The 57,671-nt window shown below is 69.4% G+C and carries 44 protein-coding genes (1 of these 44 running past the window's edge); 25 read left to right on the top strand and 19 right to left on the bottom strand.

What is annotated here, in order from left to right; translation table 11 throughout:
* The 7 genes from ABZ027_RS23900 to ABZ027_RS23870 form a co-directional block, all read right to left on the bottom strand.
* Nucleotides 1-761 carry the 5' portion of a MerR family transcriptional regulator gene (locus ABZ027_RS23900; protein WP_356771547.1) on the bottom strand. It extends 154 nt beyond the left edge of the window, so only the first 761 of its 915 coding nucleotides appear in the window; it begins with the start codon at nt 759-761; its stop codon lies off the left edge, out of view.
* Nucleotides 762-812: 51 nt separating this feature from the next.
* Complete coding sequence (locus ABZ027_RS23895; RefSeq protein ID WP_356771545.1) at nt 813-1,994, bottom strand: hypothetical protein; 1,182 nt, start codon at nt 1,992-1,994, stop codon at nt 813-815.
* Nucleotides 1,994-2,794, bottom strand: coding sequence for a polysaccharide deacetylase family protein (locus ABZ027_RS23890; protein ID WP_356771543.1), 801 nt, complete (start codon nt 2,792-2,794; stop codon nt 1,994-1,996). Before ABZ027_RS23890 ends, ABZ027_RS23895 begins: the two co-directional genes overlap by 1 nt.
* Nucleotides 2,795-2,922: 128 nt before the next feature.
* Complete coding sequence (locus ABZ027_RS23885; RefSeq protein WP_356771541.1) at nt 2,923-3,426, bottom strand: ATP-binding protein; 504 nt, start codon at nt 3,424-3,426, stop codon at nt 2,923-2,925.
* Between the two features lie 259 nt (nt 3,427-3,685).
* The gene (locus ABZ027_RS23880) at nt 3,686-4,453 is read right to left on the bottom strand and encodes an enoyl-CoA hydratase-related protein (protein WP_356771539.1); all 768 of its coding nucleotides are present in this window, start codon (nt 4,451-4,453) and stop codon (nt 3,686-3,688) included.
* 87 nt (nt 4,454-4,540) lie between these two features.
* Nucleotides 4,541-5,776: an Ig-like domain-containing protein gene (locus ABZ027_RS23875; RefSeq protein WP_356771537.1), complete on the bottom strand. Its 1,236-nt coding sequence runs from the start codon at nt 5,774-5,776 to the stop codon at nt 4,541-4,543.
* Between the two features lie 160 nt (nt 5,777-5,936).
* A complete protein-coding gene (locus ABZ027_RS23870; protein ID WP_356771535.1) occupies nt 5,937-7,166 on the bottom strand; it encodes an Ig-like domain-containing protein in 1,230 nt (409 codons plus the stop codon).
* Between the two features lie 152 nt (nt 7,167-7,318).
* Between ABZ027_RS23870 and glgX the strand changes: the two genes are divergently transcribed.
* Nucleotides 7,319-9,574, top strand: a complete 2,256-nt coding sequence (glgX, locus tag ABZ027_RS23865) for a glycogen debranching protein GlgX (protein WP_356771533.1) — start codon at nt 7,319-7,321, stop codon at nt 9,572-9,574.
* Nucleotides 9,575-9,696: 122 nt separating this feature from the next.
* Complete coding sequence (locus ABZ027_RS23860) at nt 9,697-11,112, top strand: sulfatase-like hydrolase/transferase (protein WP_356771531.1); 1,416 nt, start codon at nt 9,697-9,699, stop codon at nt 11,110-11,112.
* Here ABZ027_RS23860 and ABZ027_RS23855 read toward each other — a convergent pair whose 3' ends face one another.
* From ABZ027_RS23855 to ABZ027_RS23840, 4 genes are read right to left on the bottom strand one after another with little or no spacing between them, the layout of a single operon-like run.
* Nucleotides 11,113-11,757 (bottom strand): response regulator transcription factor, encoded by a 645-nt coding sequence (locus ABZ027_RS23855; protein ID WP_356771529.1) that lies wholly within the window; start codon nt 11,755-11,757, stop codon nt 11,113-11,115.
* Nucleotides 11,750-13,003: a sensor histidine kinase gene (locus ABZ027_RS23850; RefSeq protein WP_356771527.1), complete on the bottom strand. Its 1,254-nt coding sequence runs from the start codon at nt 13,001-13,003 to the stop codon at nt 11,750-11,752. Before ABZ027_RS23850 ends, ABZ027_RS23855 begins: the two co-directional genes overlap by 8 nt.
* Nucleotides 13,004-13,029: 26 nt before the next feature.
* On the bottom strand, nt 13,030-13,779 hold the full coding sequence (locus tag ABZ027_RS23845) for an ABC transporter permease (protein ID WP_356771525.1): 750 nt from the start codon (nt 13,777-13,779) through the stop codon (nt 13,030-13,032).
* On the bottom strand, nt 13,776-14,681 hold the full coding sequence (locus tag ABZ027_RS23840; protein ID WP_356771523.1) for an ABC transporter ATP-binding protein: 906 nt from the start codon (nt 14,679-14,681) through the stop codon (nt 13,776-13,778). Before ABZ027_RS23840 ends, ABZ027_RS23845 begins: the two co-directional genes overlap by 4 nt.
* A gap of 234 nt (nt 14,682-14,915) precedes the next feature.
* Here ABZ027_RS23840 and ABZ027_RS23835 point away from each other — a divergent pair, with 234 nt between their 5' ends.
* The 3 genes from ABZ027_RS23835 (at nt 14,916) to ABZ027_RS23825 (ending at nt 19,526) form a co-directional block, all read left to right on the top strand.
* Entirely contained in the window at nt 14,916-16,703 is a 1,788-nt protein-coding gene (locus ABZ027_RS23835; RefSeq protein ID WP_356771521.1) for an ABC transporter ATP-binding protein, read from the top strand.
* The gene (locus tag ABZ027_RS23830) at nt 16,700-18,553 is read left to right on the top strand and encodes an ABC transporter ATP-binding protein (RefSeq protein ID WP_356771519.1); all 1,854 of its coding nucleotides are present in this window, start codon (nt 16,700-16,702) and stop codon (nt 18,551-18,553) included. Before ABZ027_RS23835 ends, ABZ027_RS23830 begins: the two co-directional genes overlap by 4 nt.
* Before the next feature lie 118 nt (nt 18,554-18,671).
* Nucleotides 18,672-19,526 carry a GNAT family N-acetyltransferase gene (locus ABZ027_RS23825; RefSeq protein ID WP_356771517.1) on the top strand — a complete coding sequence of 285 codons (855 nt, stop codon included), beginning with the start codon at nt 18,672-18,674 and terminating at the stop codon, nt 19,524-19,526.
* A 58-nt stretch (nt 19,527-19,584) separates the two neighbouring features.
* Here ABZ027_RS23825 and ABZ027_RS23820 read toward each other — a convergent pair whose 3' ends face one another.
* From ABZ027_RS23820 to ABZ027_RS23810, 3 genes are all read right to left on the bottom strand, one after another.
* The gene (locus tag ABZ027_RS23820; RefSeq protein WP_356771515.1) at nt 19,585-20,136 is read right to left on the bottom strand and encodes an ISAs1 family transposase; all 552 of its coding nucleotides are present in this window, start codon (nt 20,134-20,136) and stop codon (nt 19,585-19,587) included.
* Nucleotides 20,088-20,264: a transposase family protein gene (locus ABZ027_RS23815; RefSeq protein ID WP_356771513.1), complete on the bottom strand. Its 177-nt coding sequence runs from the start codon at nt 20,262-20,264 to the stop codon at nt 20,088-20,090. The genes ABZ027_RS23820 and ABZ027_RS23815 overlap by 49 nt, the downstream gene beginning before the upstream one ends.
* Nucleotides 20,265-20,409: 145 nt before the next feature.
* A complete protein-coding gene (locus tag ABZ027_RS23810; protein ID WP_356771511.1) occupies nt 20,410-20,994 on the bottom strand; it encodes a TetR/AcrR family transcriptional regulator in 585 nt (194 codons plus the stop codon).
* An 85-nt stretch (nt 20,995-21,079) separates the two neighbouring features.
* Between ABZ027_RS23810 and ABZ027_RS23805 the strand changes: the two genes are divergently transcribed.
* The 5 genes from ABZ027_RS23805 to ABZ027_RS23785 all read left to right on the top strand — a co-directional run bounded on the left by ABZ027_RS23805 (nt 21,080) and on the right by ABZ027_RS23785 (nt 23,205).
* Nucleotides 21,080-22,021 (top strand): alpha/beta hydrolase, encoded by a 942-nt coding sequence (locus ABZ027_RS23805; protein ID WP_356771509.1) that lies wholly within the window; start codon nt 21,080-21,082, stop codon nt 22,019-22,021.
* A gap of 21 nt (nt 22,022-22,042) precedes the next feature.
* Nucleotides 22,043-22,186: a hypothetical protein gene (locus ABZ027_RS23800; protein ID WP_356771507.1), complete on the top strand. Its 144-nt coding sequence runs from the start codon at nt 22,043-22,045 to the stop codon at nt 22,184-22,186.
* A gap of 94 nt (nt 22,187-22,280) precedes the next feature.
* Entirely contained in the window at nt 22,281-22,652 is a 372-nt protein-coding gene (locus ABZ027_RS23795; RefSeq protein WP_356771505.1) for an AQJ64_40280 family protein, read from the top strand.
* A gap of 94 nt (nt 22,653-22,746) precedes the next feature.
* Nucleotides 22,747-22,989 carry a VTT domain-containing protein gene (locus ABZ027_RS23790; protein WP_356771657.1) on the top strand — a complete coding sequence of 81 codons (243 nt, stop codon included), beginning with the start codon at nt 22,747-22,749 and terminating at the stop codon, nt 22,987-22,989.
* Between the two features lie 24 nt (nt 22,990-23,013).
* The gene (locus ABZ027_RS23785; protein ID WP_356771503.1) at nt 23,014-23,205 is read left to right on the top strand and encodes a hypothetical protein; all 192 of its coding nucleotides are present in this window, start codon (nt 23,014-23,016) and stop codon (nt 23,203-23,205) included.
* 195 nt (nt 23,206-23,400) lie between these two features.
* Here ABZ027_RS23785 and ABZ027_RS23780 read toward each other — a convergent pair whose 3' ends face one another.
* A complete protein-coding gene (locus ABZ027_RS23780; RefSeq protein WP_356771501.1) occupies nt 23,401-24,777 on the bottom strand; it encodes an IS1380 family transposase in 1,377 nt (458 codons plus the stop codon).
* Between the two features lie 152 nt (nt 24,778-24,929).
* Between ABZ027_RS23780 and ABZ027_RS23775 the strand changes: the two genes are divergently transcribed.
* A complete protein-coding gene (locus ABZ027_RS23775; protein ID WP_356771499.1) occupies nt 24,930-25,538 on the top strand; it encodes an NAD(P)-binding oxidoreductase in 609 nt (202 codons plus the stop codon).
* On the opposite strand, the gene ABZ027_RS23770 is transcribed toward ABZ027_RS23775, so the two are convergent.
* On the bottom strand, nt 25,539-26,438 hold the full coding sequence (locus tag ABZ027_RS23770; RefSeq protein ID WP_356771497.1) for a LysR family transcriptional regulator: 900 nt from the start codon (nt 26,436-26,438) through the stop codon (nt 25,539-25,541). It lies immediately after the preceding gene.
* Between the two features lie 55 nt (nt 26,439-26,493).
* On the opposite strand from ABZ027_RS23770, the gene ABZ027_RS23765 reads away from it, so the two are divergent.
* The 5 genes from ABZ027_RS23765 to ABZ027_RS23745 all read left to right on the top strand — a co-directional run bounded on the left by ABZ027_RS23765 (nt 26,494) and on the right by ABZ027_RS23745 (nt 30,539).
* A complete protein-coding gene (locus tag ABZ027_RS23765; RefSeq protein ID WP_356771495.1) occupies nt 26,494-27,273 on the top strand; it encodes an inositol monophosphatase in 780 nt (259 codons plus the stop codon).
* 52 nt (nt 27,274-27,325) lie between these two features.
* The gene (locus tag ABZ027_RS23760) at nt 27,326-28,159 is read left to right on the top strand and encodes a GNAT family N-acetyltransferase (RefSeq protein ID WP_356771493.1); all 834 of its coding nucleotides are present in this window, start codon (nt 27,326-27,328) and stop codon (nt 28,157-28,159) included.
* Between the two features lie 375 nt (nt 28,160-28,534).
* Entirely contained in the window at nt 28,535-29,731 is a 1,197-nt protein-coding gene (locus tag ABZ027_RS23755; RefSeq protein ID WP_356771491.1) for a helix-turn-helix transcriptional regulator, read from the top strand.
* 110 nt (nt 29,732-29,841) lie between these two features.
* Nucleotides 29,842-30,174: a hypothetical protein gene (locus tag ABZ027_RS23750; RefSeq protein WP_356771489.1), complete on the top strand. Its 333-nt coding sequence runs from the start codon at nt 29,842-29,844 to the stop codon at nt 30,172-30,174.
* Entirely contained in the window at nt 30,171-30,539 is a 369-nt protein-coding gene (locus tag ABZ027_RS23745) for a hypothetical protein (protein WP_356771487.1), read from the top strand. The genes ABZ027_RS23750 and ABZ027_RS23745 overlap by 4 nt, the downstream gene beginning before the upstream one ends.
* 1,113 nt (nt 30,540-31,652) lie before the next feature.
* On the opposite strand, the gene ABZ027_RS23740 is transcribed toward ABZ027_RS23745, so the two are convergent.
* Nucleotides 31,653-38,516 (bottom strand): toxin C-terminal domain-containing protein, encoded by a 6,864-nt coding sequence (locus ABZ027_RS23740; RefSeq protein WP_356771485.1) that lies wholly within the window; start codon nt 38,514-38,516, stop codon nt 31,653-31,655.
* Nucleotides 38,517-38,726: 210 nt separating this feature from the next.
* Nucleotides 38,727-42,386, bottom strand: a complete 3,660-nt coding sequence (locus ABZ027_RS23735) for a LamG domain-containing protein (RefSeq protein WP_356771483.1) — start codon at nt 42,384-42,386, stop codon at nt 38,727-38,729.
* Between the two features lie 734 nt (nt 42,387-43,120).
* Here ABZ027_RS23735 and ABZ027_RS23730 point away from each other — a divergent pair.
* From ABZ027_RS23730 to ABZ027_RS23700, 7 genes are all read left to right on the top strand, one after another.
* Nucleotides 43,121-44,878 carry an ABC transporter ATP-binding protein gene (locus ABZ027_RS23730; RefSeq protein ID WP_356771481.1) on the top strand — a complete coding sequence of 586 codons (1,758 nt, stop codon included), beginning with the start codon at nt 43,121-43,123 and terminating at the stop codon, nt 44,876-44,878.
* Between the two features lie 7 nt (nt 44,879-44,885).
* The gene (locus ABZ027_RS23725) at nt 44,886-46,658 is read left to right on the top strand and encodes an ABC transporter ATP-binding protein (protein ID WP_356771479.1); all 1,773 of its coding nucleotides are present in this window, start codon (nt 44,886-44,888) and stop codon (nt 46,656-46,658) included.
* 110 nt (nt 46,659-46,768) lie between these two features.
* On the top strand, nt 46,769-47,260 hold the full coding sequence (locus ABZ027_RS23720) for a DUF2975 domain-containing protein (protein ID WP_356771477.1): 492 nt from the start codon (nt 46,769-46,771) through the stop codon (nt 47,258-47,260).
* Nucleotides 47,260-47,478: a helix-turn-helix transcriptional regulator gene (locus ABZ027_RS23715; protein ID WP_356771475.1), complete on the top strand. Its 219-nt coding sequence runs from the start codon at nt 47,260-47,262 to the stop codon at nt 47,476-47,478. The genes ABZ027_RS23720 and ABZ027_RS23715 overlap by 1 nt, the downstream gene beginning before the upstream one ends.
* Nucleotides 47,479-47,799: 321 nt before the next feature.
* Entirely contained in the window at nt 47,800-49,863 is a 2,064-nt protein-coding gene (locus ABZ027_RS23710; protein WP_356771473.1) for a M4 family metallopeptidase, read from the top strand.
* A gap of 313 nt (nt 49,864-50,176) precedes the next feature.
* Nucleotides 50,177-51,841 (top strand): M4 family metallopeptidase, encoded by a 1,665-nt coding sequence (locus ABZ027_RS23705; RefSeq protein ID WP_356771472.1) that lies wholly within the window; start codon nt 50,177-50,179, stop codon nt 51,839-51,841.
* A 215-nt stretch (nt 51,842-52,056) separates the two neighbouring features.
* Nucleotides 52,057-52,557 (top strand): DUF1990 domain-containing protein, encoded by a 501-nt coding sequence (locus tag ABZ027_RS23700; protein WP_356771470.1) that lies wholly within the window; start codon nt 52,057-52,059, stop codon nt 52,555-52,557.
* A gap of 21 nt (nt 52,558-52,578) precedes the next feature.
* Here the strand turns inward: ABZ027_RS23700 and ABZ027_RS23695 are convergent, their stop codons facing one another.
* Nucleotides 52,579-55,194 (bottom strand): glycosyltransferase family 1 protein, encoded by a 2,616-nt coding sequence (locus tag ABZ027_RS23695; RefSeq protein ID WP_356771468.1) that lies wholly within the window; start codon nt 55,192-55,194, stop codon nt 52,579-52,581.
* A gap of 296 nt (nt 55,195-55,490) precedes the next feature.
* Here ABZ027_RS23695 and ABZ027_RS23690 point away from each other — a divergent pair, with 296 nt between their 5' ends.
* Both ABZ027_RS23690 and ABZ027_RS23685 read left to right on the top strand, forming a co-directional pair.
* Complete coding sequence (locus ABZ027_RS23690; protein ID WP_356771466.1) at nt 55,491-56,690, top strand: S8 family peptidase; 1,200 nt, start codon at nt 55,491-55,493, stop codon at nt 56,688-56,690.
* A gap of 226 nt (nt 56,691-56,916) precedes the next feature.
* Nucleotides 56,917-57,671, top strand: a 755-nt coding sequence (locus ABZ027_RS23685) for a maltotransferase domain-containing protein (RefSeq protein WP_356771464.1), incomplete at its 3' end; no start/stop codon positions are given.

The following is a 57,671-nucleotide window of genomic DNA, read 5'->3' as shown; positions in this document are numbered from 1 at the left end:
TCCAGGTCGGCGTCGCCGAGGATCGAGCGCAGAACCTCGTCCGCTTCCGGCGCCTCGGGGGCGGTGCCCGCGTGCAGCGCCTCGCCGGCCAGCCGCACCAGACGGCTCATGAACCACAGGGAGGTGCCCGGCGGGACGTCCGGCCCCCGGTCCGCCGCGTTGAACTCGACAGCTCTGCGCATGGTCACCCGGAACTCCGGGTCCTGGATCAGCTCGGCGAGCTCCACCCACGCGTCCACCTGTTCGGGGGTGGGGTCGTCGGGCAGATCGGCCGGGGCGAACCGCAGCCGGGTGCGGATGTCGGGGTCGGCCGTGTCGAGGCCGTCGAAGACCTCCGTCATGAAGTCGTCCACGATCCGGCTCCGCTCGGCCGCCGACAGCCTGGCCAGTCTGTTCATCAGGGTCATCTCCTCCGCGGTCGAACCGCGTCGCGCCACGGACGACAGCACCGCACGGGTCACCCTCAACGACCGGATCTGCGCGTCCAGCGCCACCACGTGCGCGGCGGCGACCCGGGCGACCGTCGTCTCACCGACCAGCACTTTGTGTACGTCGTCCAGGCCGAGGCCCAGTTCGCGCAGGGTGCGGATCAGCTCCAGACGGGCCACGGACGCGGCGTCGTACAGCCGGTAGCCGCCCGTCGAGCGGGTCACCGGGGGCAGGACACCCTCGTCGGACCAGTAGCGGATGGTGCGCACCGTCAGCCCGGTGGCTCGGGCCAGCTCGCCGATGGTGAGAAGTCCGGTGCCGTCGTCGATCATGTCTGCGAGTGTGGGCCTTCCAGCGGGTGGAGACTCAAGAACGGGTGCGTCTCAGCGGAAGATGCCCGTGTGGCCCAGCGAGTAACGGCCCGGCTGCGGATACACCGCGAGGCCGTGCGGGCCGCTGCCGACGGGGATGCGGGCGAGCTGGGCGCCGGTGCGGGTGTCGATGGCGTACACCTCGGCGTTGTAACGCCCGGACAGCCACAGGACCTTGCCGTCCGCGGAGACCCCGCCCATGTCCGGACTGCCGCCGCCGGGCAGGTGCCACTTCTTGGTGAGCTTGTTCTTGGTGAAGTCGAAGATCGAGATGGTGCCTTCGCCGCGGTTGGTCACGTACATCTCGCGTGAGTCGCGGCTGATGTAGAGGCCGTGGGTGCCCTTCCCGGTGTGCAGGAGGGTCGGCTCGCTGAACGTGTCGCCGTCCAGCACCCACACGCCGTCGGCCATCATGTCGGCGATGTAGAACCGCTTGCCGTCCGGGGAGATCTTCACGTCCTGCGGCATCGCGCCGTCGAACGGGAGCCTTTGCGTGCCGACGACCTTCATCTTCTCCGTGTCGACCTTGAGCAGTTCGCCGCTGAACTCGCAGGAGACGATGAAGTACCGGCCGTCCGTGGAGAAGTCGGCGTGGTTGACGCCGTAGCAGGCGACGGGTTCGGTCTTGATCGCCTTCATGGTGTGCGGGTCACGGAAGACGAGTTCACGGTCGAGGGAGGCCATCACGACGGCGTACCTGCCGTTGGGCGTGAAGTAGAGGTTGTACGGGTCGTGCACCGTCACCGCCTTGCCCGCCTTGCCGGTCTTCGGGTCGATGGGGGTCAGGGTGTGGCCGCGGTTGTTGTTGACCCAGAGGGTCTTCAGGTCCCAGGAGGGGACGACGTGCTGGGGCTGGCGTCCGACCGGGATGGTGCGGACGACCTTGTACGTCCTGGGGTCGATGACCGAGACGGTGTCGGACTCGGAGTTGGGGACGTAGATCCGGGACGGGAAGTCCTTCACCACCGGGGAGAGCCGGTTGGGGCGGTCAGCCGCGTAGACGTCCCGCGGATCGAGGACCGGCGGCATGCCGGGCAGGTGCCCGACGGTCTTCTTCTTCGCCGGCGCGGGAACGGCGGCCCTGGTTACGGGGGTCTCGGTGGCGCGGTCCTCGGTCCCGCCCCCGCAGGCGGCGAGCGCGGCGAGGGCGGCGCCGAGGATCAGGGCGTGCGTGAAGAGGGTGCGGTGCGTCATCAGCTGAGCAGCTCCGTGGTGGTCACCGCGCGAAGGCCGCGGCGGTCGAGTTCTTCCAGTACGGCGGGGAGCGCGGCGACCGTGTCCGGGAACCCGAAGTGCAGGCTCACCACGGATCCGTTGCGGATCTCGCCGAGGACCTGACGGGTGACGGCTGCGGCGCCGGGCGAGGTGTGGTCGAGGGAGTCGAGGTCGTAGGACAGGACGTGCGGGTAGCCCGCGCGGTTGGCCAGGCGTTCGACGAGGGGGGAGGCCCGGATGGCGCGGGAGGGGCGGAACCAGGTGCCGATGGAGCCGGTGAGGCGTCTGAGGCGGTCGGCGCAGCCGGTGATCTCGGCCTGGGCGTCGGCCTCGGACATGCCGTTGATGTCGAGGTGGTGGAGGGTGTGGTTGCCGAGGTCGTGACCGCCGTCGAGGACACGCCGGGCCAGGTCGGGGTGCTCGTCGAGCCAGGTGCCGACGGCCAGGACGGTGACGCGGGCGCCCGCGCGTTCGGCTTCGCCGAGCAGAGAGCGGGCGATGCCGGGATCGCCCTGGCCGTGGAAGGTGAGGGCGACCCGGGGGCGGGTGCGGGGTCCGTGGGTGAGCTGGACGGGGTGGGCGGGGAAGCGGCGCGGGACGGGCGCGGGCCGCTGTTGGGTGGCCGGGGCCGGGTGCGTGGTGGGAGCCGGGTGCGTGGTGGGGGTCGGGTGGGCGGCGGCTCCGTGGGGGGTGCAGTCGGCGGTCAGTGCGCCTGCCGCGACTAGGGCGACACCTGTGCGGAGCGCCGTCCGGCGGTCGGTCGTGGTCACCCGCACCATTTAAGGGGGAATATGTGGAGAAAGGGGCGATTGGCCCGATTGGCGGCCCGTCAGGCGGAGGGGACTTCGCCCCCGTCAGGCACGGCACCCCGCACCGCCGGCATCCCGTTGGACCGTGGCGGTGGCCGTCAGCGGTCGGCCACCCTCATCTCGAACCAGGTCGTCTTGCCGCGCGGCAGCAGATCCACGCCCCAGCGGTCGGACAGCTTGTCGACGAGGAACAGACCCCGGCCGCTGATGTCCATCTCCTGGACCGGCATCAGACAGGGCAGGCCGCGGGAGGGGTCGCGGACCTCGACGCGGATCCAGCCGCGGCGGCGGCGCATGCGCAGGCCGAAGACGCGGGCGCCGGTGTGGCGGACGGCGTTGCCGACCAGTTCGGAGACGAGCAGGACGGCATCCTCGGTCATCCTGGGTGTCAGCCCCCACTCACGCAGGACCACCACCTGCGCCAGTCTGCGCGCCGTGGCCGCGGATTCGGGGCGGGACGGCAGCACGACCTCCGCCTCCGTGGGGTTGCCGAACAGTTCGAGTGCCTTGAGTGCGCGTTCGTCCTCGACCGCCGGAGACCATCGTGCCGCGGTCGCACGGCTCTCTCCCCGCGGCTGTTCGACATCCTCCAGCCCCGCCATGCCCCCATCATGGCCGCCCGGTGCATCCTCCGGGGCTGTTCCCGCGGAATACGCCCTCCGGAATTCGTTATTCCGCAGAAGTCGATCGGCATATGTCAAGGGCACCCAGAAGCCCTGAACATCCCTGCTGACCTGTGACCGCGCTCGATCGGAGGCAATCGACGAACTCCCTCGACAAGGCAGTTCACGGGGGCCTCACGACTCCGATGAACCGCCCCATCGAGGGACCAGGTCAGACCTCACGTCAATTGCAAGCGGTTCAAAGGAATTTCGCCTTACCGGGTCCCTCTTCGACGAAGCTGCGCATTCCGCGTTCCCGGTCCTCCGTGGCGAACAGGCCCGCGAACCAGTTCCGTTCCACCGCCAGGCCCGTGTCGATGTCCGTCTCCAGGCCCGTGTCGATCGACTCCTTGGCGGCGCGCAGCGCGAGCGCCGGCCCCTGCGCCAGCTTCGCCGCCCAGGCGTGCGCCTCGGTGTACACGTCGGCGGCGGGGACGACCCGGTCCACCAGGCCGAGCGTCAGCGCCTCGTCCGCCTTCACCATCCGGCCGGTGAAGATCAGGTCCTTCGCCTTGGACGGGCCGATCAGCCGGGACAGCCGCTGAGTGCCGCCGGCGCCCGGGATCAGACCGAGCAGGATCTCGGGCTGGCCCAGCTTGGCGTCGTCCGCGGCGATGCGGAAGTCCGCGCAGAGGGCGAGTTCGCAGCCGCCGCCCAGGGCGTACCCCGTGACGGCCGCCACCACCGGCTTGGGGATGCGGGCCACGGCGGTGAACGCGTCCTGCAGGTCGCGGGAGCGCAGGACCATCGCGGCGTGGTCCATCACCTGCATCTCCTTGATGTCCGCGCCGGCCGCGAACACCTTCTCCCCGCCGTACACCACCACGGCACGCACGTCCGCGCGTCGCGTGGCCTCCTCGGCGAGCTCCTTGAGCCGGTCCTGGGTGGCCACGTCCAGCGCGTTCATCGGCGGGCGGTCGAGGCGGATCGTGCCGACGCCTTCGGCGACTTCGAGATTCACGGTCATGCAGGTCAGGTTAAGCGGGACGGACGGCGACGGGCTGGGTGCGGTCGGTCACACCCGGCCCGTGACGCGGACCTCACCCGCCGCGCCTCACGCCGTCCACTTCTCCCACGACATGTTCCAGCCGTTGAGCCCGTTGTCCGGGGCGACCGTCGCGTCGTCGGAGTTCTTCACGACCACCACGTCGCCGATCATGGAGTGGTCGAAGAACCAGGCGGCCGGTACGCCGCTGTCGTAGCCGCCCTTGACGTCCCGCAGGCCGATGCAGCCGTGGCTGGCGTTGTAGTTGCCGAAGGCGCCGCCGCCCCAGTAGTTGCCGTGGATGAAGGTGCCGGAGGTGGTCAGGCGGGCGGCGTGCGGTACGTCCTTGATGTCGTACTCGCCGCCGTAGCCGACCGTTTCACCGTTCATCCGGGTCACGGCGAGCTTCTCGCTGATGACCATCTGGCCGTTCCAGCTCTCGTAGCCGGGCTTGCCGGTGGTGACGGGGATGGTCTTGACGACCTTGCCCTCCTGCATCACCTTCATCGTGAGCTTGTCGGCGTCGACGACGGAGACCTGGTTGCGGCCGATGGTGAAGGAGACGGTCTTGTCCTGCTTGCCGTAGACGCCGTCACGCCCCTTGACGCCGTCGAGGTTCAGCTTGACCGTCACCTTGGTGCCGGCCTTCCAGTACTTCTCGGGACGGAAGTCGAGGCGGTCGTTGCCGAACCAGTGGCCCGCGACCTCGACGGCCGGCTCGGTCTTGATGCTGATCGCCTTCTCGACGTCCTCGGGGTGGGTGATACCCCGGGTGAAGCGGATCGAGAACGGCATGCCCACGCCGACCTTCGAGCCGTCCTCGGGCGTGAAGCTGCCGACGAACGTCTTCTTCGGCGTGAGCGTGGTGAAGCTGGAGTCCTTGGCGTTGGTTTTGCCCGCGGAGTCCTTGGCGACCGCGTGCACGCTGTACTTGGTGCCCGAGGCCAGGTGCGCGGACGGCGTCCAGGAGGCGCCGCCGCCGGTTATCTTCCCGGATATCGCGGCACCCTCGGCGTCCTTGACCTGAACCTCGATCAGTTTGCCCTGGGCCGCGCTGATCTCGAGGGCGCCGCTGGTGTCGACGGACTTCGCGCCGTCCGCGGGGGCGATGGTGACGACGGCCTTCGACTGCTCGGCCGCCCCGGCGCCCCCGCCCTTGCCCTCACCCGACCCCGGACCGGAGTCGTCACCTCCGCCGCACGCCGTGACCGCCAGCAGCAGGACGCCGAGCACCAGCGCCAACGCCCCCCTGCCGCCTCGGTCCCGCGCGTCAACCGACGCCCCCGATATCGGTCGCACGTTCAACTCTGCTCCCCTCGACGGGCCTGGTCAGGCCCGCGCCCCATGTGCGCTGCACGCGCATCGGCGCATATTAACCGGAGGGTTTTGAGCTTCGTGTGAGCCAAGTGTCACCGTTCCGTCCCAACATCAACGGACGGTCCGGCCACCTTTCCCCCCTGGGGGACTACTTCTCCGCGCTGCCCGCCTTCCATGCCTTCCAGCCCATGTTCCAGCCACCGAGACCGTTGTCGGGAGCGACCTCCTTGTCATTGCTGTGGACGACCTCGATGACGTCCCCGACCAGGCTGCGGTCGAAGAACCAGCCCGCGGGTGTGTCCGAGCTGCCGCCCTTCACGTCCCTGAGGCCCACGCAGCCGTGGCTGACGTTGACCTGGCCGAAGGCGTCCGGCGCCCAGTAGTTGCCGTGCAGGAAGGTGCCGGAGTCGGTCAGGCGCATGGCGTGCGGGACGTCCGGGATGTCGTACTCGCCGCCGAAGCCGACCGTGCGGCTGTTCATCCGGGTCACTTCCAGCATCTCGGTGACGACCATCCTGCCGTTGTACGTGGTGGTCTTCGGGGCGCCGGCGGTGATCGGCACGGTGGCGATGAGCGCGCCGTCCCGCCGGACCTCCATGGTGTGCCGGGCCGCGTCCACCAGGGAGACCTGGCTGCGGCCGACGGTGAAGGTGAACGTCTTGTACTGGAGGCCGTAGACCCCCGGCGCCCCCTCGACGTCCCGCAGCCGCAGGGAGACCCTGACCTGTGTGCCGGGTTTCCAGTACCGCTTGGGGCGGAAGTCGAGGCGGCCCTTGCCGAACCAGTGCGGGCGGATCTCCACGTGCGGCCGCGCGGTGACGTGGACGGCCCGTTCGACGGCGGCGCGGTGCTCGATCTCCCGGTTGAACGCCACCGAGACGATCATTCCGGTGCCGACGGTGGAGCGGTTCTCGGGCGTGACGTACCCGATGAAGCGCTCCTCGGGGACCTTCGTGGTGAAGGTGGTGTGCCGGGCGGAGCGGCGGCCGTGGCCGTCCAGGGCGACCGCGTCGACGGTGTACTCGGCGGCGAGCGCGAGCTTCTCGTCGTCGGGGTGCCAGCTGAGTCGGTCGCCGGAGAGGTGCCCGGGGACCGGGGACTCCTGCGCGTCCTGCACCTTGACGACCTTGACAGACTCCAGGCGTCCGCTGGGCACCCGTACCCACAGCCTCTCCCCGGGCCGCACGTCCCGGGTGCCGTCGTCCGGGAAGACGCGGATGACGTGCTCGGGTGCCGGCGGCTTTCCGAGCTCCCCGACGCCGACGCGGCCGGCGCCGTCCGCGGTACAGCCGGCGGCTTGGGCGAGCAGTGCTGCCCCTGTCAGTACGGCGGCCAGTGCGACCCCCACGCGCCCTGCGCGCCCAGTTACGTGCCTCACGACGACCCCAACGATCGGGCATGCTCCTGGGAAACGTGAGTGCGAGCCAAGCGTTGGGCAGAACAGTGGGGAGAACGACACGAGAGGGTGCCACGACCGGGACGCCGTACGCTCTTTTCCCTGTCGTTCCACGAGCCGTGGGAGGCTGAACGGTGTCCAGCGCAGCCGAGCAGGAGGCGGTGGCCGAAGACGGCGCCGCCGTGGACGGGCGCCCCGCCGTCGTGAACGGCACGCACCGGCGCGCGGCGCCCGGTGTCCCCGTGTGGCCGGGCGCGCCGATGCCGCTGGGCGCCCGGTTCCGGGTGGGTCCGGACGGGGTGGCGGGGACCAATTTCGCGCTGTGGGCGGGTGGCGCGGAGGCGGTCGAGCTGTGCCTCTTCGACGAGCGGGGCAGGGAGACCCGCGCCCGGCTCTCCGAGCTCACCCACGAGATCTGGCACGGCTTCGTCCCCGGCGTGATGCCCGGCCAGCGCTACGGCTACCGGGTGCACGGCCGCTGGGATCCGTGGACCGGCGGCAGGTGGAACCCGGCGAAACTGCTCCTCGACCCGTACGCGCGCGCGGTGGACGGCGACTTCGGTCTGCCGCCGGAGGTGTACGGGCACGTCCGCGACTGGCCGCAGCAGCAGATCGCGGACACCGTGCGCGACGAGCGGGACTCGGCGCCGTACGTGCCCAAGGGCGTGGTCGTCCACGACGACGCCCTGGACGACGAGTGGATGGACGACCGGCGGCCGAAGACCCCGTGGGCGGACTCGGTGATCTACGAGCTGCATGTGCGGGGCTTCACCCGCCTGCACCCCGACATCCCTCAGGAGCTGCGCGGGACGTACGCGGGGCTGGCCCACCCGGCGGCGATCGAGCACCTCGTCAAGCTGGGCGTGACGGCCGTCGAACTGCTCCCGGTCCACCAGTTCGCGCACGAGGACCATCTGCTGCGCCGGGGCCTGAGGAACTACTGGGGCTACAACTCGATCGGCTACTTCGCCCCGCACGCGGGCTACGCCGCCTCCGGTACCACGGGTCAGCAGGTCGGCGAGTTCAGGCGGATGGTGCGGGCCCTGCACGCCGCCGGGATCGAGGTCATTCTCGACGTGGTCTACAACCACACGGCGGAGGCGGGTGAGCTGGGCCCGACGCTGTCCCTGAAGGGCATCGACAACCGGGGCTACTACCGGCTCCAGCCGGACGCCCGCCGGTACGCCGACTACACGGGCTGCGGCAACACCCTGCACGTCGTCCAGCCGCACGTGCTCCGGCTGATCACCGACTCGCTGCGGTACTGGGTGACGGAGATGGGCGTGGACGGCTTCCGTTTCGACCTGGCGGCGGCGCTGGCCCGCTCCATGCACGACGTCGACATGCTGTCCCCGTTCCTGGCCGTCATCGCGCAGGACCCGGTGCTGCGGCGGGTGAAGCTGATCGCCGAACCGTGGGACGTGGGGTCGGGCGGGTACCAGGTCGGGGCGTTTCCCCCGCTGTGGACGGAGTGGAACGACCGCTACCGCGACGCGGTCCGGGACTTCTGGCGGGGCGCGCTGCCGGACGTACGCGACCTCGGCTACCGGCTGTCGGGGTCGAGCGACCTGTACGCCTGGGGCGGTCGGCGCCCCTACGCCTCCATCAACTTCGTCACCGCCCACGACGGTTTCACCTTGCGGGACCTCGTGTCGTACGAGCGCAAGCACAACGAGGCCAACGGCGAGGGCAACCGGGATGGCACCGACGACAACCGGTCGTGGAACTGCGGTACGGAAGGGGCGACGGACGACGAGCGGATACGGGCGCTCAGGCGCCGCCAGCTGCGGAACCTCCTGACGACGCTGCTGTTGTCGACGGGGGTGCCGATGCTGGTCGCGGGCGACGAGCTGGGGCGCACCCAGCGCGGCAACAACAACGCGTACTGCCAGGACAACGAGATCAGCTGGGTCGACTGGGCGCTGCTGGAGGATCCCGCCTGGAAGGCCCTGTTCGACCTGACCGCCCGGCTGATCGACCTGCGCCACCGCCACCCGGTCCTGCGCCGCCGCGCCTTCTTCTCCGGGCGGGCCCACTCGGTGGACGGCCTGCGGGACCTGGCGTGGTTCACCTCGCGGGGCGCCGAGATGACCGAACGGGACTGGTACGCGCCGACCGCCACCCTCGGTATGTACCTCTCCGGCCGGGACATCCCCGGCCGCGACGAACGCGGCGCCGCGATCGTCGACGACAGTTTCCTCGCCGTCCTGCACGCGGGTGAGGACCCGCAGTCCTTCGTCCTGCCGGGGCCGCCGTGGGCGGAGCGCTACGAGGTGGTCGTCGACACGTCCAGGGAGGAACAGGGCGAGGACCCCGGGGTGGTGCATCGGGCGGGAGAGGCGATCACGGTGCCGGCGCGGGCGGTGCTGTTGCTGAGGGTGGTCGACTGAGGCACGTTTCAGCCTCGTGAACTCAGCACGGGATGCCTGGACCCTGGGGCCGGCGGGCTGATCACATGGAAGCCGCGCGCCGTGTGCTCCCCCCTTTTTCACCCCCGCACCAAGGACTCCGCATGCCCGAAATATCCCGTCGTACCTTCGGTGGGCTCGTCGGTGGCGGTGCGGTGACCGCCGTCGCCGGTACGGCCACCGCTGCCGAGGCCGCCGGCGCCTCGCCTGCCGAACGCCTCTTCACGGCACGCCCCGCCGCCTCCGGCAAGCGACCCAACCTCCTGGTCATCCTCGGGGACGACCTCGGCTGGGCCGACCTCTCCTCCTACGGCGCTCCGCACATCAAGACGCCGAACCTGGACCGGCTGGCTGGGCAGGGGGTGCGGTTCACCGACGCGTACTCCGGGTCGGCGACCTGCTCCCCGACCCGGTTCAGCCTGTACACCGGGCGCTATCCGGGCCGTACGCCCGGGGGCCTCGCCGAGCCCATCGCCAACACGTCGCAGGGGCTGGACCCGAACCACCCCACGCTCGCCTCCCTGCTGAAGAAGGCCGGGTACGCCACCGCCCTGATCGGCAAGTGGCACTGCGGCTGGCTGCCCGACTACAGCCCCACCAAGTCCGGCTGGGACGAGTTCTTCGGCAACCACGGGGGCGTGCTGGAGTACTACTCCAAGCTCGGCCAGCTCGGCGCCTACGACCTCTACGAGGGCGACGCCGAGTACAAGGACCTGCGCTACTACACCGAGGTCCTGACCGAGCGGGCCGTCGAGTACGTCGGCCGGGACCACGACAGTCCCTGGCTGCTGAACCTCAACTTCACCACCCCGCACTGGCCCTGGCTCGCGGAGGGCGACGAGGAGACCGGCGCCCAGATCGCGGCGAAGATCCGCGCCGCGAAGAGCCAGGCCGAGGTCAGCAGGGCGCTCAACCACTACGACGGCGGCTCGGTCGATAAGTACACGCAGATGGTGCAGAGCCTGGACGCGGCCGTCGGCGAGGTGCTCAGCGCGCTGCGGCGCTCCGGTCAGGAGGAGAACACGCTGGTGCTGTTCGCCAGCGACAACGGCGGCGAGCGCTGGTCGTACCAGTGGCCGCTCAGCGGCGAGAAGTTCGTGCTCCAGGAGGGCGGCATCCGAGTGCCCACGATCCTGCGCTGGCCCGCCCGCATCGACGGCCACCAGGTCAGCCACGAGCCGAACTTCTCCCCCGACTGGACGGCCACCCTGCTGGAGCTGGGCGGCGCCCGCCCCGACCCGGCGTACCCGCTGGACGGCACCAGCCTGGCCGGATACCTGCTGCGGGGCGAGGAGCTGCCCGAGCGGGACCTGTTCTGGCGGGTACGGGCCAACCGGGCCCTGCGGCGCGGGGACTGGAAGTACTACCAGGACGACGCCGGCCACGACCATCTCTACAACCTGGCCGCCGACCAACGCGAGCAGGCCGATCTCGCCCCGGACAAGCCCGAGTTGCTGGCCGAGCTCAAGACCGCCTGGGAGAAGACCGCGGCCGGGCTGCTGCCGTACCCCGCCTCCTGATCAGCCCAGGATTCCGCGGTCGTAGGCCGTGGCCACCGCCGCCGCCCGGTCCTTGACGCCCAACTTGGCGTACAGGTGGGTGAGATGGGTCTTCACGGTGGCCTCGCTGATGAACAGCTCGCGGGCGATCTCGCGGTTCGAGGTGCCCTTGGCGACCAGGGCCAGCACCTCGCGCTCACGGGCGGACAGCGGCTCGTTGCCGGGGGCGCGGGGCGTGCGGACCGCGGAGACCAGGCGGGAGGCGACCGCCGGGGACAGGACGGTACGGCCCTGTGCCGCCGCGCGGACGGCGGTGAAGAGCTCGTCGCGCGGGGCGTCCTTCAGGAGGTAGCCCGTCGCGCCCGCCTCGATCGCGGGCAGCGTGTCGGAGTCGGTGTCGTACGTGGTCAGGACGAGGACCTTGGCGCGGGCGCCCCGCCCGGTCAGCTCGGCGATCGCGTCGACTCCGCCGCCGCCCGGCATCCGCAGGTCCATGAGGATCACGTCGGGGTCGAGGGCGGTGGCCCGCTCCAGCGCCTCGACGCCGTTCGCCGCCTCGCCGAGGACCGTGAATCCGGGCGCCGACTCGAACATGCCGCGCAGGCCGTCCCGGACGACCGGATGGTCGTCGACGATCAGCAGGGAGATCAACACCGGGTCACTCATGGCGGACCAACGGTACGCGAGCCGACAGCGCGGTGCCGTTACCCGGCTCCGACTCGACGGTGAGGGAGCCGGCGACGCGTGCGGCGCGGGCCCGCATGCCGTCGAGGCCGAAGCCGCCGGTTCCGGTGCGCGGCGGGACGGCGAGCGGGTCGAAGCCCTCGCCGTCGTCGCGGATGTCGAGGATCACCTCGTCGCCCAGGTAGCTGAGGGTCACCCCGACCCGGGTGGCGGCCGCGTGCCGGGCGGCGTTGGAGAGGGCCTCCTGCACGATGCGCAGGAGTGTCGCCGCGACCTCCTCGTGCAGCTGTTCCACGGTGCCGGTGACGGTGAACTCGGCCCGCACGCCGACCCGTTCACCCCATGCGGCGACCGTCTTCTTGAGAGCCTCCGGCAGCCCGTCGTGCTCCAGGGCCACGGGAGTGAGGTTGTGGACGGAGCGGCGGGCCTCGCCCAGGCTGTGGCGGGCGAGATCGGATGCGCGCTCCAGGTGGGTTCGGGCGATGTCCAGGTCGGGGGCGTTCGCCACGACCTGGAGCTGGGCGATGATGCCGGTCAGGCCCTGGGCGAGGGTGTCGTGGATCTCGGCGGCGAGGCGGCGGCGCTCGTCGGCGACTCCGGCTTCCCTTGCCTGGACGAGGAGTTGGGCGTGCAGGGAGGCATTCTCGTCGAGGGCCTGTTGCAACGCCGCGTTGGTGCGTTCGAGTTCGGCGATGGTGGCGGCCTGGACGCGGGCGCGTTCGTCCTCCGTGGCGAACACGCGGTCGGAGACGGCGACCAGGACGACGGTGACCGCGAGGACCGCCCCGAACAGCAGCCACTGGGCCCGCCCGTTCGGTGGCAGTCCGCCGGACTGCGCGCCGGCCATGGTGACGGCGGTGGCGAACAGCCCGGCGCTGCGCAGCCGCCGCGGCAGCAGTCGGCGGGCGCCGAAGTAGCCGGTGAACGCGTAGAACGAGAAGAGCGGGTTGATCCAGGTGAGGGCGAAGGCGATGACCCAGCGGACCACGTAGTAGCAGACGCTCGTGCCGGACGGCCCGCTCGGCATGTCGGCGACGGTCCCCCACCACACCTGGAGCGCCAGTCCGGCGGCGACCAGGCCCCCGACCGCGTACCAGTCGCCCGGCCCCATGCCGACCATGCCCGCGGTCGGCACCGCGAGGACCGCGCCGACCAGCAACAGCACGTACGGGCCACGGCTGTTGACCACGGCCCACCGCCGCTCCACCCCCGCCACGTCCTGGTCCATGGGCCCAGTGTCGGGCACGCGCACGCTCACTCCCAGCGGAACCAGCGGCTCGCGGCGCCCGTGAGCAGCAGCGTCCACATCGCCAGCACGCCCAGGTGCCCCCACCCCGGCCAGTGGCCGGCCGCCGCCTGGCTCAGGGCCTCGGCCGCCGCGCCGAACGGGGTGTATCCGACGCACCGGGCCAGCGCGTCCGGCATGGTCTGCACCGGCGCCCACACGCCCGCGCAGAACATCGCCGGGAAGAACACGGCGGAGCCGATCGCGCCCGCGATCTTCGTGGTCCTGGACAGCGCGGAGACGACCGCGCCGAGCGCGAGGGCGGCCAGGATCGCCAGGACCAGGGCGACGGCGTATCCGAAGGGCTGTCGCGGCAGTCGTACGTCGAAGGCGAACCGGCCGACCGCGAGGGCGAGCAGCGCCGACGTCAGGGCGGCACCGCCGTAGACCAGCATCTGCGCGGACAGCAGGGCGGCGGGCCGGACCGGTGTGGTGGACATCCGGCGCAGGATGCCGCGCTCGCGGTAGCCGGTGAGGGTCTGCGGCATGGCCTGGAGACCGCCGACGATCATCCCGAGCAGCACGGCCACCGGGACGTAGATGTCGATGGTCCGCAGTCCGCCGAGGGACGGCTCGGGGTCCCGGAAGGACGGGGCGGAACCGAGGATCACCAGCAGCAGGGCCGGGAACCCCAGGATCCAGAAGAGCGCGCCGGGTTCACGGCGGAAGAGGCGGATCTCGGTTTTCAGTACGGCGGTGTCGACTACGGCCGCGCTCATGCAGCCGCCTCCTTCGTGAGGTCGAGGAACGCGTCGTCGAGCGTGGCGTCGGTGACGCGGAGCTGGTGGGCGGTGATGTGGGTGCGGGCCAGGAGGGTGATGACGGCGTTGACGGTCTCGTCGGTGCCGGACAGCGTGATCCGGCCGTCCAGCTGCTGGACCGAGGCGAGCTGGGGCAGCGCGTTCAGGTCACGGTCGTCCAGGGGCGCGGACGGGGTGAAGCTGACGACGGTGGCGCCGGCCGAGCGCCGGATCAGGCCGGACGGGCTGTCCAGCGCGACCACCCGCCCCTTGTCGATCACGGCGATCCGGTCGCACAGCCGCTGCGCCTCCTCCATGAAATGGGTGACCAGCAGGACGGTCACGCCACGCTCGCGGATGTCCTCGATCAGCTCCCAGGTGTCCCGGCGGGCACGGGGGTCGAGGCCGGTGGTCAGCTCGTCCAGGACGACGATTCTCGGATCGCCGATGAGGGCGAGCGCGATGAACAGGCGCTGCTTCTGGCCACCGGAGAGCCTGCCGAACCGGGTGGTGAGCTTGGCGGTCAGACCGAGGCGTTCGGCGAGCGGCCGCCAGTCGAGCGGGCGCGGGTAGAAAGCGGCGTACAGCTCCAGTGCCTCGCGGACCGTCAACTTGGCCTGCACCTCGCTCTGCTGGAGCTGGGCGCCCAGGACCTCGCGGGTGGCCCGGTGCTCGGCGACGGGGTCGAGGCCCGTCACCCGGACCCGGCCCGCGTCGGGGACCCGCAGTCCCTCGACGCACTCGACGGTGGTGGTCTTGCCGGCGCCGTTCGGGCCGAGGACGCCGAAGACCTCGCCCTCCTCGACGGCGAAGGAGACACCGTCGACGACGGCTCGGTCGCCGTAGGACTTGCGCAGGTCGGTGACTTCGATGACGGACATGGCACCAGCGTCCCGGCGAGCGGCCCGCGCGCACATCGGCCGTCGCGCTCGAAGCGGCATCAGCCGATCGGTTGATGCGATGCTACGACCCGCGCCATGACGTCGTCCGGCACGAGGTGGTGGGACACAGGTTGTACGACGCCTCGAACACGCAGGTCGTAGGACCAGCGGCCGACCCTGGTCCGGCCAAAACTCGGTGGGCGTTGTCAGTGCCGGTCCGTAGGCTCCCTGTTGATGGCCACGACACCTGTGATGACACCTGCAATCACCAAGGACCGCTCCGCCGTACGAACCCTGCTGCGGCTGTGGCCGTACGTCCGGCCCGTGCGGGCGCGGCTGCTGACCGCCGCGTTCGTCGCGGTGCTCGCCTCCTGCACGGGGCTGGTGATCCCGCTCGTCCTGAAGTGGCTGGTGGACGGGCCGGTCGCCGACGGGGACGGGGCGGGCGTGTGGCTCGGGGCGTTGTACCTGCTGCTGCTCGGGCTCACGGAGGCGCTGCTGTTCGGGCTGCGGCGGTGGCTGGTGGCGCGGCCGTTGTCCCATGTCGAGGCGGAGATGCGGGCGGACCTGTACCGGCGTCTGCAACGGCTGCCGGTCGCCTTCCACGACCGGTGGGCGTCGGGGCAGTTGCTGTCCCGGGGCACCACCGATCTGATGCTGCTGCGGATGTTCCTCGCCTTTCCGCTGACGTTCCTGCTGGTCAACGGCGTGACGATCGTCGTCGGTGTGGTGATCATGCTGGTGCAGGACTGGTCGCTGGGCCTGGTGATCCTGGTTCCGGCCATCCCGGTGATGGTGACGTGCGTGGTCTTCGAGAAGCGGTACGCGCTGGTGGCGCGGCGCGCGCAGGACCAGGTGGGCGACCTGACGACGGTCGTCGAGGAGAGCGTGCTCGGCATCCGCATCATCAAGGGGTTCGGGCGGCACCGCAGCCAGGCACGGGCGTTCCGTGAGCTGTCCCGGACCCTGCGCGGGACCGAGCTGCGCAAGGCGGGTCTCCTCGCGACCATCTGGGGCGTCATCGTGACGCTGCCGGAGCTGGCCATCGGGGCGGCGCTGGTGCTGGGCGCCGTGCAGGTGGCGGATGGGGAGCTGTCGGCGGGGACGCTGGTCGCCTTCCTGTCCACGGCCCTCGCGCTGCGCTGGCCGGTGGACTCGATCGGGTTCCTGCTGGCGATGAGTCAGGAGGCGGCGACGGCGACCGAGCGGTACTTCGAGGTGATGGACGAGGAGCCGGAGTCGAAGGGCGGCACCGGCGGGACGCCCGCCGAGGACAGCGGCCTGCGCTTCCACCACGTCCGCTTCCGCTACCCCGACGCCCCCGAGGACTCCCCGCCCATCCTGGACGGCGTGGACCTCCACATCCGCCCCGGCGAGTCCATGGCCCTGGTGGGCGCGACCGGAAGCGGCAAGACCACCCTCACCGCCCTGGTCCCCCGCCTGCACGAGGTGACATCGGGCCGGATCACCCTGGACGGGCAGGACATCACCGCCATGTCCCGCCAGGAGCTCCGCTCCAGGGTCGCCGTGGCCTTCGAGGAACCCACCCTCTTCTCCGCCGCCGTGAGCGAGAACGTCCTCATGGGCGCCGGGGCCGGCGCGGGAACGGTCGAGCTGGAGCGTGCCCTCGGCGTGGCGCAGGCCGACTTCGTGCACCGCCTCCCGCAGGGCACCGACACCCAGGTCGGCGAGCAGGGCCACAGCCTCTCCGGCGGCCAGCGGCAGCGCCTCGCGCTGGCCCGGGCGGTCGTGGGTCGGCCCGACTTCCTGGTACTGGACGACCCGCTGTCCGCCCTCGACGTCCACACCGAGGCCGCGGTGGAGGCCGCCCTGCGGGACGTCCTCGCCGACACCACCGCCCTCATCGTGGCGCACCGCCCGTCGACGGTCCTGCTCGCCGACCGTGTCGCGCTGCTGTCCGGCGGCCGGATCACCGCCGTCGGCACCCATCACGAACTGCTGCGCTCCAACGCCGAGTACGCCCATCTGATGGCCGGCACCGACGAGGAGGACGGCCGATGACGACGACCACGACCACCGCACCGGACAAGAGGCGACCGGCCGGGGAACCCCCCGATTCGGGGGACGTCTTCGACCATGACGTCCTGCCCGCTCCCCCGGGCGCCACCGCCACCCTGCTGCGTTCCCTGCTGGCCCCGTTGCGGGCCCGGGTCGCCTTCACGACGCTGCTCCTGCTGCTCCAGCAGGCGGCGGTGCAGGTGGGGCCGCTGCTGGTGGCGTACGCCATCGACCGCGCGGTGCCGGCGTTCCGGGACCACGACAACGGCCCGCTGGTCGCCGTGGCCGTCGGCTACCTGCTGTGCGCGCTGGCCTCCGGGGGGCTCCAGTACGCGTTCATCATCGCCTCCGCCCGCGTCAACCAGGACGTACTGCTGGACCTGCGCGGCCGGATCTTCCGGCACGCGCAGGCGCTGAGCATCGACTTCCACGAGCGCTACACCTCGGGCCGGCTCATCTCCCGTTCCACCACGGACGTGGAGTCGCTGCGTGAACTCCTCAGCGAGGGGCTGCAGGAGCTGATCACCGTCATCCTCTCCTTCGTCTACATCTCGGCCCTGCTGCTCTGGCTGGACCTGGGGCTCGGCGCGGTCGCGGTGGCGTCCTTCGTGCCGCTGTACCTCCTGGTACGGACGTACCGGCGGCGTGCGGCGCTGGTGTACGGGAAGCGGTCCACGGCGATCGCCGCCGTGATCGTGAAGTTCGTCGAGACGATGAACGGCATCCGTCCGGTGCGCGCGTTCCGCCGCGAGGCCGCCAACGACGCCGACTTCGCGGGCCTCAACAAGCGTCACGAGCACATCAACGGGGACGCGCTGCTCGAGATGGCCCGCTACGTCGTCGGCTCCCGGCTGGTCGCGAACACGGCCGTCGCGCTGATCGTGCTGTGGGGCGCCCAGCGGGTGGCGGACGGTTCGCTGGAGCTGGGGGTGCTGGCAGCGGCGGTGCTGTACCTGCGGCGGCTGTACGACCCGATCGACCGGCTCGGCATGTTCCTGAACTCGTACCAGTCGGCGGCGGCCTCGCTGGAGAAGATCGCGGGACTGCTGGCCCAGACGCCGTCCGTGCCCGAGCCGCAAACACCCAGGGAGCTTCCGCCGCTCGAGTCCGAACTCCCCGGCCGTGAGGCGGTCTTCGACGGTGTCCGGTTCGCCTACCGCACCGGCGGCGAGGTGCTGCCCACCTTCGAACTGACGCTGCCGGCCGGGCAGACGGTCGCGGTCGTCGGCTCGACCGGCGCGGGCAAGTCGACGCTGGCCAAGCTGCTCGCCCGCTTCTACGACCCCTCCGAGGGCCGGGTCCTGCTCGACGGCGTCGACCTGCGCGAGCTGTCCGTGCCCGAGCTGCGGCGCGGGGTGGTCATGGTGACGCAGGAGGCGTTCCTGTTCTCCGGCACAGTCGCCGAGAACGTCGCGATCGGGCGGCCGGACGCCACCCGTGACGACATCGAGCGGGCCGCGAAGGCGATCGGCGCGCACGAGTTCATCAGCGCCCTGCCCGACGGCTACGACACGGACGTCCGCAAGCGGGGCGGCCGTATCTCCGCCGGTCAGCGCCAACTCGTCGCGTTCGCCCGGGCGTTGCTCGCCGATCCGGCGGTGCTGATCCTGGACGAGGCGACCAGCTCGCTCGACATCCCGGGCGAACGGGCGGTGCAGCGGGCGATGGCGACGGTACTGAAGAGACGTACGGCGGTCGTGATCGCGCACCGGCTGTCGACGGTCGAGATCGCCGACCGGGTCCTGGTCATGGAGCACGGCCGCATCGTCGAGGACGGCACCCCGGCCGAACTCGTCGCGGGCACCGGCCGCTTCGCGGACCTGCACCGGGCGTGGCGGGACAGTCTGGCGTGATCTTCCGCAGTCCAGGATCCGCGGCTTCGGTCTGGAGTGGGTGTCCCCGTCCGATGCGGACAGGAGGTCAGTTCGTCACAGCCGATGAGGAGACAAGCCGGATGAATACCCTGCTGGGATGCCCCGCATGAGCAACTCGCTGCGTGCTCGCATCGAGCAGTACTACGCCACCGTGCCCCTGCTGTTCGCCGAGGCTGAAGACTTCGGTCCGTTACGGCTGTTCGTGCGAAGGAAACCAGGCACCCCGTATTACGGCGGCCCCGGGCATGCACAACCCACCGCAGAGGGAGCCTCGGCCGTGACCGCGGCTGACATCGCCCGGGCGCGGGCGCGGCAGCGCGAACTCGGCGTTCCAGAGGCATTCGAGTGGCTCGCCGAGATCGCGCCGGGCCTGCGTGCTCGTATCGAGGCCGCCGACCTGCCAGTGTCCGAACGCCCGCTGATGGTCATCGATCCACACCACCCGGTTACGCACAACCCGGTGCCGGACGGCGTGAAACTCCACGTGCTGACGGCCGACGACCCCGCACTGCCCGCAGCCCTCGCCCTGCCCCGCCTTGCTTTCGCCGAGCAGGGCACCGCCGTCGGATCGGCGGGCCACAAAGAACTGTCAGTGGTGGCCGACGAGTTGACCAAGGACGGCACCGTGACATCGATCCGCCCCACGATCCGCGCCGGGCACAAGACGATCATCGCTGCCCTTGCCCCTGACGGCACCCCGCTGGCCACCGGCCACTACCACCCAGCGCACGGCACCACCGAGATCGGCGGCATCGGCACCCTCCCCACCGCCCGCCGCCAGGGCCTGGCAGCAGCCATCACCACGGCCCTGGTCAACCACGCTCGCGACCACGGGGTGAGCACCATCTTCCTCGCCTACGCGGAAGACACCGTCGCGCGCATGTACGCACGCCTGGGCTTCCGCCCCGCGGACAGCACCCTTCTGATCGCCAACCAACCAACGCGGTCGTAGGTCCGCACCAGCACGGGCCGCGCGCAACCGCGGCTCACCCAAACGGCGCGGGGAACACTCACCCGCCCAGGGGCGATGCGTTCTCAAGCTGTGAGTCCGAGCGTGGCGGTTGCGTGCTGGGGGCCTGACCGGTAGTAATCGACTGCGGCGGCGATGTCGGTCCAGCCTGCTTGGCGCATGAGTCCGATAGCCAGGTTCCGCAGCGTGGCCATGGCGCGGGGTGCGGTGCCGGTGCGCACTCGCGAGGCGTCCTCGCTATGGGTGACGTCTCTGACGTGGTGCAGGGCCTCAACCTCCTTCGGCCGTGCCCGGCCGCGGTGGTGCGGGCCCGCAGCGGGATCTCCCGCCAGGGCAGGCGCCGCAACTGCTTGCGCAGCTTCTTCTGGTTTCCCTTGACGACCATGAGGTAGTGGCCGCCGGCGGTGATGACGTGCTCGGCGTGGGTCCGCTGGGTGTGCATCGCATCGGCGGTGACGGCGACGCCGCTCAGGTCGAGCCGGTCCAGCAGCGGGGCGAAGGCGGGGATCTCGTTGCTTTTCGCGGCGACTTGACGCTGGGCGATCACGGTCTGGCAGCCGTGCAGCGCGGCGGCGAGCAGGTGGACGGCCATGCCGTGAAGCGGGCGATGGTGGCCAGGGACCTGGCTCCGCCGAGCACGGCGACCAGGCACAGCGCGAGCAGGGAGCCCAGGTGGTAGCGACGGCCGTGGACCCGGCGGGGATCGGGTGTCCGGCTCAACGTCTCCGCCAGGGAGGTGAACTGCGGCGGTTCCGGATCCGGGCAGGCGGAGTCGATGCGGTGCAGTGGCGCTGCAGGACGCCGATCAGGGAGGGCGGCACGCGAACGCGACCCCTGTCCTGATCAAAGGCTTCGAGAACCTTGATCATCGGCGCAGCGACCGCGCGAGCGCGTCGACGGTCACACCGACGATCGCCCGGAGTTGCTCCGGGCTCGACCCGGCCCTACCCATCACCGCGAGAGACTGGTTCACGGCCGCTACGTGTACGGCGAAGTCGTCGGCGTTCTCGTCGGACATTCCGCCGGCCTTCAGCGCGGTGCGCAGGCGCGGGCGCTGTAGGCCGAACAACTCTTTCACATGCTCTGCGACGCTTGGGCTCAGCGCCGGACTCGCCATGACCGACTGGGCCATCAGGCATCCGTCGGGCACGGCGGGGTCGGCGATGCGCCCCAGGGTGACATCGAAGAACGCACGGACGGCGGCGACGGGATCCTCGGCCGCACACAAGAGGGCGGCGTCGAACTTGTCGCCGTAGCGCGTGGCGTAGCGATCCAGGCAGCGAAGGAAGAGCGCGTCCTTGTCGCCGAGCGAGGAGTAGATCGAGCTGCGGTTCAGGCCGGTCGCCCGGGACAGGTCGTCGAGCGAGGTGTCGGCGTAGCCGGAGCGCCAGAACTGGATCATCGCGGCGTCGAGCACCGTGTCCATGTCGAACTGCTTCTTGCCTGCCATGCAGCCCATCCTCCCATCTTGGACTGATCAGTTCAAGAAGTGCTAGCGTCGAATCACGGTCCACCCGCCTCGATGGAGGATTCCCATGACCAACCCCGTCCCCGCCCTGCCCCTGCATGACCTGGCCGGATTCACGCACCGCTGGGTCGACGCCGACGGCGTCCGCCTGCACGCCGTCGAAGGCGGTCGGCCGGACGGGCCGGCCGTCGTCCTGCTCACCGGGTTCCCGCAGACGTGGTGGGCCTGGCGAAAGGTCATGCCTGCTCTCGCCGATCGGTTCCGGGTCATAGCGATCGACCGGCCGGGCCAAGGCAATTCCGAGCATCCGGAGCTCAGCTACGACACGCACACGGTCGCCGCGCACATCCAGGCCGCTGTGAACGCTCTCGGCGTGCGGGACTACTGGCTCGCCGGGCACGACATCGGCGCCTGGGTCGCCTTCTCCCTCGCCCTGAACTACGAGAGCCGACTGCACGGGGTCGCGCTGCTCGACGCCGGAATTCCCGGTATCACCATGCCGGAAGCGATCCCTCTCGACCCGACTCTGGCGTTCAAGACCTGGCACTTCGCGTTCCACGTGGTGCCCGATCTTCCCGAGACGCTGATAGCCGGCCGCGAGCGGGAGTACATCAGCTGGTTCCTGAAGACCAAGTCCCTCGCGCCCGACGCGTTCGAGGAAGCAGAGCTCGACCACTACGGCGCGGCCCTCGCCGTCGATGGCGGCCTGCGCGCCGGCCTCGCCTACTACCGCGATGCCGCCGAGTCCGCGCGCAAGAACCACGCGGCGCTCGAGCAACGGCGACTGACCGCGCCCGTCCTCGGAATCTCCAGCAGCCACGGCTCGATCCCGGACATGGCGGCCTCCATCAGCCCGTGGGCCGAGAACGTGACCGGCACCATCGTGCCCGACGCCGGTCACTACATCCCCGAGGAGCAGCCCGAGGTCGTCGCCGCCGCCCTCACCGACTTCTTCAGCGGCCGTTACCGACCTTCAAAGCGTGGTGTCGTAGGGGCTGACGGCTCGTGATCCCTGCGGTACGCCGCCTGTATGAGGTACGCGCAGGGTGGTGGACTCACGGACGAACGGCGGGCCTTCCGGGAGAAGTTGCGGTTGGAGGCGGCCGAGCGGTTCCAAAGCGGGGACGAGAACGTGATCATCGCCCAGGTCGTCGGTGAAGCAGGGTTGGGGTGATCTCAGGGGCGTGCTGGGGGACATCCCCGATGCGGCGAGCCACGAGTTCGGGTGGACTGGCACTCACCTACGCCTCTCGACCAGAAAGCAAAGCGTGCATACGACAGTCGAATGGATCCGAGCCGACGAGCGACTCCCCTACGACGGTGCCGGCATCCTCGCAGCCGTGACCGGTCGCTATCCGGGTGAGCAGGAGGATGACCCCGACTCGCTCTCCGGTCAGGAGTTCTGGCTGGTACTCCCCATGTACTTCCGTCGCATCCATCCGGTGGAGGAAACCGGGGAGATCATCGAGAACTGCTTTTACGACTCCGACGGCGTGGTCCGCTTCCCCGTCGGTGGGCCGCCGTGCGAGGAAGTGGTCACGCACTGGGCCGAAATGCCGAGCCTTCCCGGCATGGACGTACAGCGCATCTACGGCAAGGACGTAGGCCGCGCGCTTCGCGCCCTGCCCTACCATTACTGACCATGAGCGCGTGACATCGTCGTGGTGGTTTGCGTAGGCCGGTGCCGGTGAGGCAGCCGTCGAAGACGTCGCCGGGGCAACCGGGCAGACGAACATCATGCTGGTCATCGCCGCTACGACGGTCGGCGCCTTTCTCGGCGACCTCGTTCCCTACTCCATCGGCCAGTTGATGGGGGAACGCGCGTTGAAGCACCTACCGGTCGGCACCAAGCGCCGGAAGGCGTACGACTGGTTCGAGCGCGAACTCGAATTACGCGGCGGCTTCATACTCGTCTCCACGCGATTCATTCCGGTCGGACGCTATCTCGCCACGGGAACAGCGGGGGTGGTGAGATAGCCGCTGCGCAATTTCATGGCGTACGTGGCGCTTTCCACCTTTACATGGAGTGCCTATACCGCGCTGTCGGGATACCTCGGTGGCGTCTTCTTCCAGGAGAACACGCTCCTCGTTGTCGCCGTCGCCGTCGGCGTGGGACTCGCGTTCGCGGTGACCGGCGCGGTGGAGTTCTCGCGATATCTTCGGCCCCGCAAGCATTCGATTGCGTCTGAGTAAATCATCAAGTCAGATCTTTGCACTTGATGTTAACCTCGATCTTTCTCGACGGTCCGCCGACGGAGTCGGCGGACCGGTTCGCTTTCTTTGAGGGGTCGCAGGCAGGTCAGGGGCCCGAGTGTCGCGCCGGGTGGGCGCCGGGTTCCACTGCCCGGGCTGTGATGCTGATGCTCGCAGGGACGAGGAAGCTGCTGGTCAGCCTGGGTTGGGGAGGAGGGCGAGCCGGGCCAGCGCTGCGGTGATGTCGTCGGTCCAGGGCCAGTGGCGGGCCAGGCGGAGGATCCGCCGACGGCCCGTGGTGACGAGTTGGGCGGCTGCGGTGAACAGGCGGAACCGCAGGCGGCGGGGCTCCCAGAGCCGGGCCTTGCCGGTCAGGGTGAGCATGGGCATCCAAGCCAGCAGGTCGAGAGCGATCTGGACGATCTCCAGCCAGACCTTGTTCTGGGCCGTGTCGTGGAGGGGGAGGTTGCGCAGGCCGGTGGCCCGGGCGGCCCGGATGCGGTCTTCCGCGCGAGCCCGCAGCCGGTGACGAAGCTCGAGTTCGGCGATCGGCCGGCCGGGGGTGTTGGTCGCGAAACAGGTGAGCCGCATGCCGTCGGCATCCGTGAACCTCAACTGGGCTCCGGGATGCGGCCGTTCCCTGCGGACGATCAGCCGCGTGCCCGGCGGCCAGCCGTCCAGGACGCCGCCGGCCAGTTCGGCGACCCAGGCCCCGTCCCTCACCTCGCCGCTGGTCTCGATGGCCGGTGTCCAGGCCGGTTCGGGGATCTTCAGCACGTGCTGGTGGATGGCCTCGGTGATCGTCATTCCGACGGAATAGGACAGCCACCGGCCTCGCCGGGCAAGCCATGACACGAACGCGTGGGTGCCGCCGGCTGAGTCCGTGCGGATCAGGGTTTGCCGTCCGCGTCGGTATTTCCTGGGCAGTTGGGCCAGGGCGAGGCGGGTGGCGGTGATGTGGTCGGCGGCCGTGTTGGATCCCGCGTTCCCGGGCCGCAGCAGGGCTGCAACCGGTTCGCCGGTGCCGCCCGGGCCGTGGTCCACGAAGCCCATCAGCGGATGGTGGCCGTAGGTCTTTTTCCAGGTCGCCGTCGCGTCCTGTTTGTCGGAGTGGGCGAGGACCAGGACGCCGTCCAGATCGACCGTCACCTCACCTCCCTGGTCGGGGGCGTTGTCGCCGGCCAACGACCAGATGCGGGAGCGGACTTCGGCCCGGGCCCGGTGGATGACCTGCAGTGCCTTCTCGCCGGAGGTGGCGAGGGTGTCGATCAGGCGGGAGACGGTCGGGTCGGAGGCGACCGGGCCGAAGACGTCCGGCTCGGACCGCAGCGCGGCGATGTCGGCGAGGCAGTCCCCGCCGAGAGCGACCGCCAGCGCGAGGTCCAGGAGGATCTTGCCGGGATCGTGGACGGCCCGCGGCTTCCGCCAGGGCGCAAGCGCGGCGGATATCGCCTGGTCAAGCCCACTCTTGCGGACTGTTTCGACGAGCAGGACCGAACCGGCCTGCGAGACGACGTGGCGGCCGTCGCCCCGGACACGTACATGCGGGTACGACCCGATACTCTTCTTCACCTGAGGAGTGCAGCTTTCCTGATGACGAACAGGACCCTAGACAAGTCCCATCGTCCCAGGTCAGAGGCACTCCTCGCTCATTTGATCAGCCATCGGACAGCCCACCTCGTGAAAGCGCGAGGTTAAATGAGGAACTCCCTAGCGTTCTCGGCATGAACCTCACCGTGCTCGCGGCCTCCGGCCAGACCGGAATCGCCCTCACCCGACAGGCACTGCGACGTGGTCACACCGTGACCGCCATCGCGCGTGATCCCGAGCGGATCGCCCTGCCCGACTCCCCGAACCTGCGCAAAGTGGCGGGAGACGTGACCGACGCGGCCGGTATCGCCGCCGTCGTGGACAGACATTCCGTGGTCCTTTCCGCGCTCGGTACGGACCGGGCCGGGATTCTCCTGACCGGTGCCCGGGCCGTCGTCGCCGCCGGCCCACGGCGCGTCATCTGGCTCGGCGCCTACGGCACAGGCAAGTCGGCCGAAGTGGCGGGTCCGGGCGCGGGCGTCCTCGCCGAGGTGCTGGGCGACCGGCTCGCGGACAAGGTCGAAGCCGACAACACCGTTCTCGCGGCCGGGGGCACCGTCTTCCACGCCGGGATGCTCGCCGACGGGCCGGAAAGCCCCCGTCGGCGCACGGTCGGTCTAAAGGCGGCGCCTCCCTTCGACCTCGGTGCGAAGGTCAGCCGGGAAACCGTCGCCGCGGCGATGCTCGACGAAGCCGAGGCTCCCGGCTTTCCCGGCGCCGTTGCTCTGCCCCTGGCGGAGTAGTCAGCAGGCGGTGAGCTCCTCGATCGAAGCCCGGACCTGCTCGCGGAGCCAGGCGTGGGCGGGGTCGGAGTCGTAGCGCTGGTGCCAGTTGCAGTTGATCGTCGCCACCGGGGACTCGATCGGCAGCGGCCGGGTGAGGAGCCCGAACGCCTCGATGAGCGGACCGCCGAGGATCGCCGTGCAGCTGACCAGTGCGTCGCTCCGGGCGGCGATCTGCAGGGCGGTGGACACCGTCGCCACCGCCGCGACCACCCGGCGCCTGAGGCCTTCGGTGGCCAGCGCGTCGTCGATCGGCGCGGCGAGGCGGCCACGCCGGGAGATCACCACATGCGGCTGCGCCGCGTAGGCGGCCAGGTCGAGTCCGGCGGCGCAAGGGTGGCCCGCGCGCATCGCCACGACGAGCCGGTCGTCGCCGAGCCGCTCGGAGCGGAACTCGGGCAAACTCGGCCTACCGCCACCGAGTTCCAGATCGACGCGGCCGTGGCGCAGGTCGTCGGTGTCGACGGAGTTCTCCGCAAGCACCCGCAACTGCACCCCGGGAGCCCGCTGTTGGATCCTCCCGACCAGTACGGGGAGCAGTGACGCGGCCACCGCGTCGTGACACCGGATCGTGAAGGTGCGATCCATCTCGGCCGGGTCCAGCTCACGGATCGGCGAGAGCACTTCGTGCGCCTGCCTGACCAGCCGGTGCACGTCCTCCCGCACCGACACCGCGTACGGGGTGGGAGCCATCGAGTGGCCGGTGCGCACCAGGATGTCGTCCCCGGTGACGGCGCGAAGCCGGCCGAGGGTGCGGCTGACCGCGGGCGAGGACAGGTGCAGCCGCTCGGCCGCACCCATCACGCTGCCCTCTTCGAGCAGGGCGTCCAGCACGGTCAGCAGATTCAAGTCCAGTTGCATACAAGTAAATCCTCACAAGACACAGATCCACTTCGATCAACTCCAGGAGCATCCCATGAGCCAGGAACTGCTTGCCGCCACCGTCGCCGCCGTCCGCCACGCCGGCGCCCGGATGATGACGCGCTATGCCACCGAGTCCCGTCCGTCCGGGCTCCCCGAACTGCTCGCGTACCTCCAGGCCAACGACGCGGCCGTGGTCGACACGCTGCGCCCGGCGTTGACCGAGGCCCTGCCGAGCGCGGGCTGGCTCAACGACGAACACGGATCGGGACCGCTGGCCACGGGCGAGTGGTGGCTCATCGACCCGGTCGGCGGCAACGTCAACGCCGTGCACGGCATGCCCGACTGGAACATCGGCGTCAGCCTCGTCCGGGACGGCCGCCCGGTGCTGGCCGTGGTCTACTTCCCGGTCCTCGACGAGATGTTCACCGCGACCGAGGGCGACGGGGCGTTCCTCAACGGTGTACGGCTGCGGGTTTCGGCCAAGACGCGGTTGGACGGCGCACTGGCCGGGACCGGCCAGGCCCAGCCGGGTCACGACCCCGAGCTCGCGCAGCGGATGGGCTCCGCCTTCGCCGCGATGACGAACTCCGCCCTCTATGTACGGGTCTCCGTACCGGTGACCCACCAGCTCGCCCAGGTCGCCGCGGGCCGGATGGACCTGCACTGGCAGTTCGACAACGTCCGGTCCCACGCGGCGGGCGTGCTGCTGGTCCAGGAGGCCGGAGGCGTCGTGACCGACCTCGAGGGCAAACCGTGGGAACTGACCGGCGGGAGCTACCTCGCCGCCGCGCCGGGCGTGCACGCCGCCGCGCTGGACGTCCTCACCGCCTGAGACAAGGCCGGATCCAGCTACCTCATCACCGCCCGAACGGGAGGATCGTGAAATGACGACCACTGTGCCGCCCGGCCTCGCCGAGCTGACCGAGATCATGGCTTACGCCGACTTCGCGACCAGCGCGTCGATGTCCGTGCGGGAAACCCTGGGCCTCGGCTCGTTGCACGTCGGCTCGACGCGGGCGTTGGCCATCCGCGAGGACCCGAGCCAATTCTTCAACCGGGCTGGTGGGTTCGGCGCCGATGGTCCGATCACAGTCGACGACCTGGCCCGGGTGTGCGCCTTCTATCGGGAGCACGGGGTGTCGCAGGGCTCTCTCATGATCGCACCGCCGTTGCTGCCGCCGGACTGGGACGCCACCGCCACGAAACTGGGCCTCGTCGAGGGCAGCCGATTCACCAAGCTGGGCTGCGACATCGAAACCCTGCCCACCGTCGCCGACCGTGCCGCGTTGGATCCGGGTTGGCGCGTCGGGGTCGTCGAAGCCCACCAGGCCCGGGAGTGGGCCACGGTCATGATGACCACCTTCGGGTTCACCGCCCCCGCCATGATCGAAATGGCCGCGTCCTGTGTGGGTGCGCCGAACTGGCGGCAGTTCGCGGTCTGGGCGGGTGAGCGGATCGTCGCGGTCGGCAGCCTCTTCCTGAACGGGCAGTGCGCCGACATGTTCGGCGGGGCGACGCTCCCGGAAGCGCGCGGCCGTGGCGCCCAGTCGGCGCTGCTCACCGCTCGCGTCCGGGCGGCCGCGGCCGAGGGCTGTCGATGGCTCGTCGCCGAGACCGGCGTGGAAGGTCCCGGTGAGCACAACCCGTCGCTGCACAACATGCTGCGCGTCGGCTTCGAGCCAATGTATGAACGGACCACCTGGCTGTGGCAGGCGTAGCCCGTTGATGCCCCGAACTGATCGCACAGCCGGTGAACTCCGGTCGAGGGGACCGGGGTTCACCCTGACCAATGAGACGTCACCCGGTCACCGATAAGATCGCGGAGAACCACCGACCGCTCACCTACCAGCGATGTAGCCGCTGCTCACCGAGCGCGAACTCCGGCGTTTCCGCAGGTGCCGGCGCTCATCAGGTCGCGGATCCTACCCAGGGGGAGCGTTGATCGACGCGTACGAGGATCCGGGCACGCCCGACTGTCCAACGCGTCGGACCGGCGCGGCGTTGTCCTGCCGGTAGCCAAGTGATCACTGTCCGGGGTCCGGAGCCGTGTCTCAGGGGTAGCGTCTGAGTGTTGCCGCAGAACGGAGTTCGCCGTGTCCCAGAGTATCGAGGAGCACACCGGCGCCCGGATCGCCCGTATCCGGAAGCAGCGTGGCCTGACGCAGCAAGGGCTGGCCATGCGGGCTCACGTGTCGAAGTCGCTGTTGTCGAAGGCCGAGTGCGGACAGAAGCCCGCGTCTCCGGCTCTTGTCGCTGCCTGTGCCCGCGCGCTGGGTGTCTCCACGTCCGAACTGTTGGGGCAGCCGTATGCCGAGGAACTGCGCCGGGACCGGATGGACGCGCTGATCCAGCCGATCCGTGAGGGACTGGAGAACTGGGACATAGCTCTGGACTGGGAGACGGCTCCGCGCCCGGCCGCGTTGATCTGGACGGATGTCCAGCGGGCTCTGGAGCAGCGTCGTCAGGCGCAGTACACGGACATGGCGCGCGACCTGCCCGCGCTGATCGACGAATCGGTGCAGACGGTGCACACAAGTACCGGGGAGGAGCAGCGGCTGGCGTACGAGTGTCTGGCGGAGACCTTTCGGTGTGTGTTCACTGTGGCCTGGAAACTCGGCTTCCTCGATCTGGCGACCATCGCGCTGGACCGGCTGGCGTGGACCGCGCCGCGCGCCGACGAGCCGGGGCTCGCTGCCATGCATGCCTTCCTGCGTGCGCAGACCACGATGTCGTCGGGTCGCTACGACGTGGGGCTGCGCGTGGTCGACAAAGGTCTGCGGGACCTCGATGGCCAGGAGTCGCGCCGCCCGGCTGGCATTGAGGCGATGCGGGGCATGCTGCACTTGCGCGCCGCGACCATCGCGGGCCGGATGAAGGACAGAGATCACGCCGACGCCCGTCTGTCCGTGGCTCGTGCCCTTGCCCAGACGACAGGGGAGTTGCCCGACTTCGGTGTCACCTGGGGGCCGGTGAACGTGGGTGTGCATGCAGTGGCCATCGCCTCGGAGGCCAACGACTTCGGGCGCGCGATCGAACTCGCCGAGAACGTACGCATCCCGCGTGGCTGGACCCGCTCCCGGGCCGGGCACCACTGGATGGACCTCGGCCGAGCCCACACTTGGACCGGCCACCTGGAACAGGCCCTGGACTGCCTGCACCAGGCCCGGCGTATCGCCCCGCAGCAGACCCGCTACCACCCCACCGTGCGGGAGACCGTGCTGACCCTGAAGCGGCAGGAGCGGGTGCGTAACAACTCGCTGGCGCAGTATGCGGAATGGATGGGGATATAGCGGATTCCCGTCAGGAGGAGTTGCACCCTTCGGTGCAACTGTCGCGCATCGTCGTTCGACAAGCTGACGTCTCGTCAGGACCCCCGCGACCGGGCGAACGGTCCGGGGGCATGGCCAACGCTGACAGGAGCGTCGACGTGCCGCACTGTATCGTCCACATCTTCGAACCGCTGCTGCGGTTGCTGTGGCCCGCATTTGGCCGCCGCCGGAGACCTGATCACCCATCCGTCGGCCTTGCTGTAAAAGAGTCGATCGTACGTCCGGCTCGCGTACCGGCCGCCCGGGCACTGCGTGGTGAGGAGATTGGACTGGTCCCGTATCTGGTCGCGCACGCGCAGTGGGAGGAGCAGAAGCGGCAGGCTCGGCGTCACACCCTCCGGCTGGCAGTGCGCGGTGTTTACATCGGCCCCCGGCTGATTCACGGAGTGGAGGCCATGGCATGACGAGCGGGACCGGACAGTTGCGCCTGCTGCCGTGGGCTGGGCCCGGGGGCAAGCCGTGCTACCTCTCAGGCGACGGGGCCGGATACCTGTCCCGGCTCGCTGACAACATGGAGGCAGCGCAGCTCGGCCTGGCCGGGGAACTCCTCCGGAAGGCCAAGCATCTCCTGGGCAAGCGGCAGTGGACGCAGGGCGAACTGCATCTGCTGGCAGTCCAGTTGACTGAAGCCCTTGGCAATGTGCACCGCATCGCGGTGAGCCACAGCGCAAGCCTGCCCGCACCCTCCGGCAACGATCTCGACACCGTGAACGACCTGGAGGACGAGGAAGACGAACAGGACAGTTCGTCCCCGTCCGTCGGCCGCTGACTGCACCTAGCGGCTCCCTCGTCCCGGCCGGGACGGACCGCTGGAGATGCCCGCAGAGCCACGACTCTCCGGGGATCTCCAGCGCATGCCGTCAGTTATCCCTGGAGCACTCGGCGCCTGGACGACCTCGCCTGCTCCAGTTCCAGGCGCTCGTGCTTGTCGGCCATTAACGAGATGCCACCCTCCAAGGCGGGATCACCGATCACTTCGATCGCGAAACGGTTATTCCTTGAGATAGCCCCCGCCTCGCTCCTCACCCATCGCCAGGGCTCTCCCATGCCGCTCTGACTACGCCGTCTGAATCCGGCACTACGGCGCACCACCCAGCCAAGACCACATCCGCCAGCATGAACGACAATCCCCTGTCCGTTACTTCAGCGAGACTTTCGGCCCCCCCTGGGTGGGCGCGGTAATTGAGCTGGCCAGGCGTGAGCGGGGCTTCGAACGCAGTGAAATCTTCGTCCAATAGTCCCGCATCGAGCCGCAGGTCCGGGTTTGCGACAACGCAGAGGAGCGAGCGAGGTCGTACCTCCTGTGCCACCTCCGCTACATTTCCCGCAGTCACCCGGAACCATCGGCAGCCGTACGCACCGTGCGCCCAGCGCTCACACAACAGAACTAGCCCATCGGCTGCCGCTCGAACCGAGCCCCAAAACTCGTCATCCACGACGTCATCGACAAGTCTTGGCTCCTCCTCAGGATCCGGTTCTGAGGCGCGCCACTCAAGAGACAGGTTGTCGCCAGCGAGCCCGGTAAGCGAATTGGCTACCACTGGATCCATTGACAGATGGATCGCCCCATCCCATCCCGACTCGACGCGAAGCCGCCCCGGTGTGACCAGTCGGCAGTACGGTCCCAACCCAGCTGCCATCCGCTCAGCGAGATCTATCGCCTCCGCCGGGTTGGCCTGCATCCCGTTGCGGAGCCTCCAGTATGGGTCAGGGAGCGGTTGGCTGACCAGCAACTCACTGACCTCAAGACGGTCAGCTCCGCATTCCTCGATCACCGCGTTGAGCAACCTCCGCAAATCCACCGCGTAGGCACTCCAGGCCGGCGCCTCTGCCAGGGAGGCTCGTACGTGTTGGTCGCTCGGGCTGACGACGAGCTCGGCTGTCATTTGGCTAGCCACTTGAGACCCAACACCTCTCCTGTCGGTGATACATCCAGCCCATACGTTCCGTCCCGAGCCGAATCCTTCGTCGACTGGAAAGGATTACGGAAGCTGGCACCCTTGAATATTGCCTGCTTGTTATGCCCGGTCCGATCGTAGGTGATATACCGAGGTTGACCACCTCCAGCCTTCTTGTTCTCCCAAATTGGGGCCCCGCCTGCAGATTTCATTTTGGTCTTCGTGTACCCCAAGAAATTCGCAACATCGTCAGACTGTGCACGCGTGAGCGAGTTGCAGTTGCTGTTGTGAACGAGTACCGGCGTCTGACCAGCGAGTACATAGTACGTGTGCAGGTCGTCCACAGTCAGGTTGTAGGTACGTGCGTGCCGGGTGAACGAGGAGTTGGCAGTCACGATGACGACAGCACCGGTGTCCGTGCGCAGAGTCATGCCTGCACGGAGCTCGCCCGCGGCGACCCATTTCCCTTCCGACGGCGACCAGAAGGGATGCTCGTGAGTCGCGGTGATTTTCTCGATGCCGTTACGAGTGGCGATGGATATTCGGTTGAAGTACTTGTCGCCGTCAGTTCGGATTAAACGTGTGACTTTACGTGCCACCGTCTTTCCGGTGCGAGGGTCTGTAGCAAGAACCTCGTCGCCGACCTTCACCTCTTCGATGTTCTTGGTGGCCTTGTCGGCCATCAGCACGTCAGTGCCCGCCAAGAAGCACTTGCACCCATACTTTCCTCCACCCATCCCGAGCGCGATCAACCCGAGGGCTTCGCTCATCAGGTCGGAGGTCAGTTTCTCGTAGTTGGCGTTGCTGGCGCATCGCTTGGCGTGGTCGAGGCAGTAGGTGGCGGCGAGGTATTTAGCTCCTTCCACATCATGTGTCTCGAGGAGGTAGGTGCGAGCCTTCATGCACCCATCCCTGCCATAGCAAGCCATGGCGAGCCTATCGCCCTCACCCACCCCGGTATTCCAGAAGTCTCCGAGCCCTCCGGAGAGCGCTGAGGTCTGCGCGGTGTAATAGCGGAGCAGCGTGTCCTCATCGTCAGTCGTGGGTCCGGTTTCGATGAGGCGAGTCACAACCTGTTGTTTGACGGTTGTACCGCCGACTCCACCACTCCCACCACTCCCACCACTCCCACCACTCCCACCACCGCCATAATTGCAGGTGTAATAGCAGCCGCCCCTTCCTGTTCCGCCGGCGGGTATACCAACGTTATTGCGGGGTTTGCCCGTGGCTTTGGGGTGGGGTTCGCTGTGACCGGTTCCGTCGTCGATATAAAGACCGGTGGGGTCGCTGAGGGTGATGGGGCTGTTGGCAGAGTAGCTGTAACCGTTGAGGGTTTGAGGCTGTTCAGGGGCCAGGACCGGGTCGACGCTGATGAACTGGCCGATCGACGGGTCGTACTCGCGGGCCCCGATGTGGGTAAGGCCAGTGGTGGTGTCGCGTGTCTTGCCCAGGAATCCCTTGTCATCGGGCCAGGCCGTGCCAGCAGGTTTGCCCCGTTCAGCACCGAACGGGGTGGAAAAGCGCTTGCTGACGCTCTGTGTGCTGTCAGCGCTGATGGCCAGGGAGTGGGTTCCGTGGCGGTCGCCGGCGAGGTACGTCAGCTTGTTGGTGCCGGTTTCGTTGGAGCGCACGGCAATGCTCTGGTCGGCTGCGGTGTAGTAACGCTGGGCCCAGGTGGTGCCGTTGGCGCGGAGGTGGAGTTCGGTGGCTCCGGCGTACAGGATCCGCTCGCCGCTTTGGGTGCCGCGGATGAGGAGGTTGCCATCGGCGCCGTATAGGTAGTCGGTCGCCTTGCCGCTTTCGGTGAGCGTGCTGAGCTTGCCTTCGTCGGACCATTTGAGGTCCTGGGGACCGGTCGTGCCCGGACGTTTGATGGTGTTGCCGGCCGCGTCGGGGATGTAGGACTTCTCAGGGATGCTGCAATCGTTCTTGGTGGTGGTGCCGGTCAGGAAGTGGGTCTGGTCGGTCTTGGTGTAGCAATACGTCGTCTTGGTGTCGCCTGTGGTCTTGTGGACGGTTTCCGTGGTGCGCTGGCCGGCCTTGTTGTAGTCGTAGCTGTTCCAGTACGGGGCCGGTCCGGACAGGCTGTTCACGCTGCGTTGGTCGGTGCACTTTTGGGTGCTGGGGGTCCAGGCCTCGGTCAATCGGCGATGGCCGTCGTAGGCGAAGCACTGGGTTTCGGCCGCGGAGGTGCCGCCGAGGTTGGTGGGGTCGGCGATGGAGGTGACGTTTCCAGCCTGGTCGTATGTGTAGTTGAGGTCCTGCGGCATGTAGCCGTGGGTCTGGTCGGTGACGTAACTGCGAGTGAGGCGACCGGTGCCCTCTTCGAAGGCGTTGTTGATGTAAGTCTTCTTTTGATCGTCACTGCTCGCCGTGCCCAGGATGAGTTGTCGGGGCTCGCCCAGAGGCGAGTAGTCCGCAGCAAGGAGGTAGCCGGTGGAGCCGCCGACGGAAGTGATGCCGCCGACGCTGTTGTAGCCGTACTCGACGACTTCGGAGGGCAGACCGCCCAGGGCCGGTTCCTTGGTGTATTTGATGGTGCCGTCGAGGTTGTAGGCGGTTTCGAATTCCAGCGTGGACGGTGCGCCTGCCTTGCCGAAGGGATCCGCGGCGGGCAGGGCCAGCTTCGTGGTTGTCGGGCGGGACAGGACGTCGTAGTCGGTGACTGTGTTGGTGTAGGCCTGTCCGCTCTTGCCTCCGATGTAGCGGGTGGAGGTGTCGGGCAGCCCTTTCCGCAGGGCGTCGTAAGTGCTGGCGGTCAGTTGGGTGGCGTCCGACTTGGAGCCCGCCCAGGTGCCGGTGATCCGACCGAGCGCGTCGTAGCCGGTCAAGAGGGTCTTTTTGCGCGAGTCGGCGGACTTGATCACCCGGTCGAGGACGTCGTAGCCCATGGTGCTGGAGCCTGCGTCGGGGTCCGTGGTCTCGATCTTGCGGCCGAACAGGTCGTAGTCAGAGGACCACTTGGCGTCGTCCGGGCCGGTGATCTGCTTCTGCAGCCCGTCGGGGGTGTATGCGAACTTCGTCGACGTGAAGGGCATGCCGGGCGTGGCACCGTACTGGGTGTCGTCCGGGGACTTGCCTGAGTACTCGCGGCTCTCCACGATGCGGCCGCGGATGTCGGTGATGGTCCGGGTCGCGCTGCCGCCGTCTGTGGCGGTGATGGCGGTGGAGTCCCCGGTGTAACTCGTGGTGGTGGACCACTTCTTGACCCCGTACACCAACAACGTGCTGGTGGTTGCACGGCCCGCGCCGTCGAATTCGCTGACGGTCTGGGTCGGTGCCTCGCCGTATTCGGCACGGGTGTACTTGCCGTTGGGCGTGCTGTCCTTGTCGAAGATGTCCGCGTGCGTCTCGTAGACCAGGCCCCGGGAGTCGTAGCGGGTATCTGTCAGCAGACGGCCTCCGTTGGGAGTCTCACTCTGGGTCTGTAACGGCCGCAGCAACGCGTCGAAGATGGAGTAGCCGGTGTTGTAGGTCTCGCCGTCCTTCTTCAGGGTCGATGTGGAGACCGAGGACTGCTTCGTGTTGCTGATGTTGTAGCTGAACTTCTTGCTGGGGCTCTGGCTTGCGCTGGAGCGGTTGGGGAGCCACACCTGGGTGAGTCGGCCAAGCGCGTCGTAGGTGAGCTCGGTCTTGTTCAGGTTCGCGTCGTAGGTGCGAAGTGGCTGTCCGCGGCGCGTGTCGATGAAGCTGGTGGTCTTGTGGCCCAGCGGGTTGGTCTCGACCGTCTTGGTAAGTGGCCCCGCGTCGGCGGGGGTGTAGGCGGTAGTGGTCGCCTTCTGGTCGGCGTTGGTTACCGTAGTGGGGCGGCCAAGGGTGTCGTAGGCGGTGGTGACGGTCGCCTGCCAGTTCGGGGCGCCGCCTGAATACGCCTTGGCGCGGCCGGCCCAGGTGGGCAGGCCCTTGGACGGCTTCATCGACGCCGACCACGTGGCGTTGTCGTAGGCGGTCGCCGTGTCCGACAGGACGTCACCGCGACGGGAGTCGTCCGTGGGCAGATCCAGCGCGCTGTCGGCGACCGAGCAGTCCTTGGCAACGGTGCGGGTGCGGGCGACCAGGCCGACGATGCCGACGTCGGTGTTGCGGGCGTACCAGGTGCGGGTGCAGGTTTCGTCGCCGCCTGTGCCCTTCTGCCCGTAGTCGTCGACCTCCCTGACCATCCCCAGGTCGTCATAGCGCGTGGTGGCGACGTGAGTACGCCAGGTCTTGGGCGCGGTCAGGTACGTGCTCTGGTACGACGTGTTGGGCCTGACCCATCGGGCGGTGTGTCCGGCTGCGTCTGGAACCGACTGGGTGGCGGTGTTCTTGTAGGTGTAGTCGGTGTAGCTGGTGGAGATGGGTTGGGTGCCGTTGTAGGTGACCTGTTGAAGCAAGCTGCCGTTATAGGGGTCGCTGTCGGTCAGGGTGACGAAGTCGACGTCGGTGTCCAGCAACGGATCGACCCTGACGGTTTTGGTGGTGCCGTCCTTGTTCTTGTCACCATGCATGCCCTGCAGGTAGCGGGAGACCGTCGTCAAACGCACGGTGTCGGTGGCCCCCGTGCGGGCGGTGACGTCTCGGTATCCGCGCCACTGGGACCAGGTCCGCTCGTCCTTGGGCGTGAATGGGTCGTCGTCGTAGCGCCAGGCGGCACCCTTGTAGTCGTAGGCGTACTCGACCAGCTCGTTTTGGCCTGTGGGGTCGGCAACGTTTACGGCGAGGACGCGGTACTTGTTGAACCAGTCGACCGACGCCTCGGTTGCGCCGTTGATGTTCCAGAACTGCGGATAGCACGAGCGTGTGTTGGTGTCCTGCGCGGCGCCCAGGACCTCGCCGCGCTTGCACTCGGGCTGGGACAGGGTGACCGTGGTGATTGCCCCTGTCTCGGAGGTGATCGTCTCGATGCGGTGCCGTTTGAGCGGCAGGATGTTGTCTGTGCCGTCGACGCGGTTGGGCCGCAACTGGTAAGTGAAGGTGATCGGGTTGACGTCTATGGCGGTGCCGGCTTTTCCGGTCTGTTTGATCGCCTTCAGGACCAGTACGTGGTCGGTGGTGTCGCCGATGTCACCGGCGTCGAGGTAGTCCTCGGTCAGGGCCCAGGAGTCCACCGGCGCGTACTGCTTGTCGGCGGCGTTCCAGGAGAAGGTGTCGATGTTGGTGAGGCGTTTACGGGAGAAGAAAACCGGGCCTGCCGCGTTGCAGTCCGTGTCACCGTCGGTGCACATCGCGTCGAACGGGACGTCCGGCCAGTGCTCGGCCGTGTCCTTGGTGAGTTCCTTGCAGTCACCGACCGTGCAGCGCTCGGCGTGCGAGAAGGTCACCTTCGCGTCGGCGTCGTCGGTGAACAGCGCGTCCTCGCGCAACCCGTACTTGATCTCTTTGAGGTAACCGCCACGGGTGTAGGAGGCGTTGGCGGTCTCGGACTTGTTCTTCTTATAGTTGTTGGATTCCTTGGCGTACCAGTAATCGGCGGCGTTGCCGCGGGTGTCTTCGACGTAGTCGAGGTTCCACCGCCAGGCTTGGGTCAAGGCCCGGTCGGCGAAGGCGCTGCCCTTGTCGTAGCCCGGTTCGCCTGAGTCGTCGCCGAAGACGGGGACGGTCCAGGTGGAGTTGGTGCGCTGGTCGTCCGCGCCGTCGAGCTTGTTGAGGCCGAAGACGTACTTGGTGCCGTCCCCGGTGGTGACGGTCCAGTACTCGCCGTTGTCGTCGCCGTTGTCGGCGCCCGTCGAGCGGGTCACGGTCGAGGCGTCGTCGTCCTCAAGGTGCCACTTGCCCTGGGCGTCCTTGATCAGGCGGGTGGCCTTGCCGTTGAGGACGAGACGGGCGTTGTCGTACTTCCAGCAACGGTCGTAGACCTTGTCGTGGTCGTCGCCGTCCTTGTCGCAGCTGACGTAACTGCGCTCGATGTAGGACTCGGTCAGCGTGAAGCCCTCGCCGACGGCGCTGCCTTGGTTGTTGGTGTTGGCAGTCTCGCCATCGATACGCCCCGAGTCGTAGGACAGACCGAGGGTGGGTGCGGGTCCGGCCGCTGCTGGCGGGAGGCCGAAGTCGTAGTTCCAGGTGAACGCGCCGGAGCTGCCGCCGGCCTGCCACGAGGCGGACGTGGACAGGGCAGTGGCCGAGTAGTCACCGGTCCCCTTGGGAGACTGACCGGACCCGGCCGATGCGGCCGTAACTGCCAGCACCGTCACACCGGCTACACCGGCCTTGGACGCCGACTGATTGGCAGGACCGCCCGACTGTGCTTCGGGCAGCTGCACCTGTGCGGAGACCGATTGCTTCGCCAGGTCATTGTCGGACTTGAGGAGAGTCTGCTTTCGACACGCTGCCTTCTGCGGTGTCGTCAGCGCGCAGGCCGGCAGCTGCACGAGCCGTAGGCGTTGTGCCCAGCCGCCACCGATCGCGGAGGCGAAGTCCGCATAGTCGACACTGATGTCCGCTCTCCCGGCGGAGTCCGCTGCCGCGGTGAGCAGCACACCGGTGACGCCCGCCTTGTGTGCAGCCTTCTGGTCGAGCACGGTGACCTGCGCGTCCCCCGCTGCGGGCGCGGTGCGGGCGCGGTGCTCGGGCTGCACCGCCACCGGAGTTCCGCCCAGGTCAGCGGTGGCCGACTGGTCTTTACGGAGGTGGATGGTGGCCGTGTCCGGTTTGGGCCAGGTGGTCTTCTCCTCAGCTGCGGCGCGCCTGGCTTGCGCCGCGTCGGCCTCCTTGCCCTTGGCGACCTTCTGGCGAGCCTTCTTCGCGCCCAACCCGTTCATCTCATGGACCTTGCTGGCCCGCGGTTCCGGCATGTCCGGGCGCCCCAGTCCACCGCCCTCGGCTGCTGCGGCCTGCAGAGGTCCGGCCGGAGCCAGCAGCGCCAGCGCCACGGCGGGTACGACCAGGCGTCTGCCCCATATCCGCCTATACCGCACACCTCGCCTTGAGGTGCCTATGCCAAACGCCATGCGCTTTCCATCCCCAACCGGTTCACAAAAGGAGTCAATGAATCAAAGAGTCAATGAGGTCGGTGCCGCAGCGGCGGCGTGCTCGCCTCGCGGGGCGGGCGGCGTTGCTCGCCGCCCGCCCGTCTGCCGGGGTCAGTCGCCGACCGCGGTCTCGATCTGCTCAGAGCTGGCCATGGCCCCTGCCCACACCCGTACCTCGGAGATCGCCGCGGGCAGGAAGTGCTTCCAGGCACCGGCGGAGTAGGCCTTGCCGACTGCGAACTCGTCGTCGCCCATCTTCGCGCTGTATGCCTTGAGGTCACCGTTTTGGGCGTAGCCGACGTAGAGGCTGATCGTGCCGTCCACGGCATCGTGCACACCGGTCAGCCGAACCGGGCTGTCCACGCTGGCGACCTCCTCGGAAGTGACCGAGGAGAAGGTGCCGTCGGATTCCAGGCGGCCAAAGTGCCACAAGCCCTCCGGCACGGTGACCTCGGCTCCCTCGTCGGTCAGCTCCGTGCGCTTCCCGGTCAGTTTGAACCACAGCCCCCAGGCCGAGCCGTCAGCGGTGCGCTGGCCGGCGACCTGGCCGATGTAGCCGACATCTTTGGTAAGCAGCTTCTGCGGATCGAGTTGCACGAGCGTGCTGGCAGTGAACGATCCAGTGCCGTCGACCAGAGGCCCAGCGGCTGTGGCGGCGTCGTCGACACCGTCCAGCACGATCGTCTCATCGGCCATCGAGGCACCGCCCACCAGTGCCAGGCTCTTGCCGTAACCGGAGGTGGTGTCCTTGATGCTCGTGCCGTTGACGCCGCGGGTCGGGTTCCAGTCCGCGATCAGCTCCGTGCCGGCATACTCGTCGGAGGTCAGCAGCCGCGCCTCGTCCTGCACTTCGGTCGGCTCGAGTGCGCGCTGCCAGGCTGTCACCTCGTCGATGGCGCCCTTGAAGGAGTCCACATAGGTGTCGCCGTACATCACCCGGCCGATTTCCAGGTTGCCTTCGGCTTTCCACGGTGTTCCGGCATCTACCTGTGCGGTCTGTCTGCCGTTGATGTAGAGGGTGACCTTCTTGGCAGCCGTGTCGTGCACTGCGGCCACATGTGTCCACACGCCCTTGGGGTGGCTTTCCGAATCGACCGCCTCACGGACGAAGTCGCCCGTGGTCGAGAAGACGCGGACGCTCCACTTGCCGCCGTAGGAGATGACGAACGGACTGTACTTCTTCGTCCACGGGCTCGCAGTCGACGGCGTCTGGCTCAGTACCGACACAGTGCCGGTGGAGCTCGGATCGACCCGCACCCAAGCGGCCACCGTGTACGAGTTGGTGGTGTCCAGGACTGGCCCGTTCGTGGCGGCGTAGCCGCCGTCTCCCTTCAGCGCCAAGCCCGTGTCCTCCACCGGGGTCGCCAGTGGCCGGCCTTGTGCGTCGTGAGTGATCAGGCCGCGTCGTCCGCGGCTGTCGCGGGTCGCGCCGGCAGCCAGCGTGGCGTCGTCCCTGCCGTCGTCGACGGCCGCGTCGATGGCAGTGCCGCCCGTCTCGTCGAAGTGGTAGCGGGCGACCGGCGGGTTTCCCCCTGCTACCTGGAAGGCGACCGAGTTCTGCGCACCCCACCGCCCGACGGAGTCCTTCGCCCGTGCGTAAACCTGGTACGTGCCCGCGCGTTCCGGACTGATGGAGGCACGCCAGTGAACCCTGCTGTCAGTGACCGGCAAAGTAAAGCAGATGAACTGGGATATTCCTCCGTCGCACGTCCTTAAAATGTCATGCCACGCGACCTGCGAGGAGAGCTTGTACTGATAAGAGTTGTTGGTGGTGTCGCCGTCTGCCGGGGCGAAGGTGAACCTGCCTGCCTGCCCCGGTCCGCCCTTGGCAAGGCAGTTGTTTGGCAAACATTCCGAGTACGGTTCGCCGATGGAGATCTTGGGTGCCTTGGGCGCGGTCGGGTCGACCTTGAAGTAGCACCAGCCCGTTGTCGACGCGTTGGACGGCCCGGCCAGGTAGCTCTTGCCGTCGTTGTAGTACGACCTGACCGACGCCCCGTACCGGTACAAGGTGCCCTCGGTCAACGCCGACCAAGACATCGTCAGCTTGGAGTTGTCTTTCACATACCCGGTCGAAGGTCGTAGATCAGCGGCTGTCGTCGGGGTGTCCGCCCACGTTCCGTCGCTCTTCTTATGGTCGATGTCAAAGTACACCCGCAGCTGCGCATTCTCTCCGCCCGGCTTGGTCTGTGCTGTTGCGACCAGTGCCGGTGTCGGATCGGACACGATCGCCGGATCCTTCTCGTGCGTCTCGCACACCGTGCCGGAGCCGGTCACCAGCCCGACCCCGGTGGCCTTGTCTGGCAGGCCCACAAAGTCGACTTCGAGGACGGCGTCATTGCGGAACCGCTTCCACGCCGAGGTGTCGTCCTCATCGTGCGCACGGACTTCCAGAGTGAGGCGGGAGAACTTGCCGGCCGCGAAGTTCTTGACGGTCGGAGTGAGGTTCTCGTCGGCCTCCTTCGGGTTGTCGTTGAACTCGATCGCCGCGTTCGGCAGCCCAGGGCTGCACAAGTCACCCCGGCCCGCGGACACAGATTGATCCCCCATCCAGTCCAGCTCCTTGGGCCGCGAGGACCAAGTCGTGGAGGTGGAGATGTTGTTGGTACGCACCAGATCCACCCAGCGCGGGTCGCACTGGAACGCCCACGGCTCGGTCACCCGGAACGTGGCGTCCAGGACCCGCTTGCCCTTCAGACTGGCCGGGGAGAACTCGTAGTACAGCTTCTGCACGTACCCCGGGCCGCAGCCGTAGGTGACGCCGCCCGTGGTCCAGGTGCCGCACTTACCAGCGCCCTTGCCCATGTCATCCTCACCATTGCCCCAGGCGTAGGACTCGTACCCATCGCTGCGCAACAGGGTCCGCTCGGACTCCCCCCACGTGACCGACGGGTCAATGAACAGCGGGAACGCCCCTGCATCCTTCTCCGCCAACAGGTCGGCGTTCGGGACGACCTGCAGCGAGTCCTTGCCTACCTCGACATCCATCTTGGCGACCCGATCACCCTGCCCAGGCTCCAGGCCACTGCCCGACGGGGCACTCTCGGCAGGATCCGACTGCGTCTCCTCGCTCGCCGCCGATCGTGCGGCAATCGTCTTCGTCTGCGGTGCGGTCGGGTCGCCTGCCGAGTTCCACATGCGTGCCGGCGGCGACTTGAACACCGCCTTGCCGTCCGCGTCGACGGCCGCCAGATTCCCTGCGCCGCCCTCCTCGACCTTCAGGCCGCTCGTCTCGAGGCCGAAGGTGAGCTTCTTCAGCTCCGCGCCCGCCGCAGCATCGGGCGTCTTCACCACGAGGACCTGCTGGAAGCTTTCCACGGTCGCGGTGACCTTCAAGTCCACATCCGGCAGCACATTCGCGTAGGTGGCGCTGGCACCGTCGATCTTCGGCACGGGCAGCTTGCCCGGCCAGCTCAGCCCAACAGACTTGCCCTGATATGAAATTCGGGCCAGCGGATCCTTCTCGCCTCCGCCGGAGAACACCATCTGGGGCGCCGACGCCTTCGGCACGACCCTGCCATCGGCACGCTGTTCCAGCGCGGGATCCGGCGTCTGCCAGCCGCCGCCGGGTTTGGCCACCCGCACCGGGACGGACGACTCCTGCAACGTGAACGTGGAACCGTCAGGGTTGGCAAAGACCGTGGTGCGCTCCGTCCGCTCCCCCGCCACCTCAACCCGCTTGCCCGACTCCTCGGCTTCGGCCAGAGCCTTCTCCCCCTCCGAGACCGCCTCAGGGTCCTCCGCGTTGCCGACCGAGCCCGCCGCATACACAGCAGGAGCCTGCACCAGTGATGTCGACAGCAGGGCCGCGCAGGCAACCCCCGCCAACGCCCTGCCTGCCCCCCATAGGCGACGGCTTCTTCGACGTGTCAGGGCATGCCGACGACGCCCCCGCCAGAACTCCACAATCCCCACCCCAGAGTTACAAAAGCTTTACGAGCAGCGGGAGTTAACGCCTTCACCAGGCACGGATCAAGGGCTTTCTGTCGGGCGCATGGGCTCCATGGCTCGATTTGCGTGATCCCGTGGCAACAGACGGCGACATGAATTTTTACTGATTCTGCACGTCACATGCGGGTTGCTGCGCTGGTTCATGGGGCTGCAGAGGCCGACCACCTACAGCCCAAGAATTTTGAGCCATTCATAAAACAGGCCGACCGGCTTGTTGGGCAGGACAGGGCTGATGGCGGTGCTCGGGTCTGGGGTAATTGCCGACGGATCACCGCCTGAAGTCCGTAGGCTCCATCACGTCGCCTGCTGTCCAGCGGGCCGGATCGCCACCGTCGGCACCCGGCCGAACTCGTCGAAAGAACGGGCCGGTTCGCGGATCTGCACCGGGCGTGGCAGGACAGTCTGGCGTAGGAGACGACGGGACGGTCTGGCGTAGGAGACGGGTGGAATGGGTCCGGGGCACGGGAGGCGGCGGGACCGTCCGATGGGCAGGAGGCGATGGCTGACTGCGCACAGAAGGCGGCGGGCGGTCCGGCGTCATGGATCGAGGACAGATGATCGACGCGTACGAGGATCCGGGCACTCCCGACCGCCGGGGCGGCTGGTGGTATCTGTGGTGGCTGGTGCTGCGGCAGCCGTGGCGGTCGGCGGCGGGGGCGCTGCTGGGCAGCGTGTGGATGGTGCTGCTCGCGGCGGCGCCGTATCTGATGGCCCGGGCCGTGGACGAGGGCCTGGAGACGGGGGACATGGGCGCGCTGGGCCTGTGGACCGGTCTGCTGGTGGTGGTAGGCGCCTTCAACGCCTGGCTGGGCGTCATGCGGCACCGCACGATGACCCGGGTGCGGATGGACGCCAACTTCCGCACGGTGAAGGTCGTCGTGGGGCACGCGGTGCGGCTGGGGGCGGCGCTGCCCCGGCGGGTCGGGGCCGGAGAGGTCATGACGATCGGCGTGGGGGACGTGCAGCAGATCAGCTCGTCCCTGACGGTGATCGGCCCCGGGGTCGGAGCGGTCGTCGCCTACCTGGTGGTCGCGGGGCTGCTGCTGACCGTGTCCACGCAGCTCACCGTGGTGGTGCTGCTCGGGGTGCCGTTGGTGGCGGTGCTCGTCGGGCCGTTGATGGTCAGGCTGCAGGGCACGGAGGCGGAGTACCGGGAGCGGCAGGGCGTGCTGACCGCGCGGATCGGCGACCTCGCGGGCGGGCTGCGGGTCCTGAACGGGCTCGGGGGCAAGGGGCTGGTCGCCGACGCCTTCCGGCGGGACTCGACGCGGCTGCGTGAGCAGGGGTACCGGGTGGGGGCGGTGACCAGCTGGCTGCAGGCGCTCGGAGTGGGCCTGCCGACGCTGTACCTCGCGGTGGTGACCTGGATGGCGGCCCGGATGGCGGCCCAGGGCACGCTCACGGTGGGCCAGTTGGTGTCGGTGTACGGCTATGTCGCGGTGCTGGTGCGCCCGGTGGCGTACTTCGTCGACTGGGGCTACCAGCTCGGCCGGGGTGTGGTGGCCGCGCGGCGCGTCGTACGACTGCTGCGCGTGGAACCGGAGCCGGACGACGGCGTGTGCGACGCTCCCGCGGAGCCGTCGGTGCTGTACGACCCGGCCTCCGGGGTCCGGGTGCCGCCGGGGCGGCTGATCGCGCTGGCCGGTGCCCGGCCGGCCGACACGGCGGCCGTCGTCGACCGCCTGGGCCGGTACGCGCCGTCCGACGTGACCTGGGGTGGTGTGCGACTGGACGAGGTGCCGTTGCCGCAGGTGCGGGCGCGGATCCTGGTCGCCGAGCACGAGGCCGACCTGTTCGCGGGGCCGTTGCGTGAGCTGGTCGGCGGGCGCGGGGAACCGGGCGACGAGGAGATCATGGCGGCGGTGCGGGCCGCCGCGGCGGAGGACCTCGTGCGGGGCCTGCCGGACGGGCTCGACTCGGCCGTCGACGAGCAGGGGCGCAACCTCTCCGGCGGCCAGCGGCAGCGGGTCCGGCTGGTGCGGGCACTGCTGGCCGCCCCGGAGGTGCTGCTGGCCGTCGAGCCGACCTCGGCGCTCGACGCGCACACGGAGGCGGCGGTCGCGACCCGGCTGCGGGACGCGCGCCGGGGCCGTACCACCGTCGTCACCACCACCTCCCCGCTGGTGCTGGACCGGGTGGACACCGTGCTCCACCTGGTCGACGGGAAGGTCGCGGCCTCCGGCAGCCATCGGCGGCTGCTGGCTCAGGAGCCCGGCTACCGGGCGCTGGTGACCCGGGACGCCGACATCGAGGAGGAGGCCGGCCCGCGCGAGGACGGGCCCGGCCGGGACGCCGAGGAGGTCCTGGGGTGACGCGGGGATGACACGGGGACAGTTGCCGATCGCCGGGCCCGCGGACGTGCGGCGGGCCTCCGTCCGTCTGGTGCGCGCCGACGCGCGTGCCTTCGTCGCCGTGCTCGCGCTGAACGCGGCCGCCGCCGGGGCGGGGCTCGCCGGGCCGTGGCTGCTGGGCCGGATCATCGACCAGGTGCGGGCCGGGGGTGGTGTCGGGGCGGTGGACCGGGCCGCGCTGGGGATCGTGGCCTGCGCGGCGGCGCAGTTGCTGCTGGCGCGCTGGGCCCGGTACGCCGGGCACCGGTTCGGGGAGCGGACGCTGGCCCGGGTCCGCGAGGAGTTCGTCGACCGGACGCTGGCGCTGCCCGCGTCAGTGGTGGAGCGGGCCGGTACCGGCGATCTGACGGCCCGCGGCACCGCGGACGTGGCCACCGTCGGCACCACACTGCGCGACGCCGGGCCCGAACTGCTCATCAACATCGTGCAGGCGCTGTTCCTGATCGGCGCGGTCTTCGTGATCGACCCGCTGCTTGGCGCCGTGGGCGTGTTCGGCCTCGCCCCGGTCTGGTTCGCCCTGCGCTGGTACCTGCGCCGGGCCAGGGACGCGTATCTCGCCGAGGGCGAGGCGAACTCGGACGTCGCCGAGATCCTCGCGGCGACCGCGGCCGGGGCCCGCACGGTGGAGGCGTTCCGGTTGCGGGAGCGCCGGGTCGCGGCGAGCCGTCAGGCGCTGGACCACTCCCGGCGCAGGCGCCTGTTCACGCTGCGTCTGCGCACGGTGTTCTTCCCGGCGGTGGATGTGTCGTACCTCTTCCCGGTCGCGGGGGCGCTGCTGCTCGGCGGGGTCCTGCACGCGCACGGGGCGGTGAGTCTGGGGGCGGTCGTGGCGGCCGCGCTGTACCTGCGGCAGCTCGACGGTCCGCTGGACGAGATCCTCCTCCGGATCGAGCAACTGCAGAGCAGCGGCGCCTCGTTCGCCCGGGTGGAGGGTCTGGCCGGCGCGCCGCGCACCGCAGGGGACAGCGGCTCCCCCACTCCGGCCGGTGACCGCATCGACGTGACCGGCGTGCACTACGCCTACGACCGGGGGCGTGAGGTGTTGCACGGGGTGGACCTGACCGTACGGCCCGGGGAGCGGCTGGCCGTGGTCGGTCCGTCCGGCGCCGGGAAGACCACGCTGAGCAGACTGCTCGCGGGCGTCGACACACCGAGCGCGGGTGCGGTCACGGTGGGCGGGGTGCCGGTCGTCGAGCTGGGCCCGGAGCAGCTGCGCCGGCAGGTCGTGCTGGTCACCCAGGAGCACCACGTGTTCCTGGGTACGGTTCGCGACAATCTGCTGATCGCCGAACCCGTCGCGACCGACGAGGAGTTGTGGGCCGCGCTGGAGGCGGTCGGTGCCGACGCGTGGGTACGGGAACTGCCCGACGGGCTGAACACCGAACTGGGTGAGGACGGTTGGCGTACGGACGGCTCCCAGGCGCAGCAACTCGCGCTGGCCCGGGTGGTCCTGGCCGACCCGCACACCCTGATCCTCGACGAGGCCACCGCCCTGCTGGACCCGACGACCGCCCGGCACACCGAGCGCGCCCTGGCCGCCGTACTGGAGGGCCGCACGGTCATCGCCATCGCCCACCGCCTGCACACCGCGCACGACGCGGACCGGGTCGCCGTGATGGAGGACGGCCGCCTGACCGAACTCGGCACGCACGAGGAGCTGGTGGCGGCGGGCGGCGCGTACGCGTCGCTGTGGCGGTCGTGGCACGGGGACCCCGAACCGGACCCGCAGTCGCATGCCTGAACCTGGCACCTGGCACCTGGCACCTGCTCCTTGGCCCCTCCGCCCCACCCCTTGCCGCTACCTATCGAAATTCGATAGATTCCCATCGCAACTCGATGGAAGGCTGGGTCATGGGAAAGCTGGCAGTGCGGGCGCTTCGCGCCGTGCTCGTGATGGTGCTCGCCGGCACCGCGTTCGTGCAGGCGTTGATGGTGTGGACGTTGGCCAGTGGAAACGACCCGGAGGACGGGTCGCTCCCGCTGACCTCGTTGCGCGTGATCACGATCCTGGGGATGGTGTCGGTCCAGGTCGCCGGGGTCTGCGTATGGCGGCTGGTGGCGATGGTGCGACGCGGAACCGTGTTCTCCCACGCCGCCTTCCGGTACGTGGACGGCGTGATCGGCGCGATCGTGGGGGCCGCCCTGGCGTGGTTCGCGGTCACGGCCGTCAACGCGCCGGGCCAGCGGGACGACCCGGGCGTCACCGTCATCATGGCCGGGGTCGGCGTGGCGATCCTGGGGGTCGCCCTCATCGTGCTCGTGCTGCGGATGCTGCTCGCCCAGGCCGTCGCGCGGGACGTCGAGGCGGCGCGGATGCAGGCCGAGTTGGACGAGGTGATCTGATGCCGATCAGCGTCGACATAGACGTGATGCTGGCCCGGCGGAAGATGTCGGTGGGCGAGCTCGCGGACCGCGTGGGCATCACGCCCGCCAACCTGGCGGTACTGAAGAACGGCCGCGCCAAGGCGGTGCGCTTCGCGACCCTCGCCGCACTCTGCGAGGTGCTCGAGTGCCAGCCGGGCGACCTGCTGCGCTGGGAGGCCGAGGACGCCACGGGGTGATGACGCGCCCCGGGGGCCGAGGGAAACGCCCGCACCTGCGCTCCCCCATCCCCCCGCTCCCCCACACTGCTCCGAATATCGGACGTGAACTCCCGGACAACGGAGGGTTTCCGGCCAAGTTCCTGACGCGCTCCTGACAGAAACCGGGAACTCCTGCCACTCTTCCCACGACCCCTGCACAGCAACCTCACATGTTCCACCGCTGTGCCGCGGCCGAGCATCCGCACGAGGTTCTACGCACCGCCCCGGTTCTGCCCGTTCGGCCCATCCGCCGACCGGTCTCCCCTGGCCGCGAGACCCGCGGCCGCGCAGAAGGAGTCAGTGTTGAGAAGTTCCTCGCACAGACGCACCTCCCACATCCGCACCACCACCCAGCGCAGGGTCGCCACCGTGGCCCTCGTCGGCGTCTCCGCCCTGATCGCCGCGGCCGTCCAGTCGGGCGCCGCCACCGCGGCCCCGGACAAGGCACCGCCTGCCGCGGGCAAGGTCATACCGGGCTCCGAGTCCGTGAAGCTCACCCCCGCCCAGCGCGCCGAGCTGATCCGGCAGGCCGACGCCGCCAGGACGGCGACCGCCAAGGACCTCGGTCTGGGCGCCAAGGAGAAGCTGGTCGTCCGGGACGTCCTCAAGGACGGCGACGGCACGGTCCACACCCGTTACGAGCGCACCTACGACGGTCTGCCCGTCCTCGGCGGCGACCTGGTCGTCCAGAGCACGAAGGCAGACGCCGTCGAGTCGGTCGTCAAGGCCACCCGCGCCGCCATCAAGCCGGCCACCACCACGGCCGCGCTGCCCGCGGCCAAGGCCAGGACGCAGGCGCTCAAGGCCGCCGAGGCCCAGGACGCCAAGAGCCCCGACGTCAACCGCGCCCCGCGCAAGGTGATCTGGGCGGCCGACGGCAAGCCGACCCTGGCCTACGAGACGGTCGTGGGCGGTTTCCAGCACGACGGCACCCCGCAGGAGCTGCACGTCGTCACGGACGCGGCCACCGGCGCGAAGCTGTTCGAGTGGGAGGCCATCGAGACCGGCGTCGGCAACACGGTGTACTCGGGCACCGTGGACCTGACCACCACGCAGTCCGGGTCGACGTACAACCTCACCGACGGCGCCCGCGGCGGCCACAAGACGTACAACCTCAACCGCGGCACCTCCGGCACCGGCACGCTCTTCTCCGGGCCCGACGACGTGTGGGGCAACGGCACCGCCTCGAACGCGGAGTCGGCCGGCGCGGACGCCCACTACGGCGCCCAGCTGACCTGGGACTACTACAAGAACGTGCACGGCCGCAGCGGGATCAAGGGCGACGGCACGGGCGCGTACTCCCGGGTCCACTACGGCAACAACTACGTCAACGCGTTCTGGTCCGACAGCTGCTTCTGCATGACGTACGGCGACGGCTCGGGCAACGCGAACCCGCTGACGGCGATCGACGTGGCCGCGCACGAGATGACGCACGGCCTGACCTCCGCCACGGCCGGCCTCGTCTACAGCGGTGAGTCCGGCGGCCTGAACGAGGCCACCTCGGACATCTTCGGCTCGACCGTCGAGTTCTACGCCAACAACTCCTCCGACGTCGGTGACTACCTCATCGGCGAGGAGATCGACATCAACGGCGACGGCACCCCGCTGCGCTACATGGACAAGCCGAGCAAGGACGGCGCGTCCAAGGACAGCTGGTACTCCGGCCTCGGTTCGAACGACGTGCACTACTCCTCGGGCCCCGCGAACCACTTCTTCTACCTGCTGAGCGAGGGCAGCGGCACCAAGACCATCAACGGTGTCACCTACAACTCGTCCACCTCGGACGGGCTTCCGGTCACCGGCATCGGCCGGGACAAGGCGGAGAAGATCTGGTTCCGCGCGCTGACCACAAAGTTCACCTCGACCACCAACTACGCGTCGGCGCGCACCTACACGCTCGCGGCGACCGGTGAGCTGTACGGCACCACGAGCGCCGAGTACAAGGCCGTGCAGGACGCCTGGGCGGCCATCGCGGTCGGCGCCCGGTCCGACGGCGGCGGCGGGGGTGGCGGCGGCACCTCCTTCGAGAACGCGGCCGACGTATCGATTCCGGACAACGGTGCCGCGGTCACCTCGCCGGTCACCGTCTCGGGCCGGACCGGCAACGCGCCGTCCAACCTCTCGGTGGCGGTCGACATCGTCCACACCTACATCGGTGACCTCCAGGTGCAGTTGGTCGCCCCGGACGGGACGGCGTACACGCTGAAGGCGTACGGCACCGGCGGCAGCGCGGACAACATCAACACCACGTACACGGTGAACGCGTCCTCCGAAGTCGCCAACGGTGTATGGCAGTTGAGGGTCCAGGACAACGCGGCCCGGGACACCGGCTACATCAACAGCTGGAAGCTCACCTTCCCGTAGGCCCCACGGGCCCCCTGGGCCCCACGGGCTCCCACGACAGGGCGCCGCTCCGGTGGTTCGACTCCCCGGGGCGGCGTCCTCATTTTTGCCACCTCTATACGCGCCGCCGGTTGGCGCTTGACCGAGGTCAACTCCGTTTACATGGACGCAATGTTCACCCCAAGGACAGTTTTGAGCCAACATCACTTGGGGGTCATGACATGTACGCGCCGCAGTGCCACTCTTCCCTCACGCCGCATCAGCACAGCAACTCCACAACTCACTCCGACCGGTGACCCCAACCACCGGGCGGACTCCCCACCAAGGAGCATGCGTGACCCCCCTCTACGCGCGTCACAAGCGAACGACTCTGGCCATCGCGACCGCCGTCGCCGCCGGAGCCCTGCTCACCACCGGTCTGACCACCGGTTCCTCAGCCGCCGCCGAGACCACGGTGGACACCGGCAGATCCACCCTCGCCGCCGCCCCGCTGCAGCTGTCCTCGGCGGCCCGCACCTCGCTGATCCAGGAGCAGCAGGCCGACGCGGCCGGCACCGCCCAGGAGATAGGCCTCGGCGCCAAGGAGAAGCTGGTCGTCAGGGACGTCGTGAAGGACGTCGACGGCGCGGTGCACACCCGCTACGAGCGCACCTACGCGGGTCTGCCGATCCTCGGCGGTGACCTGGTCGTCCACCAGTCGCCCGCCGGGAAGACCGAGGGTGTGACCAAGGCGCTCAAGGGTTCCGTCAAGGTCGCGTCCCTGACGCCGAAGCTCGCCCCCGCCAAGGCGGAGAAGCAGGCCCTGACCGCCGCGCAGGCGGCCGGCTCCGAGAAGACGGCCGCCGACCAGGCCCCGCGCAAGGTGGTCTGGGCCGGCTCCGGCACCCCGGTCCTCGCCTACGAGACGGTCGTCGGCGGACTCCAGGACGACGGCACCCCCAACGAGCTGCACGTCATCACCGACGCGGCCACCGGCAAGAAGCTCTACGAGTACCAGGGCATCGAGACCGGCACCGGCAAGAGCCTGTACTCCGGCACCGTCACCCTCGGCACCACCAAGTCGGGCACGACGTACAACCTGACGGACGGCACCCGCGGCGGCCACAAGACGTACAACAAGTCGCACGGCACCAGCTCGTCGGCCGGGACCCTGTTCACCGACGCGGACGACACCTGGGGCACCGGCACCGCCTCCAGCTCGGCCACGGACCAGACCGCGGCCGTCGACGCCGCGTACGGTGCGCAGGAGACCTGGGACTTCTACAAGTCCACGTTCGGCCGCAGCGGCATCAAGAACAACGGCGTGGCCGCCTACTCCCGCGTCCACTACGGCAACGCGTACGTGAACGCGTTCTGGGACGACAGCTGCTTCTGCATGACGTACGGCGACGGCGAGGGCAACGTCAACCCGCTGACCTCGCTGGACGTGGCCGGCCACGAGATGAGCCACGGCGTCACCGCCAACACAGCGGGCCTCAACTACAGCGGTGAGTCCGGCGGTCTGAACGAGGCCACCTCGGACATCTTCGGCACCGGCGTGGAGTTCTACGCCAACAACTCCAACGACCCCGGTGACTACCTCATCGGCGAGGAGATCGACATCAACGGGGACGGCACCCCGCTGCGCTACATGGACAAGCCCAGCAAGGACGGCGGCTCGGCGGACAACTGGTCCTCCACCGTCGGCAACAAGGACGTCCACTACTCCTCGGGCGTCGCGAACCACTTCTTCTACCTGCTGTCCGAGGGCAGCGGCGCGAAGACCATCAACGGTGTCTCGTACAACTCGCCGACCTCCAACGGCTCCACGGTCACCGGCATCGGCCGCGCCAAGGCGCTGCAGATCTGGTACAAGGCGCTGACGACGTACTTCACGTCGACGACCAACTACAAGGCGGCCCGCACCGGCACCCTCTCGGCGGCCAGCGCGCTCTACGGCTCCACCAGCACCGAGTACAAGGCCGTCGCGGCGGCCTGGTCGGCGGTCAACGTCAGCTGACTGTCAGGTAGTTGACGGCACGGCGACAGAGCGGCATCCGGGGCGGGAACGTCCCGGGTGCCGCTTCCCACGTCGGGCGACACCCACACCACCCGTTCCCTGCCGTCGGGCGGGGTCAGTCGGGTCAGTTCGTCGAAGCGCGAGTCGAGGCCCGAGTTGAAGCGAGCCGACACCCGGAAGCCGCGCTTCCGGAGCGCCGCCCTACCCTTGTCCCCATGTTCACGTACGAGGATGTCGGCGCGACCCGCGAGAACGGCTTCTGCCCGCCCGGCTTCCACCCCCTGCACGTGCGCAGCCGCATCGGTGAGGGCAGGGAGGTCTTCCGCAGAGCCTCCGAGGCGGTCCTCACCTGGGAGATGCACCGCGCGCTGGGCGTGGGCGTCGACGTGAGCGCGGACCGTGCCGCTCCCGACGTCGACGTCACGGTCACCCTCGCCGGTGTGATCAAGGCGCCCTGCCGGGTGGTCTGGACGGTGGAGGAACCCCGCCGCGCCGGGTGGGCCTACGGCACCCTGACCGGTCACCCGGAGTGCGGCGAGGAGTCCTTCGTCGTGGATCGCACCGGCGACGGCACGGTCTGGCTGACCGTGTCCGCCTTCAGCCGCGGCGCCAAGTGGTACTCCCGGGCGGGCGGCCCGGCGACCCGCGGTCTGCAGCAGGCGTACGCACGCCGGTGCGGGGCCGTGCTGCGGAGGCTGTGCGAGGAGTCCGAGTAACCGCCGCGCCCGGCGACGCCGTCACCTCATCAGCACACCGGCCGCCTCCACCACCTCCTCCGACGGCACGGCCACCAGCCCCAACTCCGCGCCGGAGGCCAGCAGGGGGTGCGCGGGCAGGACGCGGACCGTGTAGCCGAAGGGTCCCGTGCGGTCCAGGGACAGCGGGCCCTCGTACAACCGGCGTCCCTCCGCGTCGGGGCCGCCCACCGACTTCAGCGGGAAAGCCTCGGCGTCGGTGATGCGGTCCTCCTCGTCCACCCGGCCGGAGACCGCCTGCACCTCGACGTCGTCGGGGCCGAGGTCGCCCAGCGCGACGCGCACCCGCAGCGCCAGCGTCGTACCGAGTTCCGCGGTGGCCGTCGCGGCGCTCGCCTCGACGTGGTCGACCCTGACCCCGTGCCAGGCCGCACGCACCCGGGACTTCCACCGGGCCAGTTCGCGCGCCACGTCGGGGGCCAGGGTGCGGTGGGCGTGCGCGGCCGGGGCGTAGAGCCGCTCGACGTACTCGCGGACCATGCGGCCGGCCAGCACCTTGGGGCCGAGCAGGGTGAAGGTCTGGCGGACCATCTCGATCCAGCGGTCGGGCAGGCCGCGCTGGCCGCGCTCGTAGAAGCGGGGGGTCACCCGCTGTTCCAGGAGGTCGTAGAGCGCGGCGGCCTCGATGTCGTCGCGCCGGTCGTCGGAGTCCAGTCCGTCGGCGGTGGGGATCGCCCAGCCGAAGTCGGGCTGGAACCACTCGTCCCACCAGCCGTCCAGGACGGACAGGTTGAGGCACCCGTTGAGCGCGGCCTTCATCCCGGACGTCCCGCACGCCTCCAGCGGCCTGAGCGGGTTGTTGAGCCAGATGTCACAGCCCGGGTAGAGCTTCTGCGCCATCGCCATGCCGTAGTCGGGGAGGAAGACGATCCGGTGGCGCACCCGCGGGTCGTCGGAGAACCGCACCAGTTCCTGCACCAGCCGTTTGCCCCCGTCGTCCGCGGGGTGCGCCTTCCCGGCGACGACGATCTGGATCGGCCGCTCGGGATGCAGAAGCAGGTCCGTCAGCCGGTCCCGGTCCCGCAGCATCAGCGTCAGCCGCTTGTACGACGGAACCCGCCGCGCGAACCCGATCGTCAGCACATCGGGGTCGAGCACCCCGTCGATCCAGCCCAACTCGGCCGTACCGGCGCCGCGTTGCCGCCACGAGGCACGCAGCCGGTCGCGCACCTCGGTCACCAGTTGCTCGCGCAGGTTCCGGCGTAGGTCCCAGATCTCCTGGTCGGGGATGTCCGTGACCACGTCCCAGCGGTCTGAGCCGCCGACGGTCAGGGCGTCCTCGGTGCGCTCGGCGCCGATCTGCCGGGCGCCGAGCCGGAGCACCTCAGGGGCGACCCAGGTCGGGGCGTGCACCCCGTTCGTCACGGAGGTGATCGGCACTTCCTCGGCGTCGAACCCCGGCCACAGGCCCGAGAACATCTCCCGGCTGACGTTGCCGTGCAACAGGGAGACCCCGTTGGCCCGCCCGGCCAGCCGGAGGCCCATCACGGCCATGTTGAAGACGTTCGGGTCACCGCCGGGGTAGGTCTCCCTGCCGAGGTGCAGCACCCGGGCGACGTCGATCCCCGGCAGTTCCGCGTCGGGCCCGAGGTGGCGGGCGAGCAGCTCCCGGTCGAAGCGGTCGATGCCGGCCGGGACGGGGGTGTGGGTGGTGAAGACGGTCCCGGCCCGGACCGTCTCAAGGCCGGAGTCGAAGTCCAGCCCTTGGTCGCAGAGTTCGGCGATCCGCTCCAGACCGAGGAAGCCCGCGTGGCCCTCGTTGGTGTGGAAGACCTCGGGTTCGGGGTGCCCGGTCAGCCGGCAGTACGTCCGCACCGCCCGCACACCCCCTATCCCGAGCAGCATCTCCTGGAGCAGCCGGTGCTCGCTGCCGCCGCCGTAGAGCCGGTCGGTCACCCCGCGCTCGCCGAGGTCGTTCTCCTCCACGTCGGAGTCGAGCAGCAGCAGCGGGACCCGGCCCACCTGGGCCAGCCAGACCCGGGCCCGCAGCCGCCTGCCGCCGGGCAGGGCCAGGGAGACGTCGGCCGGGGTGCCGTCGGCCTCCCGCAGCGGGGCGACGGGCAGCTCGTGGGGATCGAGCACCGGATAGTGCTCCTGCTGCCAGCCGTCCCGGGACAGGGTCTGCCGGAAGTACCCGTGCCGGTAGAGCAGCCCGACTCCGATCAGCGGGACGCCGAGGTCGCTGGCCGCCTTGAGATGGTCGCCGGCCAGGATGCCGAGTCCGCCGGAGTACTGGGGCAGGGCGGCGGTGATGCCGAACTCGGGCGAGAAGTAGGCGACGGCCTGCGGCAGGTCGGCCGGCTGCGTCTGGTACCAGCGGTCGCCGGTCACATAGTCGTGCAGGTCGTCCGCGGCGACGGTGAGCCGGCGCAGGAAGCGACGGTCCTCGGCGAGTTCGGCGAGCCGCCCGGGCCGCACACTGCCGAGCAGCCGCACCGGATCACCGCTGGACGCGGCCCACCGTTCCGGATCGACGGACTGGAACAGATCACGCGTCTCCGCGTGCCAGGACCAGCGCAGATTGCGCGCCAGGTCGCTCAGCGGCCGGAGGGGGTCGGGGAGAACGGGACGGACGGTGAATCGACGGATCGCCTTCACTTGCCACCTCTTCGCTGCGCTGGCGGAAAGCCGTGGTGTCGTGTCGTCCCGTACGACAGTACCCACGTTTGCGCGGGCCGCGCTGGACTGCCTCCCTCAATCCCCGATATCGGCCGGAACGGCCCATCCTCGATCACCGGCCGGGCCGATGGGTGAGCCCGCTATGGCTGGTTCCGCCCCCGTAGGCGTCCTTGTGGTGCTTCGCGCCGCACGAGAGGCTGCTTACGTGGCGTACCCGGCCCGCGACACCGCGCGACACGCTGCCGTACGCCGACTTCAGGAGGGGGTACACAGCCATGGCACGGGCGCGAACACGGCGTCTGCGCGTGGCGGGGGGTCTGATCGCGGCGGCCTGTGCCGCGGCGCTTTCGGCCGTCACCCTGCCCGCGTACGCCGCACCGCAGGGGCGGATACTCGGCGCCGGGGAGCCCGGCTCCGTCGGCGGAAGTTACCTGGTGACACTCAACGAGGGGACGAAGGCGCCCTCCGCGGCCGGAAAGGAGCTCGCCGAGAAGTACGGGGCGAGAATCAGCCACACCTACGCAACGGTGCTCAATGGCTACGCTGTGCGCGCGAACGAGAGACAGGCGAGGCTCCTCGCGGCGGACCCGCAGGTCGCCTCCGTCGTCCAGGACAGCCGGGTGAGCCTGGACCAGACGCAGAAGAACCCGCCCTCCTGGGGCCTGGACCGGATCGACCAGCCGTCACTGCCGCTGGACGGGACCTACACCTCGCCGGGCTCGGGGGGCGCCGGGGTGACCGTGTACGTGATCGACACCGGGATCCGGGTCGGGCACAAGGACTTCGGCGGGCGGGCGCGTCACGGCTGGGACTTCGTCGGCGGCGACCGGAACGCGGGCGACGGCAACGGACACGGCACCCATGTCGCCGGCATCGTGGCGGGCGCCGGGTACGGCGTGGCCAAGAAGGCCCAGGTGGTCTCCGTGCGCGTGCTCGACAACTCCGGCGCGGGCACCACCGCCCGGGTCATCGCCGGTATCGACTGGGTGACGAAACACGCCAGAAAACCGGCGGTCGCCAACCTCAGTCTCGGCGGTCACCGCAACGCCCAGCTGGACGCCGCCGTGCGCGACTCCATCCGGTCCGGCGTGACGTACACGGTCGCGGCGGGCAACGAGGGGCTGCCCGCCGCCCTGTACTCCCCCGCGGCTGTCAAGGAGGCGATCACGGTCGGCGCCAGTGATACTGGTGATAACAAACCGGGCTTTTCCAACTATGGTTCGGCCCTCGACCTGTTCGCCCCGGGTGTCTCGATCACCTCGGCGTCCTCGGCGAGCGACACCGGCCGGGCGACCTCCTCCGGTACGTCGATGGCGTCGCCGCACGCGGCGGGCGCGGCCGCGCTCTATCTCGCGGACCATCGCCGGGCCACTCCCGCCCAGGTCGGCAAGGCGCTGGTCGGTGCGGCCACATCCGGCAAGGTGTCCGGCCGGGGCCTGGGTTCACCGGACAAACTGCTGCGCGTGCCGCGCTGACCGGGGCCACCTGCGGCACCGGCCCCGTTCGGCCAGAACGGGGCCGGTTGTATGTGTGGACTTACGTGTGAGTAGTTAGCAACGTGCCGGATTGCCCACCCGAATAGGGTGGGAAGGCTCCACCGGTACACCCCGCAGGTACAGCACAGGCACCCCGGGGATGCCACGCAGGACCCACCTCCCCACAGCCATCCGCCCACCCACGTTGACGCGGACAGGAGCGGTCATGCCCGCCACGCACCACTCGTCAGCCCCCCCGACACCCAGCACCGGAACGCACCCGGTGCCCCCGGTCGACGGCCCGCCCGTCACGGAGCCACCCTCCGCGGGCGGCGGCACGGCCGTCGGGCGCATACCCGTCCTCGACGTCCGCCCGGTCGTCCAGCGCGGCCGCAGGCCCGCCAAGGCGGTCACCGGCGAGACGTTCGAGATCTCGGCCACCGTGTTCCGCGAGGGGCACGACGCGGTCGCCGCCAACGTCGTACTGAAGGACCCGCAAGGGCGCCCCGGTCCCTGGACGCCGATGCGGGAACTGGCACCGGGCACCGACCGCTGGGGCGCCACCGTCACCGCCGGCGAGCCCGGTCAGTGGTCGTACATGGTGGAGGCCTGGAGTGATCCCGTCACCACCTGGCGGCGCCACGCGCAGATCAAGGTCCCGGCGGGAATGGACGTCGAACTGGTCCTGGAGGAGGGCGCGCGGCTGTACGAGCGGGCGGCCGCCGGTGTCCCCAAGAAGGGCAAACGGCAGGTTCTGCGGGCCGCCGTCGACACCCTCAGGGACGAGAACCGGCCCGCCGCCGCCCGGTTGGCCGCGGCGTTGACGCCGGAGGTGGACGCGGTCCTGGCTCGGTTTCCGCTGCGGGAACTGGTCACCGCCTCGGAGACGCTGCCGCTGCTCGTCGAGCGGGAACGGGCCCTGTACGGCGCCTGGTACGAGTTCTTCCCCCGCTCCGAAGGCACCCCGGACACACCGCACGG

It is taken from the genome of Streptomyces sp. NPDC006332 (genome assembly GCF_040612855.1).
GTDB lineage: Bacteria > Actinomycetota > Actinomycetes > Streptomycetales > Streptomycetaceae > Streptomyces.
Note: the sequence above shows the minus strand (reverse complement) of the source record. Positions and strands in the feature narration are given on the sequence as shown.

What these genes read in the sequence shown, in the direction of transcription:
- ABZ027_RS23895 (WP_356771545.1), bottom strand. Translation starts at nt 1,994, where the DNA reads ATGACGCACCGCACCCTCTTCACGCACGCCCTGATCCTCGGCGCCGCC.
- ABZ027_RS23750 (WP_356771489.1), top strand. Translation starts at nt 29,842, where the DNA reads ATGGCCAACGCTGACAGGAGCGTCGACGTGCCGCACTGTATCGTCCAC.
- ABZ027_RS23775 (WP_356771499.1), top strand. Translation starts at nt 24,930, where the DNA reads ATGAACCTCACCGTGCTCGCGGCCTCCGGCCAGACCGGAATCGCCCTC.
- ABZ027_RS23700 (WP_356771470.1), top strand. Translation starts at nt 52,057, where the DNA reads ATGTTCACGTACGAGGATGTCGGCGCGACCCGCGAGAACGGCTTCTGC.
- ABZ027_RS23820 (WP_356771515.1), bottom strand. Translation starts at nt 20,136, where the DNA reads ATGGCCGTCCACCTGCTCGCCGCCGCGCTGCACGGCTGCCAGACCGTG.
- ABZ027_RS23765 (WP_356771495.1), top strand. Translation starts at nt 26,494, where the DNA reads ATGAGCCAGGAACTGCTTGCCGCCACCGTCGCCGCCGTCCGCCACGCC.
- ABZ027_RS23760 (WP_356771493.1), top strand. Translation starts at nt 27,326, where the DNA reads ATGACGACCACTGTGCCGCCCGGCCTCGCCGAGCTGACCGAGATCATG.
- ABZ027_RS23720 (WP_356771477.1), top strand. Translation starts at nt 46,769, where the DNA reads ATGGGAAAGCTGGCAGTGCGGGCGCTTCGCGCCGTGCTCGTGATGGTG.
- ABZ027_RS23860 (WP_356771531.1), top strand. Translation starts at nt 9,697, where the DNA reads ATGCCCGAAATATCCCGTCGTACCTTCGGTGGGCTCGTCGGTGGCGGT.
- ABZ027_RS23885 (WP_356771541.1), bottom strand. Translation starts at nt 3,426, where the DNA reads ATGGCGGGGCTGGAGGATGTCGAACAGCCGCGGGGAGAGAGCCGTGCG.
- ABZ027_RS23825 (WP_356771517.1), top strand. Translation starts at nt 18,672, where the DNA reads ATGCCCCGCATGAGCAACTCGCTGCGTGCTCGCATCGAGCAGTACTAC.
- ABZ027_RS23835 (WP_356771521.1), top strand. Translation starts at nt 14,916, where the DNA reads ATGGCCACGACACCTGTGATGACACCTGCAATCACCAAGGACCGCTCC.
- ABZ027_RS23845 (WP_356771525.1), bottom strand. Translation starts at nt 13,779, where the DNA reads ATGAGCGCGGCCGTAGTCGACACCGCCGTACTGAAAACCGAGATCCGC.
- ABZ027_RS23770 (WP_356771497.1), bottom strand. Translation starts at nt 26,438, where the DNA reads ATGCAACTGGACTTGAATCTGCTGACCGTGCTGGACGCCCTGCTCGAA.
- ABZ027_RS23800 (WP_356771507.1), top strand. Translation starts at nt 22,043, where the DNA reads ATGAGGTACGCGCAGGGTGGTGGACTCACGGACGAACGGCGGGCCTTC.
- ABZ027_RS23725 (WP_356771479.1), top strand. Translation starts at nt 44,886, where the DNA reads ATGACACGGGGACAGTTGCCGATCGCCGGGCCCGCGGACGTGCGGCGG.
- ABZ027_RS23855 (WP_356771529.1), bottom strand. Translation starts at nt 11,757, where the DNA reads ATGAGTGACCCGGTGTTGATCTCCCTGCTGATCGTCGACGACCATCCG.
- ABZ027_RS23810 (WP_356771511.1), bottom strand. Translation starts at nt 20,994, where the DNA reads ATGGCAGGCAAGAAGCAGTTCGACATGGACACGGTGCTCGACGCCGCG.
- ABZ027_RS23880 (WP_356771539.1), bottom strand. Translation starts at nt 4,453, where the DNA reads ATGACCGTGAATCTCGAAGTCGCCGAAGGCGTCGGCACGATCCGCCTC.
- ABZ027_RS23830 (WP_356771519.1), top strand. Translation starts at nt 16,700, where the DNA reads ATGACGACGACCACGACCACCGCACCGGACAAGAGGCGACCGGCCGGG.
- ABZ027_RS23715 (WP_356771475.1), top strand. Translation starts at nt 47,260, where the DNA reads ATGCCGATCAGCGTCGACATAGACGTGATGCTGGCCCGGCGGAAGATG.
- ABZ027_RS23850 (WP_356771527.1), bottom strand. Translation starts at nt 13,003, where the DNA reads ATGGACCAGGACGTGGCGGGGGTGGAGCGGCGGTGGGCCGTGGTCAAC.
- ABZ027_RS23745 (WP_356771487.1), top strand. Translation starts at nt 30,171, where the DNA reads ATGACGAGCGGGACCGGACAGTTGCGCCTGCTGCCGTGGGCTGGGCCC.
- ABZ027_RS23805 (WP_356771509.1), top strand. Translation starts at nt 21,080, where the DNA reads ATGACCAACCCCGTCCCCGCCCTGCCCCTGCATGACCTGGCCGGATTC.
- ABZ027_RS23730 (WP_356771481.1), top strand. Translation starts at nt 43,121, where the DNA reads ATGATCGACGCGTACGAGGATCCGGGCACTCCCGACCGCCGGGGCGGC.
- ABZ027_RS23690 (WP_356771466.1), top strand. Translation starts at nt 55,491, where the DNA reads ATGGCACGGGCGCGAACACGGCGTCTGCGCGTGGCGGGGGGTCTGATC.
- ABZ027_RS23890 (WP_356771543.1), bottom strand. Translation starts at nt 2,794, where the DNA reads ATGGTGCGGGTGACCACGACCGACCGCCGGACGGCGCTCCGCACAGGT.
- ABZ027_RS23840 (WP_356771523.1), bottom strand. Translation starts at nt 14,681, where the DNA reads ATGTCCGTCATCGAAGTCACCGACCTGCGCAAGTCCTACGGCGACCGA.